The sequence below is a fragment of the Paenibacillus sp. J22R232 genome, assembly GCF_056269165.1.
Genome location: NZ_JBWDNK010000012.1, coordinates 115,343 through 173,013 on the forward strand (window position 1 = coordinate 115,343; position 57,671 = coordinate 173,013).

At 52.6% G+C, this 57,671-nt stretch carries 48 protein-coding genes and 2 riboswitches (2 of these 50 running past the window's edge); of the genes, 39 read left to right on the top strand and 9 right to left on the bottom strand.

Annotated elements, in window-relative coordinates:
- The 11 genes from AC0YN3_RS25845 to AC0YN3_RS25895 form a co-directional block, all read left to right on the top strand.
- Nucleotides 1-898 carry the 3' portion of an N-acetylglucosamine kinase gene (locus AC0YN3_RS25845; protein WP_475777799.1) on the top strand. 77 nt of this gene lie to the left of the window's left edge, so only the last 898 of its 975 coding nucleotides appear in the window; its start codon lies beyond the left edge, outside the window; its stop codon occupies nucleotides 896-898.
- A gap of 15 nt (nucleotides 899-913) precedes the next feature.
- Nucleotides 914-2,230 carry a 6-phospho-beta-glucosidase gene (locus AC0YN3_RS25850; protein ID WP_475777800.1) on the top strand — a complete coding sequence of 439 codons (1,317 nt, stop codon included), beginning with the start codon at nucleotides 914-916 and terminating at the stop codon, nucleotides 2,228-2,230.
- A gap of 247 nt (nucleotides 2,231-2,477) precedes the next feature.
- Nucleotides 2,478-3,515 carry an ABC transporter substrate-binding protein gene (locus AC0YN3_RS25855; protein WP_475777801.1) on the top strand — a complete coding sequence of 346 codons (1,038 nt, stop codon included), beginning with the start codon at nucleotides 2,478-2,480 and terminating at the stop codon, nucleotides 3,513-3,515.
- 8 nt (nucleotides 3,516-3,523) lie between these two features.
- Nucleotides 3,524-5,578 (top strand): iron ABC transporter permease, encoded by a 2,055-nt coding sequence (locus AC0YN3_RS25860; protein WP_475777802.1) that lies wholly within the window; start codon nucleotides 3,524-3,526, stop codon nucleotides 5,576-5,578.
- Between the two features lie 109 nt (nucleotides 5,579-5,687).
- Nucleotides 5,688-5,788: riboswitch (purine riboswitch) on the top strand.
- Nucleotides 5,789-5,910: 122 nt separating this feature from the next.
- A complete protein-coding gene (locus tag AC0YN3_RS25865) occupies nucleotides 5,911-7,296 on the top strand; it encodes an NCS2 family permease (RefSeq protein ID WP_475777803.1) in 1,386 nt (461 codons plus the stop codon).
- Nucleotides 7,297-7,642: 346 nt separating this feature from the next.
- Entirely contained in the window at nucleotides 7,643-8,404 is a 762-nt protein-coding gene (locus AC0YN3_RS25870; RefSeq protein ID WP_475777804.1) for a 5-oxoprolinase subunit PxpA, read from the top strand.
- 2 nt (nucleotides 8,405-8,406) lie between these two features.
- Nucleotides 8,407-9,162, top strand: coding sequence for a 5-oxoprolinase subunit PxpB (gene pxpB, locus AC0YN3_RS25875; protein WP_475777805.1), 756 nt, complete (start codon nucleotides 8,407-8,409; stop codon nucleotides 9,160-9,162).
- Complete coding sequence (locus AC0YN3_RS25880; protein ID WP_475777806.1) at nucleotides 9,159-10,172, top strand: 5-oxoprolinase subunit C family protein; 1,014 nt, start codon at nucleotides 9,159-9,161, stop codon at nucleotides 10,170-10,172. Before pxpB ends, AC0YN3_RS25880 begins: the two co-directional genes overlap by 4 nt.
- A gap of 164 nt (nucleotides 10,173-10,336) precedes the next feature.
- The gene (locus tag AC0YN3_RS25885) at nucleotides 10,337-11,098 is read left to right on the top strand and encodes a DeoR/GlpR family DNA-binding transcription regulator (protein ID WP_475777807.1); all 762 of its coding nucleotides are present in this window, start codon (nucleotides 10,337-10,339) and stop codon (nucleotides 11,096-11,098) included.
- Between the two features lie 179 nt (nucleotides 11,099-11,277).
- Nucleotides 11,278-12,129, top strand: a complete 852-nt coding sequence (locus AC0YN3_RS25890; protein WP_475777808.1) for an EamA family transporter — start codon at nucleotides 11,278-11,280, stop codon at nucleotides 12,127-12,129.
- Nucleotides 12,130-12,202: 73 nt separating this feature from the next.
- A complete protein-coding gene (locus tag AC0YN3_RS25895) occupies nucleotides 12,203-13,165 on the top strand; it encodes a metallophosphoesterase family protein (protein ID WP_475777809.1) in 963 nt (320 codons plus the stop codon).
- An 84-nt stretch (nucleotides 13,166-13,249) separates the two neighbouring features.
- Here the strand turns inward: AC0YN3_RS25895 and AC0YN3_RS25900 are convergent, their stop codons facing one another.
- The 3 genes from AC0YN3_RS25900 to AC0YN3_RS25910 all read right to left on the bottom strand — a co-directional run bounded on the left by AC0YN3_RS25900 (nucleotide 13,250) and on the right by AC0YN3_RS25910 (nucleotide 15,778).
- Nucleotides 13,250-14,173 carry a proline dehydrogenase family protein gene (locus tag AC0YN3_RS25900; RefSeq protein WP_475777810.1) on the bottom strand — a complete coding sequence of 308 codons (924 nt, stop codon included), beginning with the start codon at nucleotides 14,171-14,173 and terminating at the stop codon, nucleotides 13,250-13,252.
- A gap of 100 nt (nucleotides 14,174-14,273) precedes the next feature.
- On the bottom strand, nucleotides 14,274-15,350 hold the full coding sequence (locus AC0YN3_RS25905; protein ID WP_475777811.1) for a phosphodiester glycosidase family protein: 1,077 nt from the start codon (nucleotides 15,348-15,350) through the stop codon (nucleotides 14,274-14,276).
- A complete protein-coding gene (locus tag AC0YN3_RS25910) occupies nucleotides 15,347-15,778 on the bottom strand; it encodes a hypothetical protein (protein WP_475777812.1) in 432 nt (143 codons plus the stop codon). The genes AC0YN3_RS25905 and AC0YN3_RS25910 overlap by 4 nt, the downstream gene beginning before the upstream one ends.
- 266 nt (nucleotides 15,779-16,044) lie before the next feature.
- Here AC0YN3_RS25910 and AC0YN3_RS25915 point away from each other — a divergent pair, with 266 nt between their 5' ends.
- The 3 genes from AC0YN3_RS25915 to AC0YN3_RS25925 all read left to right on the top strand — a co-directional run bounded on the left by AC0YN3_RS25915 (nucleotide 16,045) and on the right by AC0YN3_RS25925 (nucleotide 19,527).
- Nucleotides 16,045-17,802 (top strand): stalk domain-containing protein, encoded by a 1,758-nt coding sequence (locus AC0YN3_RS25915; RefSeq protein ID WP_475777813.1) that lies wholly within the window; start codon nucleotides 16,045-16,047, stop codon nucleotides 17,800-17,802.
- Between the two features lie 126 nt (nucleotides 17,803-17,928).
- Nucleotides 17,929-18,912 (top strand): peptide-methionine (R)-S-oxide reductase MsrB, encoded by a 984-nt coding sequence (gene msrB, locus AC0YN3_RS25920; RefSeq protein ID WP_475777814.1) that lies wholly within the window; start codon nucleotides 17,929-17,931, stop codon nucleotides 18,910-18,912.
- 45 nt (nucleotides 18,913-18,957) lie between these two features.
- On the top strand, nucleotides 18,958-19,527 hold the full coding sequence (locus tag AC0YN3_RS25925; protein ID WP_475777815.1) for a nitroreductase family protein: 570 nt from the start codon (nucleotides 18,958-18,960) through the stop codon (nucleotides 19,525-19,527).
- A gap of 131 nt (nucleotides 19,528-19,658) precedes the next feature.
- Here the strand turns inward: AC0YN3_RS25925 and AC0YN3_RS25930 are convergent, their stop codons facing one another.
- Entirely contained in the window at nucleotides 19,659-20,936 is a 1,278-nt protein-coding gene (locus tag AC0YN3_RS25930; RefSeq protein ID WP_475777816.1) for a glycoside hydrolase family 18 protein, read from the bottom strand.
- Nucleotides 20,937-21,344: 408 nt separating this feature from the next.
- Nucleotides 21,345-21,444, top strand: a riboswitch (purine riboswitch).
- A 421-nt stretch (nucleotides 21,445-21,865) separates the two neighbouring features.
- Here AC0YN3_RS25930 and purE point away from each other — a divergent pair.
- Genes purE through AC0YN3_RS25950 form a run of 4 tightly spaced genes read left to right on the top strand, consistent with a single transcriptional unit; the run spans nucleotide 21,866 to nucleotide 25,735 of the window.
- The gene (gene purE / locus AC0YN3_RS25935) at nucleotides 21,866-22,351 is read left to right on the top strand and encodes a 5-(carboxyamino)imidazole ribonucleotide mutase (RefSeq protein ID WP_183565763.1); all 486 of its coding nucleotides are present in this window, start codon (nucleotides 21,866-21,868) and stop codon (nucleotides 22,349-22,351) included.
- Entirely contained in the window at nucleotides 22,348-23,520 is a 1,173-nt protein-coding gene (purK, locus tag AC0YN3_RS25940; protein ID WP_475777817.1) for a 5-(carboxyamino)imidazole ribonucleotide synthase, read from the top strand. The genes purE and purK overlap by 4 nt, the downstream gene beginning before the upstream one ends.
- Before the next feature lie 7 nt (nucleotides 23,521-23,527).
- Entirely contained in the window at nucleotides 23,528-24,823 is a 1,296-nt protein-coding gene (gene purB / locus AC0YN3_RS25945) for an adenylosuccinate lyase (protein ID WP_475777818.1), read from the top strand.
- A 15-nt stretch (nucleotides 24,824-24,838) separates the two neighbouring features.
- On the top strand, nucleotides 24,839-25,735 hold the full coding sequence (locus AC0YN3_RS25950) for a phosphoribosylaminoimidazolesuccinocarboxamide synthase (RefSeq protein WP_475777819.1): 897 nt from the start codon (nucleotides 24,839-24,841) through the stop codon (nucleotides 25,733-25,735).
- A gap of 132 nt (nucleotides 25,736-25,867) precedes the next feature.
- Here the strand turns inward: AC0YN3_RS25950 and AC0YN3_RS25955 are convergent, their stop codons facing one another.
- Nucleotides 25,868-26,140 (bottom strand): hypothetical protein, encoded by a 273-nt coding sequence (locus AC0YN3_RS25955; RefSeq protein ID WP_475777820.1) that lies wholly within the window; start codon nucleotides 26,138-26,140, stop codon nucleotides 25,868-25,870.
- Between the two features lie 77 nt (nucleotides 26,141-26,217).
- Here AC0YN3_RS25955 and purS point away from each other — a divergent pair, with 77 nt between their 5' ends.
- From purS to AC0YN3_RS26020, 13 genes are all read left to right on the top strand, one after another.
- Complete coding sequence (gene purS / locus AC0YN3_RS25960; RefSeq protein WP_175598164.1) at nucleotides 26,218-26,463, top strand: phosphoribosylformylglycinamidine synthase subunit PurS; 246 nt, start codon at nucleotides 26,218-26,220, stop codon at nucleotides 26,461-26,463.
- A gap of 4 nt (nucleotides 26,464-26,467) precedes the next feature.
- Nucleotides 26,468-27,163, top strand: coding sequence for a phosphoribosylformylglycinamidine synthase subunit PurQ (purQ, locus tag AC0YN3_RS25965; RefSeq protein ID WP_183565748.1), 696 nt, complete (start codon nucleotides 26,468-26,470; stop codon nucleotides 27,161-27,163).
- Nucleotides 27,141-29,387, top strand: a complete 2,247-nt coding sequence (purL, locus tag AC0YN3_RS25970) for a phosphoribosylformylglycinamidine synthase subunit PurL (RefSeq protein ID WP_475777821.1) — start codon at nucleotides 27,141-27,143, stop codon at nucleotides 29,385-29,387. Before purQ ends, purL begins: the two co-directional genes overlap by 23 nt.
- Nucleotides 29,369-30,853 (top strand): amidophosphoribosyltransferase, encoded by a 1,485-nt coding sequence (gene purF / locus AC0YN3_RS25975; protein WP_183565741.1) that lies wholly within the window; start codon nucleotides 29,369-29,371, stop codon nucleotides 30,851-30,853. Before purL ends, purF begins: the two co-directional genes overlap by 19 nt.
- Before the next feature lie 64 nt (nucleotides 30,854-30,917).
- On the top strand, nucleotides 30,918-31,961 hold the full coding sequence (gene purM / locus AC0YN3_RS25980; protein ID WP_475777822.1) for a phosphoribosylformylglycinamidine cyclo-ligase: 1,044 nt from the start codon (nucleotides 30,918-30,920) through the stop codon (nucleotides 31,959-31,961).
- Nucleotides 31,961-32,575 carry a phosphoribosylglycinamide formyltransferase gene (gene purN, locus AC0YN3_RS25985; protein ID WP_475777823.1) on the top strand — a complete coding sequence of 205 codons (615 nt, stop codon included), beginning with the start codon at nucleotides 31,961-31,963 and terminating at the stop codon, nucleotides 32,573-32,575. Before purM ends, purN begins: the two co-directional genes overlap by 1 nt.
- Nucleotides 32,576-32,939: 364 nt before the next feature.
- Nucleotides 32,940-34,487, top strand: coding sequence for a bifunctional phosphoribosylaminoimidazolecarboxamide formyltransferase/IMP cyclohydrolase (gene purH / locus AC0YN3_RS25990; RefSeq protein ID WP_475777824.1), 1,548 nt, complete (start codon nucleotides 32,940-32,942; stop codon nucleotides 34,485-34,487).
- A gap of 292 nt (nucleotides 34,488-34,779) precedes the next feature.
- Nucleotides 34,780-36,045, top strand: a complete 1,266-nt coding sequence (gene purD / locus AC0YN3_RS25995) for a phosphoribosylamine--glycine ligase (RefSeq protein WP_475777825.1) — start codon at nucleotides 34,780-34,782, stop codon at nucleotides 36,043-36,045.
- Between the two features lie 241 nt (nucleotides 36,046-36,286).
- Complete coding sequence (locus tag AC0YN3_RS26000) at nucleotides 36,287-37,456, top strand: polysaccharide deacetylase family protein (protein ID WP_475777826.1); 1,170 nt, start codon at nucleotides 36,287-36,289, stop codon at nucleotides 37,454-37,456.
- 31 nt (nucleotides 37,457-37,487) lie between these two features.
- Nucleotides 37,488-38,933, top strand: coding sequence for an FG-GAP repeat domain-containing protein (locus tag AC0YN3_RS26005; protein ID WP_475777827.1), 1,446 nt, complete (start codon nucleotides 37,488-37,490; stop codon nucleotides 38,931-38,933).
- A gap of 25 nt (nucleotides 38,934-38,958) precedes the next feature.
- Nucleotides 38,959-39,825 carry a response regulator transcription factor gene (locus AC0YN3_RS26010; protein ID WP_475777828.1) on the top strand — a complete coding sequence of 289 codons (867 nt, stop codon included), beginning with the start codon at nucleotides 38,959-38,961 and terminating at the stop codon, nucleotides 39,823-39,825.
- Nucleotides 39,822-41,216, top strand: coding sequence for a sensor histidine kinase (locus tag AC0YN3_RS26015; RefSeq protein WP_475777829.1), 1,395 nt, complete (start codon nucleotides 39,822-39,824; stop codon nucleotides 41,214-41,216). The genes AC0YN3_RS26010 and AC0YN3_RS26015 overlap by 4 nt, the downstream gene beginning before the upstream one ends.
- Nucleotides 41,217-41,564: 348 nt before the next feature.
- Complete coding sequence (locus AC0YN3_RS26020; RefSeq protein WP_475777830.1) at nucleotides 41,565-42,386, top strand: alpha/beta hydrolase; 822 nt, start codon at nucleotides 41,565-41,567, stop codon at nucleotides 42,384-42,386.
- Between the two features lie 45 nt (nucleotides 42,387-42,431).
- Here AC0YN3_RS26020 and AC0YN3_RS26025 read toward each other — a convergent pair whose 3' ends face one another.
- Genes AC0YN3_RS26025 through AC0YN3_RS26035 form a run of 3 tightly spaced genes read right to left on the bottom strand, consistent with a single transcriptional unit; the run spans nucleotide 42,432 to nucleotide 46,181 of the window.
- Nucleotides 42,432-43,592: a Ger(x)C family spore germination protein gene (locus tag AC0YN3_RS26025; protein WP_475777831.1), complete on the bottom strand. Its 1,161-nt coding sequence runs from the start codon at nucleotides 43,590-43,592 to the stop codon at nucleotides 42,432-42,434.
- On the bottom strand, nucleotides 43,589-45,088 hold the full coding sequence (locus tag AC0YN3_RS26030) for a spore germination protein (protein ID WP_475777832.1): 1,500 nt from the start codon (nucleotides 45,086-45,088) through the stop codon (nucleotides 43,589-43,591). The genes AC0YN3_RS26025 and AC0YN3_RS26030 overlap by 4 nt, the downstream gene beginning before the upstream one ends.
- Nucleotides 45,072-46,181 (bottom strand): endospore germination permease, encoded by a 1,110-nt coding sequence (locus AC0YN3_RS26035; RefSeq protein ID WP_475777833.1) that lies wholly within the window; start codon nucleotides 46,179-46,181, stop codon nucleotides 45,072-45,074. The genes AC0YN3_RS26030 and AC0YN3_RS26035 overlap by 17 nt, the downstream gene beginning before the upstream one ends.
- A 169-nt stretch (nucleotides 46,182-46,350) precedes the next feature.
- Here AC0YN3_RS26035 and AC0YN3_RS26040 point away from each other — a divergent pair, with 169 nt between their 5' ends.
- From AC0YN3_RS26040 to AC0YN3_RS26050, 3 genes are all read left to right on the top strand, one after another.
- Nucleotides 46,351-47,424 (top strand): DUF3048 domain-containing protein, encoded by a 1,074-nt coding sequence (locus AC0YN3_RS26040; protein WP_475777834.1) that lies wholly within the window; start codon nucleotides 46,351-46,353, stop codon nucleotides 47,422-47,424.
- Between the two features lie 223 nt (nucleotides 47,425-47,647).
- A complete protein-coding gene (locus AC0YN3_RS26045) occupies nucleotides 47,648-48,259 on the top strand; it encodes a DUF47 domain-containing protein (RefSeq protein ID WP_183565649.1) in 612 nt (203 codons plus the stop codon).
- A gap of 24 nt (nucleotides 48,260-48,283) precedes the next feature.
- Nucleotides 48,284-49,279, top strand: a complete 996-nt coding sequence (locus tag AC0YN3_RS26050; protein ID WP_475777835.1) for an inorganic phosphate transporter — start codon at nucleotides 48,284-48,286, stop codon at nucleotides 49,277-49,279.
- Nucleotides 49,280-49,849: 570 nt separating this feature from the next.
- Here the strand turns inward: AC0YN3_RS26050 and AC0YN3_RS26055 are convergent.
- Nucleotides 49,850-50,386 carry a tyrosine protein kinase gene (locus AC0YN3_RS26055; protein ID WP_475777836.1) on the bottom strand — a complete coding sequence of 179 codons (537 nt, stop codon included), beginning with the start codon at nucleotides 50,384-50,386 and terminating at the stop codon, nucleotides 49,850-49,852.
- A 236-nt stretch (nucleotides 50,387-50,622) separates the two neighbouring features.
- Here AC0YN3_RS26055 and AC0YN3_RS26060 point away from each other — a divergent pair, with 236 nt between their 5' ends.
- From AC0YN3_RS26060 to AC0YN3_RS26080, 5 genes are all read left to right on the top strand, one after another.
- Nucleotides 50,623-50,913 carry a YerC/YecD family TrpR-related protein gene (locus tag AC0YN3_RS26060; protein ID WP_183565641.1) on the top strand — a complete coding sequence of 97 codons (291 nt, stop codon included), beginning with the start codon at nucleotides 50,623-50,625 and terminating at the stop codon, nucleotides 50,911-50,913.
- A gap of 11 nt (nucleotides 50,914-50,924) precedes the next feature.
- The gene (locus tag AC0YN3_RS26065; RefSeq protein ID WP_475777837.1) at nucleotides 50,925-51,707 is read left to right on the top strand and encodes a sirohydrochlorin chelatase; all 783 of its coding nucleotides are present in this window, start codon (nucleotides 50,925-50,927) and stop codon (nucleotides 51,705-51,707) included.
- A 64-nt stretch (nucleotides 51,708-51,771) separates the two neighbouring features.
- Nucleotides 51,772-52,680 carry a diacylglycerol kinase gene (locus tag AC0YN3_RS26070; RefSeq protein ID WP_475777857.1) on the top strand — a complete coding sequence of 303 codons (909 nt, stop codon included), beginning with the start codon at nucleotides 51,772-51,774 and terminating at the stop codon, nucleotides 52,678-52,680.
- An 80-nt stretch (nucleotides 52,681-52,760) separates the two neighbouring features.
- The gene (gene rlmD / locus AC0YN3_RS26075; protein WP_475777838.1) at nucleotides 52,761-54,287 is read left to right on the top strand and encodes a 23S rRNA (uracil(1939)-C(5))-methyltransferase RlmD; all 1,527 of its coding nucleotides are present in this window, start codon (nucleotides 52,761-52,763) and stop codon (nucleotides 54,285-54,287) included.
- 541 nt (nucleotides 54,288-54,828) lie between these two features.
- Nucleotides 54,829-57,671: the 5' portion of a hybrid sensor histidine kinase/response regulator gene (locus AC0YN3_RS26080; protein WP_475777839.1), read on the top strand. The gene runs 277 nt beyond the window's last position; 2,843 of the gene's 3,120 nt are visible here — the first part of the coding sequence; the start codon lies at nucleotides 54,829-54,831; its stop codon lies beyond the right edge, outside the window.

Consider the following 57,671-nt stretch of genomic DNA (forward strand, 5'->3'; position numbering starts at 1 on the left):
GGTGCTTGGCAGGGGGCTTGGCGGGAACGGCAATCACCAGACCGCATTCGAGAAGGCAGGAACGCATATCGAAGACGCTTGCCAGCAGGCATTGCAGGAAGCCGGCATAGCGAAGGAGCAGGTAACCTACGCTTACTTCGGACTCGCCGGAGCTGACCGTGAGCCGGATTATGAGATATTGCGGCCGATGATTGCTTCACTTGGCTATGAGCACTACGCCATTGCGTGCGATACCATGATCGGTATGCGCGCGGGTACAAACAAATCCTATGGCGGCGTTATTATTAGCGGCACCGGCTTCAATGCCGCGGCGCGCAACTCGGAAGGCGAAGAGCTGCAGTACGGAGGTTTTGGCTATTTGTTCGGAGACGGGCAAGGCTCGGGCACCGATCTAGCGGTTCACGCGTTCCGCAGTGCCATCCGTGCTTGGGAAGGAAGAGAGCAGGCGACTTTGCTTAGCGAGCTTGTTCCCCAGAGGCTTGGCTACGCAACCATTCAAGAAATGTATGATGATGCGTTATATAACCACAAGCGTCCCGGATATGGCCTGGCTAAGGTCATGTTCGAAGCAGCTGCGCAGGGGGATGCGGTTGCGATCCGGATATTGCGGGAAGCCGGAAGCGAGCATGCGAATGCCGTTATTGCTTTGATTAAGCGCCTTGGCATGGAGCAGGAACGCTTCGATGTCGTGCTTACGGGCAGCGTGCTGTCGCGCGGCGGCTCTCCCCATATGGTCGATGCGATCAATGAGGCGCTGGCTTTAGCAGCACCGGATGCCAAGACCGTGCGATTGACGGTGGACCCTGTCATTGGGGCCGTTATGAGCGCGATGGACAGCAAAGGGATCATAATCGATGAGGCCGTGGATGCCGTATTGCGGAAAATAACATTTCAATAAGGGAGGCTCATTCATATGTCGAAAAAACAGTTAAAGGTCGCCGTTATTGGCGGCGGCTCCTCATATACGCCGGAAATCGTTGAAGGCTTTATCAAGAAATACGACGAGATGCCGATTCGCGAGCTGTGGCTCGTGGATATCGAGGAAGGACGCCATAAACTGGCGATAGTCGGCGAGCTTGCGAAGCGGATGGTGGAAAAAGCGGGCGTGCCGATAGAAGTGAAGCTTACTCTGGATCGCCGCGAAGCGATTGCAGGGGCTGACTTCGTCACGACGCAAATGCGCGTGGGGCTGCTTGAGGCAAGGCGGCGCGATGAGCATATCCCGATATCCCATGGGGTTATCGGACAAGAAACGACGGGTCCTGGCGGAATGTTCAAGGCGCTTCGTACGGTACCGGTCATCCTTGATATTTGCAAGGACATCGAGGAGCTGGCGCCTGACGCATGGATGCTGAACTTCACGAATCCCGCTGGAATCGTGACGGAAGCCGTTCAGAAGCATAGCAAGGTCAAAACGGTTGGCCTGTGCAACTCACCGATCAATTTTCAGAAATTTCTCGCGAAGGAATATGGCGTAAGCGAAAGCGACGTATTGCCGGAGTTTGTCGGCATTAACCATCTGCACTGGGTTACGGCAGCGTACGTGAACGGCGAGGATAAGCTCCAGGAGATGATCGGCGGCGGCAAGGATTATTCCGCTACTAACGTTACGAAATTTGACTGGGATGCGGATTTCCTTCGATCTTTAGGCGCTTTGCCAACGTATTACCTGCGTTATTTCTATATGACGGATGCGATGATTGCCGATATGAAGGAATCGTTTGCCAAAAATGGAACGCGTGCTGAAGTCGTGAGCCGCGTGGAAACCGAGCTGTTCGAGCTCTATAAGGACGTCAATCTGAATGAGAAGCCGAAGCAGCTTGAGCAGCGCGGCGGCGCATATTACTCGGAGGCAGCCGTGAATCTCATGCACTCGCTGTACACGGACAAGCGTGATATCCAAACGCTGAATGTGAGAAACGGAAGCATCATCGGCTTTTTGCCGGAGGATGCAAGCATCGAGGTCAACTGCGTCGTGGCGGCGCAGGGTCCTATTCCGCTGCCGCTTCAGCGTGTCCCAGAGCAAATCAAAGGCCTGATGCATGCCGTGAAAACGTACGAATCGCTTACGATCGAGGCTGCTATTAGCGGAGATTGGGGCCTGGCTCTGCAAGCGCTAGTGCATCATCCGCTCGTTCCGAGCGTTTCGGTTGCCAAGCTGCTGCTTGAAGAGATGCTTGAAGCGAACAAAGACTATTTGCCGAATTTTTTCAAAAACGAAACGTTGTAACGCTTTCTGCCAAGCAGAATGCGGGGAGGACGGGAGCATAGCTTCCGTCTTTTTTGGCGTTCATTTCAGTAAAAAACCTCGCCGTAATGAACGCGAAAAACATGAAATTATTTACATTGACATCTATCGCTATCAATTATATGATAACAAAGGTTCGTGAACATGATAATCATTATCAATTTATCGACAACGATTATCAATCGAAACGCATAGGCAAATGGCTTAAAAAAATAGGGGGTAAAAGAAAATGAACAAACGTTTGATGAGCTTGATGATGGTGATCGTCGTTATGCTGGTGGCGGCTGGCTGCGGGGCGAATAATGCAGCAAACAACACGGCAGCAAATAACGGTGCAGGGAACGAAGCTAGCAGCAATGCGGCCGCTACGAATGCAGCAAACACGGATGCAACTGGCCCAATCGTCGTTAAGGATGCAAAAGGCGAAGTCACGCTTGAGAAGCCAGCGCAAAAAGTTGTTGTGCTGGAGTGGACGTTCACGGAGGATATTATCGCGCTTGGCATGCAGCCAATCGGTAATGCGGACAACGAAGGTTATAAGACATGGGTAACGGGAGAAGCTCCGCTTGATGCAGGCGTAACTGACGTCGGTTTCCGGCACGAGCCGAACCTAGAGGCAATCGCTGCATTGAAGCCTGACCTGATCATTGCGAACACGGACAGCCATGAGGCGATTTACGAGCAGCTGAAAGGCATTGCGCCAACGGTCATATTCAGCCTATATCCGCTTGAAGGCAAAGGCGACCAATATTCAGAAATGATTAGCATGTTCAAATCCATTGCGGCGGCAGTCGGCAAAACGGCAGAAGGCGACAAAGTGCTTGCCGATCTGGACCAGCATTACGCAGACGCAAAAACGAAGCTGGCTGCAGCTGGCAAAGAAGGACTTAACTACGTGCTTACGCAAGCGTTCAGCTACCAAAATGCTGCAACAATGCGTCTGTTCATGGATAACTCCCTAGCTGTTCAAACGCTTGACCGCATCGGTCTTAAAAACGATTGGAAGCCGGAGCAATTCGAGCTTTACGGCTTTACTACTTCGACAGTAGAAGCACTTCCGGCCGTACAGGATACGAACCTTATCTACATCGTTCAAAAAGACGATGATATTTTCTCAGGCACGCTGAAAGACAACTCGGTTTATAACGGCCTTAACTTTGTGAAGGAAAAACGCACATATGCCCTAGACAGCACGACATGGGTATTCGGCGGTCCGATCTCCTCCAAGGTAATCGTTGACCAAGTCGTAAATACATTAACGAAATGAGCGAGCTCATGACGAACCGTAATAACGAAGCCTTACAGGGCATGATTGGGCGAATAATCATAGTATTCGGGGGCGGCCTTGCCGCCCTTTTCGTTCTGTTTATCCTTAGTCTCTGCTTTGGCGAAGCCCAAATACCGGCATCAACCGTATTTGACGGCCTTCTGCATAGACAGGATGTGATGGAGCATAACCTGCTTTGGGATATTCGGATGCCGCGTACCGTCATCGGAATTCTTGCCGGGGCTGCTTTGGCAGCGGCTGGGGCATTGCTGCAAACCATCACGAAAAACCCGCTGGCAGCTTCCGACACGCTCGGTATTAATGCCGGAGCCTACTTTATGGTCGTGCTCGGAATGGTCGCTTTTCCTGCCCTGCAGCATGAGGCTCCCTTTCTTTTGGCTGCGGTCGGCGGCTTCCTTGCGGCACTTGCAGCCTACTTCCTTGGCGGCGGCAGGGGAGCAACTCCGGTAAGGCTTGCGCTGTCGGGTATGATCGTTTCGATGGTGCTTGGCGCGTTTACGTCGGCTATTCATATTTTTAAGGAGACGGAAACGCAGTCGCTATTCCTTTGGGGCGGGGGTACGCTCATACAGCTGGATTGGAGCGGCGTTGAGTACGCTTGGCCGTTCGTGGCGATACTGCTTGCGATCTCGATATTCGCTGGGCGCCAATTCGATGCGCTCGAGCTGGATGAATCCACTGCCCGGTCTTTAGGCCAGAAAGTGGGATTAACCCGCGCTGGCGGGCTGGCTCTTGCCGTATTTATGGCGGCAATCGTGGTCAGCGTTGTAGGTCCGATCGGATTCGTCGGTCTTGTGGCTCCCCATTTGGTCCGCCTCTCTGGCATTCGCAAGCATCGCTTGCTTATTCCGGCGAGCGCGCTGTGGGGCGCGCTGCTCATAACGGCTGCGGATATACTGGCCCGCATGGTGCGCAGCAGCCTCGGCGAGATGCCCGTAGGCGCGGTCATGGCGATCATCGGTTCGCCTTGGCTCATTTGGCTCGTGCTTACCAAGATGAAGAACATTTCCGGATCGGGCTCTGGACAGTCGTCAATGAGTATCGGAGGCGCCCCGCTGCGCTTGCGGTTCGTTCCGACTGCAATCTCGATGACCGTATTGCTTGCCGTGGTTATACTCGTTAGCTTATCGCTTGGCGGAACAAGGATTCCAATCATGGAACTGCTCAGAAGCATTGTCTCGGCAGGCGATGATTCGTACTCCGTGCTTTTGAACCTGCGGCTGCCGCGGACTTTGGTTGCTGCAGGCGGCGGCATAGCGCTTGCCATTAGCGGCGTGCTCATTCAGAGCGCGGTTCGCAATCCGCTCGCGGACGCTTCCATTATTGGCGTTACCTCAGGCGCGGGGTTTGGCGCTTTGGTCGTGCTGGTCGCATGGCCTACGCTGCCAATCTTCGCGCTGCCGATTGCAGCGATCGCGGGAGGGGTTATCTCGGCAGCGTTTGTGTTTTTCCTGGCTTGGCGCAAATCGCTTAATCCGTCCGTTCTCATTCTGCTAGGCATCGCGGTATCCGCTATCGGCTCTGCCGGCATACAGGCGATGATCGTGAAGGCAAGCCTTTGGAGCAGCACGGCATTCGTATGGATAACCGGAACGACCTACGGCCGCGGTTGGAACCAATTTAACAGCATTCTTATTTTCCTGCTCATTCTCGTGCCGGCCGCTTATTATTTGGGCAAGAAATTCGATTTGCTCGCCTTTGGCGATGATAGCTCGACAGGCTTCGGCTTGCCGGTAAAAGGTACTCGCCTATGGGCGATGATCATCGGCGTATTGCTAGCCGCGGGTGCCGTGGCGAGCGTAGGAACGATCGGGTTCCTAGGGCTCATGGCGCCTCATGCGGTGCGGATGATGGTAGGCCACCACACAAGGCGCTCGATTATTCTATCGGGTCTGCTTGGCGGCTTGCTTCTTGTACTGGCAGATACCCTTGGAAGAACAGTAATGGCGCCGAAGGAGATTCCATCCGGACTCATCATTATGCTCATTGGAGCGCCATATTTTATGTTCCTCATGTATCGTTCGCTCATTAAGAAAAGATAAGCAGCAGGAAAAGGTTGCTAAAAACGAATGATGAAGATATTTATTGCCGTTAATGTTCGTAAAAGTTGTTGACAAAGTGGACATATTCTCTTTAAAATTGAAAACGGAAAACAACAACAGCATATTTTTTCGTATAATCTCAAGAATCGGCTTGAGAGTCTCTACTCGGTCACCGTAAATGATCAGGCTACGAAAATGGCGGAAAAGCTCGCGGCGGTCCAGCGGGTATACTTTTCCCCTTTTTGCAGAGCCTAGGAGAAATGCGTTTACTTGCATTTTTTTCTAGGCTTCTTTGTTTGTTCCACCACATTTTTGGGAGGTTTGTAATCAAAATGGAACGTTTCTTTCGCTTAAAGGAACACGGAACAAATGTCAGAACAGAGATTATGGCGGGGCTGACGACTTTCATGACGATGGCATACATATTGGCCGTCAATCCAATCATACTTACGCCGGCAGGCCTTGACTGGACAGCCGTATTTCTAGCTACGGCGCTTGCGGCAGGTATTTTCACCATTGCTATGGGCTTGTTCGTGAACTTTCCGGTTGCGCTTGCGCCAGGGATGGGGCTGAATGCCTATTTTGCTTCCGTTGTGATCGCATCCGCATCAACGGATACCCCGATCTCACCGGCAATGGGCCTGACGGCCGTCTTCATTTCCGGTATTATTTTTATCATTCTGACGCTGACGCAAATTCGCCAGATGCTTATAACGGCCGTTCCTGACAGCCTAAAGCATGCGATTACGGTCGGTATCGGCTTGTTCATCACCATTATCGGCTTGAAGAACAGCGGTATCATGACGATCGCCGTTTCAAGCTTCGAAGACATCAAGGCAGGCGTGTTCACGCCGGTTGGCGGCTCCGAAACCGTTATCCAGCTGGGCAGCTTCCACAATGAAACAGTCGTGCTGACGGTTATTGCGCTGCTTCTGATCGGCGTGCTGATGGTGCTTCGCGTACCGGGAGCCATTCTGTTCGGAATCCTCGGCACAACCTTGATTGCGATTCTTATCGGCCACGTTGACGTGAAAGCGGCTTTCAGCGGTCAGACATGGGTGCCTGATTTCTCCAAAATGAACTTCTGGCATTTCGACTTTGCAGGCGTGTTCGAGGTTGGACTCGTTACCGTCATCCTGACGTTTACGTTCGTCGAGATGTTCGATACGTTCGGAACGCTGGTTGGTACGGCCAACCGCGCAGGTTATATGAAGGATGCGGAAAAAGGCAAGAAACGAGTCGGCAAAGCGATGTTTGTCGATGCGATCGGCGTCAGCGGCGGCGCGGTGCTTGGTACGAGCACGGTTACGGCATTCGTAGAAAGCTCCGCAGGCATTGCGCAGGGCGGACGTACGGGCTTAACGGCGGTTACGACAGGCATTTGCTTCTTGCTTGCAATCTTCCTGTCTCCGATTGTGGCGCTCGTTCCTGGCGCGGCTACGGCAGCGGCGCTCATTATTGTTGGCGTGCTGATGATGCAATCCGTTAAGGACATTGATTTCTCGGATATGGTGTATGCGATTCCTTCGTTCCTTACGCTTGCGTTCATGCCGCTTACGTACAACATCGCGAACGGTATTTCGTTCGGTATCGTATCGTACGTGCTGCTTGCATCGGTAGCGAATGCAACCGGCAAAGGCAAGTACAAGGTTCACTGGCTTATGTGGGTGCTAGCGGTGCTTATTATCGGCCGTTACGTGTTTATGGGCGGAGAATAGTTTTATTGGCAGAGAAGCAGCGCTGGACCGGCGCTGCTTCTTTTTGCATTTTGGCCATATCGCTGAATGCATGAAGCGGGCAAAGGGCGAAGCTGGAGTTGGGAGTTAATTAAGAAAACATATGCCAAGCTGGAGTTGGGCGTCCAATTACTTAGACAAATGCTGAAGCTGGAGTTGGGAGCTAATTAAGAAGGCATATGCCAAGCTGGCGTTGCGGAACAACTAAGCAGTCATATGCCTCAAATCGGCGTCGTGAACGGATGAAGCAGCCTAATGCCCGCTGCCGCCAGATATTTGCTATAATTTGCGGTAAAGAACAAGCAGCAGCCGAAAGGAAGGTAACCTCATGAAGCGAATTGACCTGAATTGCGATATGGGAGAGGACTTTGGCGTGTACCGAAACAGCTTGGACAGCGAGCTGATGAAATATATTACCTCCGCAAACATTGCCTGCGGTTTTCATGCGGGGGACGCCGCGACGATTCGCCGCACGGTGAAGCTCGCGCTTGCGAACGGCGTAGCGATCGGCGCGCATCCGGGACTGCCTGATTTGCCCGGGTTCGGCAGGCGGGCGATGGCGATAACGCCGGCGGAAGCTTACGAGATGACGGTGTATCAGCTGGGTGCCGTTCAAGCGTTTGCGCAGTCGGAGGGCGGCGGGCTCGCGCATGTGAAGCCGCATGGCGCGCTTTATAATATGGCGGCAAAGGATAGGAAACTGGCGGATGCGATTGCAGAGGCCGTGTACAAGGTCAATCCGAGTCTCCTGCTATTCGGCTTGGCGGGCAGTTCGCTTATTCACGCAGGCAATGCGATAGGCTTGCGTACGGTGAATGAAGTATTCGCGGACCGCGCCTATGAGCCGGACGGGACGCTTGCGCCTCGCGGGATGGACGGCGCAGTCATTGCGGATGCAGCTCTCGCTGCGAAGCAAGCGATCGGTATGGTCAAGCATGGCGAGGTGCGGACGCGCCAGAGAGGCAGCATCCCCGTACAGGCGGATACGGTGTGCGTGCATGGGGATACGCCTGGTGCGCTGCAGCAAGTAAGGCAGCTTCGCGAATCGTTTGCGGCAGAAGGCATTGCAGTGATGAAGGCAGGGGATTAAAAATGGAGAAGCCGACGATCGAAAGGACTTGGTCCCTTGAACTGCTGCCGCTTGGAGACGCAGCGCTTCTTATGCGGGTAGGCAGCGCGATAAGCATAGAGACGCAGCAGCGGGTTCAGATGATCACAGCAGCGATAGAGGCCCGCCCGTTTGCGGGCTTTACGGAATGCGTGCCTTCTTTTGCCGCGGTAGCCGTTCATTATGACCCGCTGCTCGTTATGCGGAGCCGCTCTGGAGCCGAGCTGGCGCATGGAACGGTTTATGAAACGGTCAGTGCGCGTATGCAGTCGTATCTCAAGCAGGAATGGCTGAGCGAAGCAGCGCAATCGGCAAGAACCATTGAAATTCCGGTCTGCTATGGCGGAGAATACGGGCCCGATCTTGCTTTTGTGGCCAAGCATAACGGGATTACGGAGCAGGAGGTCGTGGCGATTCATACAGAAGCGGCGTATCTGGTGCATATGCTCGGCTTTGCGCCAGGCTTTCCGTATCTGGGCGGCATGTCGGAGCGGATAGCAGCCCCGAGGCGCCAAACGCCAAGAACGAGCATTCCGCAGGGAAGCGTTGGCATCGCGGGGAAGCAGACGGGCGTGTACTCGGTATCTACGCCAGGCGGCTGGCAGCTGATTGGCAGAACGCCGCTTGCCCTATTCCGGCCGCAGGAGCCGATTCCGAGCTTGCTCAGGCCAGGCGATTCCGTACGTTTCAAGCCTATAGGCAGCGAAGAATACATGTCTTACCTAGAAGGTGAACGATGAGCTTATCGATTCTTCGTCCAGGGCTCCTTACAACCGTTCAGGATCTTGGCCGGCATGGCTATCAGAAATACGGTGTTTTGACTAGCGGTGCCATGGATATGGGAGCGGCGCGCGCAGCCAACCTACTAGTCGGCAATGAGGAGCATGAAGCGGTGCTGGAGCTGACGCTCCACGGGGCAGAGCTGATTGCCGAAAAAGAGCTGCTGCTCGCCATTTGCGGCGCGGATATGTCGGTAACGGCTGACGGGGACAGCTTGCCGCTTTGGCGTCCCGTCCTCGTTCGCCCCGGCGTCGTCATAAAGTTCGGAGCGTGCCTATCGGGCTGCCGGTCCTACCTTGCTGTGGCTGGCGGGATCGATGTCCCGGTTGTTATGGGCAGCAGAAGCACTTATCTGCGCGGGGGGATCGGCGGTTACGAGGGCAGGCCGCTTAAGTCAGGCGATGTGCTGATTGCGAAGCATGCTGGATTGCTGTCGGAGCGAATGAAATCGCAGTTACGTGCCGGCATGGATGAATCCTTCGCCGCGCCTCTCTGGCATGCGAGCCATTTTGCAATAGCGGCTAGCTTGGCGGACCCTGTCATTCGCGCAATGACGGGGTCGCATTTTGAACGATTAAGTGTCGACAGCCAGGAGTCGCTCTTTCGACAAACGTACCAAATCGCGGCGCAGTCCGACCGCATGGGCTACCGGCTTGAAGGTCCGCATAAGCTAGCGCTCGCTTCGCCGCAGGAGCTACTGTCGGAGGCGGTCGCAAACGGCACCGTCCAGCTTCCTGCCGACGGCAATCCCATCGTCTTATTGCCTGATAGGCAGACGACCGGCGGTTATCCGCGCATCGCGCAGGTCGCCTCGGTGGATATTCCGGTATTTGCGCAGTTGAAGCCTGGCGATCGTTTCCGCTTTGAAGCCATTACGCAGCAGGAAGCGGAGCGTCTCTATCTGCACAGCGAGCGCGACATGCGAATGTTGAAGGCAGCGATATCGTTAAAGGTTAACGCAGCTAACTAATTCGGCAAAAATACCGTTTGCACCCACATTCGCCCTCTGCATGCAAGCTTCAGGCTTACGAGGGTGTCTATCGGTTAAGCTCCCCAGATTGATTTATGGTAGACTACTTATCAGAAGCATGGAAGATCGGAAGTTTTGGCATAAAGGGGCGAGGGCAATTGTTTGTGCAGCAGCGACAACAAATTATTATCCAAAAAATAAATGCGGATAAATCCGTTCGCGCATCGGAGCTTATGGAAACGTTCGGTGTTTCATTCGAAACGATACGACGCGATCTGGAGCATTTGGAAAATGCCGGATATTTGCAGAGGGTTCATGGCGGCGCGATTCTGAAGGAGCTGGACTACAGCACCGAAATTCCATTGCCGATTCGCGAATCCATCTACTTGACGGAGAAGACGGAATTATCGCAGCTGGCTCTGCGGTATGTAACGGAAGCGATGTCCATTGCACTTGACGTCAGCACCACGAACACGCAGATTGCAAAGGCGCTTAAGGCAAAGTTCGATAAACTGACGATCATTACGAATTCTCTTCCGATTGTGAATGAATTAATCGATATGCCGGGTTATACGCTGGTTATGATCGGCGGCGTGATCCGTCAAGAGGAGCAGAGCATCATCGGTGATCTGGCTGAGGAATTCGCATCCCGCTTCCACGCAGACCTTTTTTTTATGAGCATGAGCGGAGTTACGTTGGAAGACGGCATAACCGATAATGCGATTGGCGAGGTGCAGGTGAAAAAAATCATGCAGGCGAAAGCCAAGCGCACAATTGCCCTTGCCGACAGCAGCAAATTCGATCAGGTTTCCCTCCTTAAGGTGTGCGGCTGCGGAGAGGTTGAACGCTTCGTGACGGATTCGAAGATAGACCCGGGCATCGTCGCGAAATACAAACAGAGCGGTATTGAGATCGTTTATAAGTAGGATAGATTAAGCAGAAGGATTCAATATGCAAAAGGGGCTTCGATGTCCGTTAGATTCTTGGCGAATAGCCGAGAGTCTTTTTTTTTTGACAAATGTGTATTTTATATTAAGTTATTGTAAACATGTGTGTTTGTGTGTTATTGTGTTGGAATATAAGGGTTGGAGGAGTTGTTGCTTTATTGTTCGTTATCTCTCTTAGTCTGGTGTTGTGCTCCGGGCTGGCTCATGCCGTTTGGAACATGCTGGCGAAGCAAAGCACCGATAAAGCGGTTTTCTTATGGGTGATCTACATGCCCGCGACCCTTCTCTTGCTGCCGGTACTGATCAAAGAATTAGCCAGCCTGTCCTTGGCGCTGCCGATTTGGCTGTTAATCGGCGCGTCGCTGATGATGCAGAGCATCTATTCGCTGCTGCTTGCCTACACGTATAACGCCGGCGACTTATCGCAGGTGTATCCTGTCATGCGGGGTACGCCAACCCTGCTTATTCCGGCGTTTGGGGTTATCTTGTTTGACGAAGCCTTGCCATTATGGGGCTGGGTCGGTCTCTGTTTTATGCTGGCCGGATTCGTCATCATGCTTGGCAGATCCGCGGGCAAGGGGCAGATTGCTGTCCTTAAGCCGATGCTGCTGGCTGTAAGCGTCGGGCTATGCATCACCGCGTATACGCTTATCGACAAGGCGAATTTGCAGCATCTCTCACCGCTGGCGCTGCTGGAAGTGACGAACATCGGGTTCATGCTTGGGCTGACGCCTGCGGTTGCTCGTTCCGGCCGCCTAAGGCAGGTTATCCGTACGCATTCAAATCGGATATGGATAGGCGCAATTTTGTCGCCGGGCTCGTATTTGCTTTTTTTGCTTGCTGCGAGAAATGCCAATGTTTCAACCGTCGCTCCCATGAGGGAGGTCGGCATCGTATTCGGCACGCTGCTTGGCCTAATCGTGTTGAAGGAGTCGCAAGGAATGCGAAGAATTACGGCATCGGTCGCCGTTGTGATGGGCATCATCATGATTGCATCTTCTGGACATTGAAGCATGATGATTGCAGCCTGCGGATATTAAAGCATTGCGTTTAGCTATTTATTGGAGAGGGAGTAGGATAAAGATGGCGAACGATAAAGAGCTGCGTTTTCGCGAAGACGGCACTTTTACCATTGTCCAATTTACGGATATTCACTGGCAGGACGGAGGGGAGCCGGACCAGCAGTCGAAAGCAGCGATGGAGCTTGTGCTTGATGCCGAACAACCGGATTTCGTTATGTTTACGGGGGATGTCATTTATACGGGCAAGCATGCGGACGGCTCCTGCTCCTGCGACGATCCGAGACAAGCGTTGCGGGATGCGGTTGAAGCGGTAGAGCAGCGCAGCCTGCCATGGGGGATCGTATTCGGCAACCATGATACGGAGAACGACATTACCCGCGAGGAGCTGATGGACGAGGTGCTGAAGCATGCACATGCTTTAGCCGAGCCTGGACCGCTCGATATCCATGGTACGGGCAACTACGTGCTTCCCGTCTTCGGAGCAGATCAAGATCAAGCGGCTGCCTTGCTCTACTGCCTCGATTCCGGCGCATATTCCCGTCTGCCCAGCGTGCCTGGCTACGATTGGATTCATCATGACCAAGTGCAGTGGTACTTGGAGAAGTCCCGGGAATGGGCTGGTCGGACGCAGGACGGTGTGTTGCCCGCCATCGCCTTTTTTCATATCCCCCTCCCGGAATACCAAGAGGTATGGGACAAAGGAATATGCTACGGCGATAAAAACGAAGAGGTTTGCGCCGCACAGACGCAAGCTGGTTTCTTCTCGGCCATGCTGGCGCAAGGCGATGTGACGGCAACCTTCTGCGGGCATGACCATACGAACGATTATTGGGGCGAGCTATACGGGATCCGCCTTTATTACGGACGGGCAACCGGGTACAATACCTATGGCAAGGAAGGCTTCCGCCGCGGCGCCCGCGTTATCCGCATGACCGAGAACGAGAGCAACGTGGATTCGTGGCTGCGTTTAGCTGACGGCTCTGTCGTTCGCGATCAGCCGGAGCATCGTCCATTGATCGGTTGAGAGGCAAGCAACAGCAGACCCAGCTATCCAGCAAAAGATCCGGAAGGAAAAAAAGCTGAAGCCCGCTCAGGCTTCAGCTTTTTTTTAGAACATATGTTTAAGCACCAGCATCAGGTTAGCGGGCTTCTCCGCAAGACGGCGAGTGAAATAGGGATACCACATGCTGCCGTAAGGAACATAGCAGCGAACCCGATATCCTTCCTTGGCAAGCTGGGCCTGCTCATTCATTCGGAGGCCATAAAGCATTTGGAATTCAAATGCGTTTTTTGGAATCCGGCGCGAGCGCGCGTAAGCTTTCGTCCAGCTGATGATTTCATCGTCATGCGAGGCAATGGCGGTGTAGGCGCGTCTGTCCAAATGCTGCTTGATCATGCTTTTGAAGCTATCCATGACTTCGGCTTTGGTCTGAAAAGCAACATCTGCGCTCTCTTTGTAGGCGCCTTTGACAAGGCGAAGGCTAATTCGCGCTTGCAGCAATTCCCTGACGTCCTTCTCCGTTCGGAACAAATAAGCCTGCAGCACCGTTCCCACATTCGTAAGCCCCTCGGCATGAAGCCGCTTGACGATATCGATGGTGGGCTGGGTATACGGCGTGTTCTCCATGTCGATGCGAACAAAGTTGCGATGGCGCCGCGCATGCTTCACGACTTCCCGGATGTTGGCGTAACAGGCGGCTTGATCGAGCGCGAGTCCCATTTGAGTCGGCTTCAACGATACGTTGGAGCTTGCCTTCCGTTCAGCAATGCCCTCGATGAGCGTCAAATATTGCGTTTTATAGGCTTCCGCCTCGCTAATATCACGTATGCCTTCCCCAAGATGGTCAAGCGTTGCCATAATACCGAGCTCGCCTAGCTTCTCAATCTCATCCAAAGCTTCGCTTAAGATTTCTCCTGCAATAAACCGGCCAGCAAGCTTCTTTCCGAAGCTGGTAGCAGAAAGCTTCTCTACTAGAGGCATGCCCGTAACCGTCAATAATGATTTGCGATACCATGTCGATCCGATACCCATCCGTGCTGCTCCTTTCCGAAAAACGTTAGTAGGAGTCTGAATCGGGAAGCTCGGTATTAGTATATTCAGAAATCATCATCAAAGCGCCAGGCTAGCCTAATTATTTGAAAAACAGAAAATGCGTCGGCAGCTTGCGAAGCTGTCCGTCCGATGGCTTGTTGATGACGCGGCCGTTAAAAATAAGCGAGGAAGAGCCGCCGCCGTCCAAGTTGTAGCCGTCCACGGCTCCATAGCGCTGCAGCAGCAGCTGCATTTCGCTAAGCGTGGCGCCCGAGCTTCCTGCTCCGTTGTAGCCGTCGGCTACGATAAACAGCAGTTGATCGTCCTTATAATTGGCTACCACGGTCCGCGGCGCACGCTTCGGGCTCGTTTGCCATTTCGCGGGAATCGTCTGCGGAGCACCGTTCCGCATCAGGACGGGCACAAAGGATGCCCCGAATCTTGGGTTCTTGGAATCGAGCTGCTCCTTGCTTGCGAACTTCCCGCCGATCAGCTCATTCTGGTCATTAAGGCCGACGAAAAACAAATCCGCATGAGGCGGCTCGAAGCCGGTCGCATAGCTTCCGTCTACAATGGTTGTGCTCAGCGGATAACGTTTGCCGCGTCCGTCCGCGAATCCGCCGGCATTCACGCCGGCGATGGCACCATGCCGGTTGACGGCAGCAAGCGTGGATTCCGCTTTTCCAAGCTCGTCGCCGCCGAGCGTCATGGTCATTGCATCCTTGCTTTTCAGCTTTACCTTCAATGCGTAAGCCGTGAAGTTTTCGGCTTTTATGTAGAAGAGCTGTGCCCTCAGCTTCTCGGATTCGACCGTTGCAGCGGCGCTGCCAAGTCGCCTTGTCACGTTGCGGTCGTAAATCTCAAGCGGCCTCATGGCCTGAGAAGAAGCGACAGATGCGATTTGTGCCATGTCGGCATTCGTCTGCTTGTACAGCTTGAGCTGCCTTTGGATCGATTCCCTCGTTTGGGAGGCGGTCTGCTGAGCGAGATCCAAGCCTGCTGCAGCATGGGTAATATCGGCTCCGGACAGCCTTGTTTGCTCCGTGACGGGCTTTGGAAATGCGTCCGTAGACAGCTGGATGACGATATCGGATAAGAGCAGCCAGATCATTATGCCGAGGAATGGAGCGCATGCAAGCAGGGCGGTCCGGTTCAAAGCTTTGACGGTCATATTCATTTGAGCACGTCCAAGCTTTTCTTCAGCTCGTCCAGCTGCTTTTTAACCTCGTTCAGCTGCGTGTACAGCTTGTTGCTGTTGTCCGTCTTTGAGGCTGCATTATCCTTCGTGAAGGTAAGCAGCTCGTTCAGCGCATCGACCTTCGCTTTCAGCTCGCCGAGGTCAGCCGTATAATCGGTTTCGAGCTGCAGCATGCGAGCTTCGTAGGTTTGCTGCATGGCGGCAATCTGACTGGCCGTTTGCCGTTCGAGATCGGCTGAAAGCGTCTGTTGAATGCGCTCGGTATACCATTTCGCCCCTAATATGCCGGAGCATATAATAATGACCCATACGCAAACGAAGAGGAAAAACGTACGGTTTCCTCTTTTTCGGCGTGTCTTTTTGTCGGTTTGGCTGGCAGTGCGTTGTTCCAAAATCAAATCACTCATTCTATTCATTCACCTCTCTTGGTAGTCACTTGCACGAAAGATCGGATGAACGAACTGCAAGCTCGGGGGTACATTCTTTTAGACAGCAATTGCCGCCAAATAGTTGCGAATGTCATCTTATTGTAACAAAGAGAAACGAAGCTGTCCCCTTAAAGGAGTGGAAAATAAATGTAAATTTCAATATTCAGCGGAACATTCTTGCCACTATGCGCGTCTAACCGTAAGGGATGCAGCAGTCGACGCTGTAAATTTGGAAGGAGAACAGGATGAGCAACTTGAATTGGATGAAACGAATGGCCAAGCGGATTGTAGTAGCCAGCTTGCTGGTGTCGCTTGTAGGGACAGGATTTGGTGCGAAGGAAGAGGCGCAAGCTGCGGAACGCCAGCCGATCAAAGTGGTGTTCGTACACGGCTCGAAGCAGATGAGCGTGAACGGCAAGACGCAGCAAATGGCAGCGCCGCTGCCGGTAGTAAAAGGAGTCACGATGATTCCAGTCCGTACGATTGCCACCTCAGTAGGAGCAAGCGTATATAACGATAGCAAGGGAACTCATATCGATACTTATTTCAACAAAGTCACTTTAAATAACAAAATGCGCGGCGCGGTCCGCAACGGCAGCTATGTGCTGCTGCCTGCCGCTGCTATGCAAATTAACGGCACGATGCACGTTCCTTTGTCCGCGGTGAAGCTGCTCTGGAATGCGAGCTATGTATTTAATGCGCAGCTCAAACAAATTAGCATTACGATCCAGCCGGAGCCCAATGTCGCGCCTGTAGCGAAGTTCAATGCGCCGCTTGAAGTAAAACTGGGCGAAAACATTGAGTACGAGGATCTTAGCTACGATCCGGACGGCAAAATCATCAAAACGAATTGGACAGGTCGCAAAAGCACGTATTTCGAGCCTGGGGTATACAGCGTAACATTAAGCGTCTACGATAATGAAGGCCTCGGCAGCGAGACCGTATCGCAGGATATTTACGTATCCGATGAGGTGATGTACACGCCTTATGAATATTACATGCGCTACGGTAATCCCGGAGACAAATTCGTCCTTGACGGGAAGCTGATGAATACGTTCAAAGAAGTGGACACGTTTGAATCCAAGAGCGGCCGGACTTTATACATGTCCAATGCCCCTGAGCGTTTCTTTGGTGAAGGATTGCTTTACGAGGATACGCTGGCCGATCCGAGCCGGTTGTTCCTTCATCATCGGAACGGCTCCGCAGAGCGGTTGAAGCTTGCGGTTGTCGTCACGAACAAAGGGACAGAGAGCGTTAAGCTGACTGTCGGCAATCGCGGCCTGGCTGGACCAAGCGTCAGCGCGCTGCAGTTCGGTTCCGCAGCCGTAAGCAGATATTTCGCGGTATCGCAGCCGCGCGAGATGATTATTGAGCCAGGCATGTCGATCAACCTCATGCCGGAGATGGAGAAAATCATCATGAATCCGGATGAAGGCTTCTCCGGTCTCATCGACGTCGACATGGATGGCGAATTAACTTTTTCGACAATGGCATTGCAGGAATACACCGACCCCGTTAGCGCGGTATTCATGCTTCCAGAGCTTGAGAAGGTTGGTAATCGAGGCAAGTTCTTCGATACGGATCAATACATTGAAGTGAATGAAAAGGTCGGCGTTACCGAAAGCAAGCTTCGCCTAGGCCAACGCGGTCCGGCGATGGCAGGCGTGGATGCGCTGACTGGCGGCATGACGATCAATGGCGGCGAGTACGGTGCCGTAACGACGATTAAGCTCAAGAATGTCGCGTATGGAACAAGAATCATTCTGAATCCGCGTGCCGGCGTCTTCCAAGGCGCGGTTACGGTGAACGGGAAAGTCGTATCTGTCCCGTCCGGCGGGCATGTGAAGGTAGGCGAGGGTGCGCTCCTGTATACGCAGCTGAAGCCTGAGGGAGCCGCAGGACAACAGAAGGCACCAGAGGTAACGATTCAATATACATCGCCAGGAGCAAGCTCCTTGCCGGTATTATTCGTATTTCTTCCAGCATCTGATTTCGCTAATTAACGAGTTGGGCTGTCTCCAAGGGGGTATGAACCTTGCGGAGCAGCCCTTTTTTGTTGTTCGCCTGCCTTGTCATGTATAATAGAGGGAGATTCGTCATCAATTGAACCATTTAGGAGGATGATCAGCATGGATCAACCAATTACAAATAACGGCGCAAGCCAAACCGAAGCGAAAGCCATGTTTGCCGGAGGCTGCTTCTGGTGCATGGTATCTCCCTTCGAGGAAATGCCGGGCATTATCTCGGTCGTATCCGGCTATACGGGTGGCCATACCGTCAACCCTACCTATCAGGAGGTTTGCTCGGAGACGACCGGACATGCGGAAGCGGTACAAATTACGTACGATCCGCAGGTTTTCCCATATGAGAAGCTTCTTAACATCTTCTGGATGCAAATCGATCCGACGGATGCAGGCGGCCAGTTCCATGACCGCGGCGAATCTTACCGGACGGGTATTTATTATTATGACGAGAAGCAGCGCGAGCTGGCGGAGGCTTCCAAGCAGGAGCTGGCCGCAAGCGGCCGGTTCGATCGTCCAATCGTGACCGAGATCGAGCCAGCGCAAGCCTTTTATCCGGCAGAGGACTATCATCAGGGCTATCATAAGACGAATCCGTACCGCTACAAAATGTACCGAAAAGGTTCAGGGCGCGACGCGTTTATCTCGCAGAACTGGACGGTGAAGAAGGATAAGGACGAGCTGAAGCAGCGCCTGACTCCGATTCAATACGAAGTGACGCAGAACAGCGGGACAGAACGCCCGTTCACGGGCGAATACTGGGATCACACCGAGGACGGCATCTACGTGGATATCGTCTCGGGAGAGCCGCTCTTCAGCTCTCGCGATAAATACGACGCTGGCTGCGGCTGGCCAAGCTTCACGAAGCCGCTGCAATCTTCCGCGGTAGCCGAGCATACCGATACGTCGCATTATATGGTTAGGGTTGAGGTTCGCAGCAAAGAGGGAGATTCTCACCTTGGCCACGTATTCGATGACGGACCGCAGCCAACCGGGCTCCGCTACTGCATTAATTCCGCGTCGCTGCGTTTTGTCGGCAAAGACCGGCTGGAGCAAGAGGGCTACGGCGAGTACCGCTATTTGTTTGAGTAATCCGAACGCAATTACCTCAATAAACGGACGGAGGCGTTAATTCATATGAACATGGAAGAAGCGATTCGCACGCGCAGAACCATCGGAAGAGTGAAGAAGGATCCGGTTGACCGCGCTTTGATCGAAAAGCTGCTGGATGCGGCTGTATGGGCGCCGAGCCATCATAATACGCAGCCTTGGTCCTTTATCGTCATGACGGGGGAAGGGCGGGGCCGTCTGGCAGAGGGCTACGCACGCGTGTCTGCGGCAGCGGTTCCGGAACTTAGCGGACAGGAGCTTGAGGATAGGCTGGCAAAGGAGCGGACCAAAGCTTACCGTGCGCCTGTTATCATCGCAGCCGTCTGCTCGCCTTCCGACGACCCGCGTGCCGTGCTTGAAGAGGAGCTGGCGGCAACGCAAGCTGCCGTACAGAATCTGCTGCTGGCTGCGCACGCGAACGGCTTGGGAGCGATATGGCGCTCTGGCGATCCGATGTACCATCCCTTGATGAGAGATACGTTTGGTCTAGCGGTTCAAGATCAGATTGTCGGCTTCATTTACTTGGGCTATCCAGATATGACTCCGCCTGAGCCGCAGCGTGTGCCAGCTACCGCGAAGACGGTTTGGCTAGTCTAAAATATGTAGTTGAAAAAGAACCTTCAGCTCCGCTTACAGCGGTGCCGAAGGTTCTTTTTGGCATTGTATGGGATTAGCCGATGTTGGCTAATCCTTGTGGGATAGATTCATTCGTGACAATTCTCAACACGCTACACAAGCTTCTTGATGGTAAAATTCGCTTGAAGCACATACCAATTTTGCGGAAACGGAACGCCAAGGACCCAGTAGCTGACGCCGCGCAGGTTATAGGCTTTTACGAGGTTGAACTTCGCCTGCACGCTGCGTGCGTCCTCATACCACACAACATGCTCTCGCCCTTCCTTGTCATAATAATGATAATAGGGCGATTGCCCTTCATCGTCGTATCGAATGTCGGCGCCGTATTGGTTAGCCCGGCTAACAGCCGCCTGCGGACTCACGGTAGGCGCCCACTTCCCCCCTTGCACGTATGGCAGCGTCCAGTCATAGCCGTACAGGGGCATGCCCATGACGATTTTTTGCGGGGGTATGACGCTCAGCGCATAAGTTACCACCTTATTCACTTCGTTCAGCGGCGCAACCGCCCGCGGAGGACCGCCGGACCAGCCCCACTCGTAAGTCATCAGAATAACGAAATCCAGGATGCGGCCCATAGCCTCGTAATCGTGGGCTTCGTATAGCGTACCGGTCTGAGCGGCACTTGTCTTGGGAGCGAGGCAAGCGGACACGAGCAGGTTCTGCGGATGGAGGCTGTCCACCAGCTTTTGCAGGAAAGCGTTGTAAAGCTCGCGGTCAGCCGGAGGGACATATTCGAAATCGACGTTAAGCGCCAGGTAGCCCTTCTGCTTCATTGTGGCAAGGATGCTCTCGATAACCGACTGCTGAAGCGGAGGGTTTCTCAATATGGCATGAGCAATGTCAGGGCTGAAGGTACCGTTCTCGAAATTGGTGATGACCATCATGGGAGCCGTTCGCGTTTTGTAAGCGGCGTTGATAATCGCGGAGTCATCGAGCGGCGTAATGGAGCCGTCCGCCTGCAGCCGATAGCTGAACGGGCTCAGATAGGTTAAGTAAGGACCGATTTCCTCGACGAGGGCAACGCCGGCAGCACCGAATTTTTCCGTATACGCATTGACCTCGATGCTCGGCTTTGCGGCTTGCGGAATGACAAGAACCTGGCCGGGATAAATGAGCGCTGGATTGCTAATGTTGTTGACGGCCGCTAGCTCCTGCAGCGAAACTCCGTACCGCCGGGCAATCAGCCACAGCGTTTCATTGACGAGTACCTTATGAACGGCCGCATCGGTCGGAATAATGACTGACTGCCCGATGACCAGTGGATCGGCAGCGTTTATTCCATTGGCATCCGCAATTTCTTCAACCGAAACATCGAATTGCTGTGCGAGCTTGTAGAGCGTATCGCCTTTTTGCACGACATGGATTTGCACCGTGGCTAGGCCTCCTCTATTTATTTTCTAAGCATCTCTTATATCTGTATTCGGCGAATTGGGTTCTTAGTCGGCAAAAGCATTTGTGAAAACGGACGTTTAGGCGGAAGCTTTGCCGCTTATAGGGAATAATAAGGGGATCAGCAAGAGATGGCTGCCAGGGATTAGCCATATTTCCGCAGAAGGGAACAATGAGGAGGAGGGTATCAAGCTTGCGGGATACCTGAGATGAGGCGATCCTCCTATAATTGGGTATTCCGCTCTGAATTATGAAGCGTTTTATTCAAAAAAACGAACCTTTATAAAACATTGTCTTTTAATGTTCGTATTTCATTGACAGTGTTAGGGGGATTAGATAAACTAGAATAGGTTTGAGGCGGAGCACTCCGCCGGAATTGAAATTCGTACTTTATTCATTTACATTAATCTCGTATATATTTGGGATAAGGCCTGAATGTTTCTACCCGGAAACCTTAATTTTCGGACTACGAGCAAGATGAGACGATAAGCGGTGCCGAAGCAGCTTTGGGACCGCCATACAGCAAGCTCGCAGCAAGCAGATGCCCGATTATTTGGACATAGGTTGCCTCTCTTACGGGGCAGCCTACTGCTGTCTCTATGGCAATGCCCAGCAGCTTGGATCGTCATCATTAAAGTGAAGCATGATTGATCGCGGGTTCGCTCGAATGCCGGTCGTTCCTTACGCTTCCGCTCAAGTCCTGCGGCACTCCCATTAAAATGGTTGCTGACGGGCTATTTCTGTTTTTGAAATATTAGGAAAGTATATCCATAGGCTGTACATTCTCTATATTTCCCGGAATGAAACGCGCCGTGCAGCCAAAAGACGGCGATGGCCGTTTCTTCTTACAGCTTTGAGTATTAGAAGCTTTATGAAATATAATCCTATTAATGAAAGTGGGTTTGATCGCATGTCTGCGAAGGTGGGCGTCATCATGGGCAGCAAATCGGATTGGGACACAATGAAGTTAGCCTGCGACGTTCTGGAGGAATTGCAAATTCCTTATGAGAAAAAGGTCGTTTCGGCGCATCGTACGCCGGATTTGATGTTTGAATACGCGGAAACTGCGGTAGAGCGCGGGCTTAAGGTGATTATTGCCGGAGCCGGTGGAGCTGCGCATTTGCCCGGCATGGTCGCTGCAAAGACGATTTTGCCGGTTATTGGCGTTCCCGTTAAGTCTTCGAACTTGAGCGGGCTGGATTCCTTGCTCTCTATCGTACAAATGCCGGGCGGCATTCCGGTTGCTACAGTAGCGATAGGCAATGCGGGCGGCACGAATGCCGGCCTTCTGGCGGCGCAGATGCTCGGGGCGTTCGATCCTGAGGTGCAAGCACGCGTTATGGCGCGTCGCGAGCGCGTGAAGCAGGAAGTGCTTGAAAGCAGTGAGACGCTATGAGCAGCGCGGACAAGCAGCACGTGAAGACGCTGCTGCCGGGAAGCACGATCGGGATTCTGGGCGGCGGCCAGCTTGGCCGGATGATGGCGAACGCGGGCAGCGCGATGGGCTACAGATTCATCGCGCTCGATCCCGTTCTGGACAGTCCGGCAGGCCAAGTCTCCGAGCAGATCGTTGCGGCTTATGATGATCGCGAAGCGGCAAGAGAGCTTGCGAAGCGTTCAGACGTTATTACGTACGAATTCGAGAATGTCGATGCCGAAGTAGCGAAGATGCTGATGGATGAATCGTATGTGCCTCAAGGAAGCGAGCTGCTTTATACGACGCAGCATCGTCTTCGGGAGAAGCGCGCGATCGAAGCAGCAGGCGTCAAGGTGGCTCCATACCGCGAGATTAGCAGCGTGGACGAGCTCCGTGAGGGAGTCCGGGCTTTCGGAACGCCTTGCGTTTTGAAGACGGCTATGGGCGGTTACGACGGTAAAGGTCAATGGGTCATTCGCGGCATGGATGAGATTGATGAAGCGTATGAGACGCTTGCCCGCGCTAAGGTCCAGCTCGTGCTGGAGCAATTCATCCGCTTCGACAAGGAAATTTCGGTTATAGCGGCGAGAAGTCCGCAGGGAGAGATCAAAACCTTTCCGGCAGCGGAGAACATACACGTCGATAATATATTGCATTTGTCTATCGTTCCCGCAAGAATCAGCGAGGAGCTGCAGCGCGAGGCGGAGCAGCTGGCAACCCGCATAGCGGAAGGCCTCGGCGCAGTCGGGCTTATCGCAGTCGAGCTGTTTGTGACGGCTGACGGGGAGCTGTTCGTGAATGAGCTTGCCCCAAGGCCGCATAACAGCGGGCATTACACGATGGAAGCTTGCCGGACATCACAATTCGAGCAGCATGTACGCGCTGTTTGCAACCTGCCGCTTGGGGATACGACGCTCATGAGCCCGGTGGTGATGGTCAATGTGCTCGGGCAGCATGTCGAGCCGCTGCTTGCGCTTACGGCTCGCCGCGATGAGTCGGCCGAGCGGTTGAAGGTAGCGCCTAAGGTGCACTTGTACGGGAAGAAAGACGCGGTTGTGAAACGCAAAATGGGACATGTCAACGTGCTGGCCGATAATATTGACGCTGCACTTAGCTGGATTGAAGCTACAACTATTTGGAAGGTGTGAATCATTCATGTTAGAGCGTTACAGCAGACCGGAAATGAGAGCGATTTGGACAGAAGAAAACAAATTTAGAGCATGGCTGGAGGTTGAGCTTTGCGCATGCGAGGCTTGGTCCGAGCTAGGCGTTATTCCGAAGGAAGACGTTGTCGCGCTCCGCGCGTCCGCTGACTTCGACATTGATCGCATTTACGAAATCGAGCAGGACACTCGCCATGACGTCATCGCGTTTACGCGCGCGGTATCCGAGAAAGCAGGTCCGGAAGGCAAATGGGTTCACTACGGCCTGACTTCCACAGACGTTGTCGATACGGCTATCGGTTACCTTCTGCTGCAAGCCAATGCGATTCTCGTGAAAGATACTGAGCGTTTCATTGAAATTCTGAAAGACAAAGCACTTCAATATAAAGATACGCCGATGATGGGCCGCACGCATGGCGTTCATGCGCAGCCAACAACTTTCGGTCTCAAAATGGCATTATGGTACGAGGAAATGAAACGCAATCTGGAGCGTTTCCACCATGCGGCTAACAACGTGCAGTTCGGCAAAATGTCCGGCGCCGTCGGCACGTTCGCTGACATCGATCCTTTCGTGGAAGAGTTCGTCTGCAACAAGCTTGGCATTACGGCTGCTCCAATCTCGACTCAAACCTTGCAGCGTGACCGTCATGCTGAATACATGGCAACACTTGCGCTGGTCGCTTCGTCGCTCGATAAATTCGCAACCGAGATTCGCGCTTTGCAGAAGAGCGAATTCCGCGAAGTCGAAGAGCCGTTCGCAAAGGGTCAAAAGGGTTCATCCGCAATGCCTCACAAACGCAACCCGATCGGCTGCGAGAACATCTCCGGCTTGTCTCGCGTCATTCGCGGGCATATGGTTACGGCTTACGAGAACATCGCGCTTTGGCATGAACGCGATATTAGCCATTCTTCGGTTGAACGGATTATTTTGCCGGATGCGACGATGCTGCTGAACTACATGCTGAACCGCCTTGGCAACATCATCAACAACCTGCAGGTCTTCCCGGAGAACATGAAGCGCAACATGCAAGCAACGTACGGCGTGCCTTTCTCGGGCCGCGTGTTGACGAAGCTGATCGACAAAGGCTTCAGCCGCGAGAAAGCATATGATACGGTACAGCCGCGCGCGATGCAAGCATGGGAAACACAACGCCAGTTCCGCGATATTATCGGCGAGACCGAGGAAATTACAAGCGTGCTGTCCACGGAAGAGATCGACGATTGCTTCAACCCGGCTTGGCATTTGAAGCATGTGGATACGATTTTCACGCGTTTGGGATTGATCTAAAGGGAGGCTGGCCTGATGAGCGCAACATCGCAAGCATTATCGACGGCTGTCGATTATATAAAAGCTCCGCTTATTTACAAAGGCAAGGTTCGCGAGCTTTACAATCTCGGTGAGCATTTCCTAATCGTCGTAACGGACCGCATTTCGGCCTTCGATTACGTGCTCGACCCGGCCGTTCCGGACAAAGGCAATGTGCTTAACCGCCTATCGGCGTATTGGTTCGAGCAAACGGCTGATATCCAAGTGAACCATGTCGTTCATACCGACGTGGAGAAGCTTGGGGCACTCGTTACGGAACCTGAGCTGCTCAAAAACCGTATAATGGTTACCCGCAAAGCGGAACGCATCGATATCGAGTGCGTCGTGCGCGGCTACATCACGGGCGGGGGCTGGAGACAGTATCAGCAAACGTCTGCAATTAATGGTATAGCCCTTACTGAGGGGCTTCGCAAAAACGAACGTTTCCCGGCGCCGATCTTTACGCCGGCGGCGAAAAACGACGTTGGCCATGACGAGGACATTCCGTTCGAGAAGATGGCCGAAATGGTCGGTTCCGAGCTTGCAGAAGAGCTTCGCGACCGCAGTATCAAGCTGTACGAGTTCGCTCACGGCTACTGCGCCGAGCATGGCATCATCCTCGCGGATTGCAAGTTCGAATTCGGGCTGATCGACGGTAAAGTCGTGCTGATCGACGAAATCTTCACGCCGGATTCCTCGCGCTTCTGGGCGGAAGGCAATTATTCGCTCGACATCGAGATCGACAGCATGGACAAAGAGCCGGTGCGCACGTACCTGCTCGGCTCCGATTGGGACCGCGACAGCAAGCCGGCACCGTTGCCGGACGAGGTCGTAGCGGAAACAACAGCTCGCTACCGCGACATTTACCGCCGTTTGACTGGCGTGGAGCTATAGGACGTTTTGGGTTAAACTAACGATAATTATGTTCGTTACCGCACAACCTTCTGCCTGCAGCGGTTTGCAGCGCATATCACAACGTCGGGCGCAAGCGACGACGCTGACATAGGGGCGCGGAAGCGCATGCCTTTAGGCAGGCAGCCAGCGAGAGCGCTGCTGCACCCCATACAAAGGCAGCCTGAGCGTAAGCGCAGGGCTGCACCAATCAATAGTGGCCAGCGACAGCGCGGCCACCACCATTGCTTCACCGACCACACTCGCAAAGGTTTTTAGATTAAAATGTGGGAGCTCGGAGAGCGGGAAGTTGTTGCCGGAGAGCGACAGCGATCGCTTTTTGAAGACCGGGAAATAACCGTTAAGCGGTGCAATCAGATTTCCCGGCTTCAATAGCGGCGTAGGCAATAACTCCCGCGCCCGAGCGGCCATCACATTTTGTCGAATAAACCTGCCGCGAAAAAAACCCACATTTTCAGGAGGCTATTATGAAGGCAACCGTCTACGTCACCATCAAGCAAAACGTTTTGGATCCACAAGGAACCGCTGTACAAGGCGCGCTTCACACACTGGGCTTCTCCGAAGTCGAAAAAGTACGCATCGGCAAATATTTGGAGCTTGAGCTAGATACGACTGACCGCGCTGAAGCGGAAGTACGCATCAAAGCGATGTGCGAAAAGCTGTTCGCGAACACGGTTGTAGAAGATTTCCGTTTTGAACTGGAGGGTTAAGACGATGAAGTTTGCGGTACTCGTATTTCCTGGCTCCAACTGTGACATCGATTGCTACAAAGCCGTCGAAGACACCATCGGCCAGTCGGTTGACTATGTATGGCATACAGCTACGGACTTGTCCGCGTATGATGCAATTCTAGTGCCGGGCGGCTTCTCCTACGGCGACTACCTGCGCTGCGGCGCGATCGCGCAATTCGCTGCTGTCATGGGCGAAGTGCAAAAAGCGGCCGAAGCAGGCAAGTTTATTTTGGGCATTTGCAACGGGTTCCAAATTTTGACGGAAGCAGGCCTTCTGCCAGGCGCCTTGATCCGCAACAACGGACTGAAATTCCGCTGCCATCAAGCACCTCTTGAAGTGGTAAACAGCAGCACGGCATTCACGAACCAATACTCGCAAGGCGAGATTATTAATATTCCGATCGCCCACGGCGAAGGCAACTACTATTGCGACGACGCAACGCTTGCCGAGCTCAAAGCGAACGACCAAATCGTGTTCCGCTACGCAGGCGACACGAACCCGAACGGTTCCGTTGAGAACATCGCGGGAATCAGCAACAAAGCAGGAAACGTAGTAGGAATGATGCCTCACCCGGAGCGTGCGATTGATCAATTGCTCGGCTCGGAAGACGGCAAACGGATGTTTACATCGATTTTGAATGCATGGAGGGAACAACATGGCGCAGCAGTTAACAGCTAAGGAACCGACAGCGGAGCAAATTGCCGAGCAAAAGATTTACAGCCAGTTTGGCGTATCCGATTATGAGTTCGAGCTGATTTGCGGCTTTCTGGGCCGTCAGCCCAACTACACGGAGATTGGCGTATTCAGCGTCATGTGGTCAGAGCATTGCTCTTACAAAAACTCCAAGCCGATTCTCAAAAAGTTCCCGATCACGGGACCTCGCGTACTGATGGGACCGGGCGAAGGCGCGGGCATCGTCGACATCGGCGACAACCAAGCGGTCGTATTCAAAATCGAATCGCATAACCATCCATCTGCCGTTGAGCCTTACCAAGGCGCTGCGACAGGCGTTGGCGGCATTATCCGCGACATTTTTTCCATGGGAGCTCGTCCAATCGCATTGCTGAACAGCTTGCGCTTCGGACGCCTAGAGAATGAGCGCGTTAAATATTTGTTCGAGCATGTCGTTAGCGGCATTGCAGGCTACGGCAACTGTATCGGGATTCCGACGGTTGCGGGCGAAGTGATGTTCGACGAGAGCTACGAGGGCAATCCGCTCGTTAACGCAATGTGCGTTGGCCTAATCGATCATGATAAAATCCAGCGCGGCGTGGCTAAAGGGGTAGGCAACCCGGTGTTCTACGTAGGTCCTGCTACTGGCCGCGACGGCATCCACGGTGCTACGTTCGCATCGGTCGAGCTGTCCGAAGAGTCCGAAGAGAAGCGTACGGCGGTACAAGTCGGCGATCCGTTCATGGAGAAGCTGGTTATGGAAGCTACGCTTGAGCTGATCGATTCCGGCATCGTGCTCGGCATTCAAGATATGGGAGCAGCAGGTCTGACTTGCTCCAGCGCAGAGATGGCTTCCAAAGCGGGTAACGGCCTTGAGCTTTACCTTGACGAGGTTCCTCAGCGCGAAACAGGCATGACGCCTTATGAAATGATGCTTTCCGAGTCGCAGGAGCGTATGCTTTTCGTCGTAGAGCCTCAGCATGAAGCGCAAGCGAAAGAAATTTTCGAACGTTGGGGCATTATTTGCGCCAAAGTAGGTAAAGTAACGGATGACGGACGTCTTCGTTTGTTCCACCAAGGCCAAGAGGTTGCCGATATGCCGGTTAAAGCGCTCGTTGACGAGTGCCCTGTATACGACAAGCCTTCAAAAGAGCCAGCTTACTACAGCGAAAATGCTGCGGTAGACACTTCGGCTTACGAAGAAGTAACCGACCTTACCGGCGCGCTGGAGAAGGTTCTTGCTTCCCCAACCGTTGCGAGCAAAGAGTGGGTTTACAATCAATATGACTACATGGTTCGCACGTCGACAGCCGTTCAACCGGGCTCCGATGCGGCAGTTGTGACGATTCGCGGTACGCGCAAGGCGCTTGCGATGACGACAGACTGCAACGGACGTTACGTATATCTGGATCCAGAAGTCGGCGGACGCATTGCCGTTGCCGAAGCAGCCCGCAACATCGTTTGCTCGGGCGCTGAGCCGCTTGCCGTTACGGATAACCTGAACTTCGGCAACCCGGAGAAGCCGGAAGTATTCTGGCAGCTTGAGAAATCGGCTGACGGCATGTCCGAGGCTTGCGTTATCTTGAACACGCCGGTCATCGGCGGCAACGTGAGCTTGTACAACGAGAACGCCAAGGGAGCGATCTTCCCGACGCCGGTAATCGGCATGGTCGGCCTCGTGCATGACATTGACCACATTACGACGCAAGGCTTCAAAGCAGAAGGCGACGTCATTATTCTCGTAGGCGAGACGAAAGCGGAGCTTGGCGGAAGCGAGCTGCAATACGTCCTGCAAGGCGGAGCCGCTGGCCGTCCTCCAGAAATCGATCTGGCAACGGAGAAAAAAGTTTTGGATGCCGTGCTTGGCGCGATCCAAGGCGGTCTAGTCGCTTCGGCTCATGACTTGTCCGAAGGCGGAATCGCCGTAGCTGTAGCGGAATCTTGCATCAGCGGCCGCCTTGGCGCGGAAGTCGCTTTGGCATCCGAGCTGCGCGCGGATCACCTGTTGTTCAGCGAATCGCAATCCCGTATCCTTCTTTCGGCTAAGCCGGAGAACGCTGCGGCATTGCAAGCGAAGCTAACGGAGCAAGGCGTTGTTCACACTCAAATCGGTACAGTTAAAGGCAGCAGCCTGACCATAAGCGTAAACGGAAAAGCCGGCATTCAGGCGCCGGTAACACAACTGGAGAAGGTCTGGAAGGATGCGATTCCATGTCTGATGAGCAAATAAGACAGGAGCCTTTGTTATGGACGGGCGACCATTATAACGAAGGCATTGGCCGTGACGATATTTTTGACAAATTGCGTGAAGAATGTGGCGTCTTCGGGGTATTTAATCTCCCTGAAGCGTCCAACCTATCCTATTACGGGCTCCATGCGCTTCAGCACCGCGGCGAGGAAAGCGCGGGAATCTGTACCGTTGATACGAAAAACGGCAACAAGTTCGCTTATCACCGCGGCATGGGTCTTGTTAAAGAAGTATTCAACAAGGACAATTTGGATATTCTTGCAGGCGACCGCTCCATCGGCCATGTCCGTTACTCGACTGCGGGAGAGAGCAAGCTTGCCAATGCGCAGCCGCTTATATTCCGTTACCGTGACGGCGACCTAGCGGTTGCGACGAACGGCAATATCGTGAATGCGCCGGAAATTCGCAAAGAACTGGAGATGTCGGGTTCGATATTCCAAACGTCGAGCGACACGGAAGTCATTGCCCATCTCATCGCCCGTTCCTCGAAGGATTTCGAGACGGCGGCTAAGGAAGCTTTGCAGCGCATTGTCGGCGGATTCGCATTCCTGATCATGACGAATGACAAGCTGCTCGTCGCGTCTGATCCGCATGGCTTGCGTCCGCTCGTGATGGGCCGTATCGGCGATGGCTACGTGTTCTCATCGGAGTCATGTGCTTTCGAAACGATTGGTGCAGTGTATGAGCGTGACGTTCAGCCAGGCGAGCTTCTGATTCTGGATGCGGACGGGATGCGGGAAACGCGTTATGCCGAGGTTGAGCGCCGTGCGACGTGTGCGATGGAGTACATTTATTTTGCCCGCCCGGATAGCGATATTAATGGCATTAATATTCATATGGCGCGCAAACGGATGGGTCGCCAGCTGGCTTCGGAATCTTTTGTCGATGCGGATATCGTAACGGGCGTGCCCGATTCGAGTATTTCGGCGGCGATCGGCTATGCGGAGCAGACCGGCATTCCTTACGAGCTTGGCCTCATCAAAAACAAATATACCGGCCGGACGTTCATCCAGCCTTCCCAAGAGCTTCGCGAGAAGGGTGTCAAGATGAAGCTGTCAGCCGTTCGCAAAGTGGTGGAAGGCAAACGGGTCGTTATGATCGATGATTCGATCGTGCGCGGAACGACATCGCTCCGTATCGTAAACCTGCTTCGCGAAGCAGGCGCGACCGAGGTGCATGTGCGCATTACCTCGCCTCCTTTCAAAAACCCTTGCTACTACGGCATCGATACGCCGGACCGCAAGGAGCTTATCGCTTCTTACCGTACGGTAGAGGAGATTCGCAAGCAGATCAACGCGGATTCATTATCCTTTTTGAGTGATCAGGGCTTTGTAGATTCAGTTGGCGGCAATGACGGAGCATACAACCGCGGCATGTGCCTTGCTTGCTTTGACAATGACTACCCAACGCCGGTCAACGAAGAATCGGACAAGAGCTGCAGCTGTTAATCGCATAAATGTTTAACCCCATGGAGTGTTTGTGCTCCTAAATTAGTTAAGGAGTTGACCGAGAGTGTCAGAAGCGTACAAAAAAGCCGGCGTCGATATCGCGGCAGGCAACGAAGCGGTAGAACGGATGAAAAAGCACGTAAAGCGGACGTACCGTCCCGAGGTGCTGGCAGAGCTAGGCGGCTTCGGCGGTCTGTTCAGCCTGAACAAGGACAAGTATGATGAGCCTGTGCTTGTGTCCGGAACGGATGGCGTCGGAACGAAGCTGAAGCTTGCTTTTGCCATGGACAAGCATGACACGATCGGCATTGATGCCGTTGCCATGTGCGTGAACGATATTATCGTACAAGGCGCGGAGCCTTTGTTCTTCCTGGATTATCTGGCATGCGACAAAGTCGTGCCTGAGAAAATCGAAGCGATCGTCAAAGGAATCGCGGAAGGCTGCGTGCAAGCGGGCTGTTCCCTGATTGGCGGCGAGACGGCTGAAATGCCAGGCATGTATCAAGGCGGAGAATATGATATCGCGGGCTTTACCGTCGGTATCGTAGACAAGAAAAAAATGATCGACGGCTCGACGATCGCTGCCGGCGATGCGGTAATCGGCTTCGCTTCAAGCGGCATTCACAGCAACGGCTTCTCGCTTGTTCGCCGTTTGCTCCTAGAGGATGCAGGCTACAAGCTGGATCAAGAGCTGGCAGAGCTTGGCGGCGCTAAGCTTGGCGACGTACTGATCGAACCAACCCGCATCTATGTGAAATCGGCGCTTAAGCTGGTGGAGCAGGTAGAAGTGAAAGGCATGGCGCATATTACGGGCGGCGGCTTTATCGAGAACATTCCGCGGGTATTGCCGGATGGCGTGAACGTGGACGTGGAATACGGCTCATGGCCGATTCTGCCGATCTTCGACCTGATGCAATCAAAAGGCAGCATTACGAATCGTGACATGTTCACGACTTTTAATATGGGAATCGGCTTGGTTGTCGTTGTGCCGGCTGATCAAGCCAGCGATGCTCTTCGCATTGCGGCTGAGCTTGGCGAGCAGGCTTACCGTATCGGAACGGTTACGGAAGGCAGCCGCATCGTGACATTTACGGGAGCGGAAGTATAATGGGAGCACTTCGCATCGCTGTTTTCGCTTCGGGACAAGGCACCAACTTCCAAGCGATCATAGATGCGGTGCAGAATGGGAAGCTCGATGTAACCATCGAGCTTCTTGTTTGTGACAAGCCTGCCGCTCCCGTAGTGGAGCGCGCACGGAAAGCCGGCGTGGACACGTTCCTGTTCACGCCAAAGGAATATCCGTCTCGCGAGGCGTACGAGTCGGAGATTATCGCCGAGCTCGAGCGGCGCGGCATCGAGTTGATCGTGCTGGCGGGCTATATGCGCATTATCACGTCGGTACTCGTTGAGCCGTTCTACGGGCGGATGATTAACATCCATCCGGCGCTGCTGCCGGCATTCCCCGGCGTGAACGCCACCCAGCAGGCGCTCGCATACGGCGTTAAGCTGACGGGCGTCACCGTCCACTATGTGGACGGGGGCATGGACAGCGGGCCGATTATCGCGCAGCGTGTGGTTGAGGTGGCGGACGAGGATACGGAAGACTCGCTCGCCGTGCGCATTCATGCAGCGGAGCAGGCGCTGCTGCCGAGCGTGATCCAGCAGATCGCGCAGGGGCGCGTGACGTTGGATGGACGGCATGTACGGGTGAGCAACCCATAGATTTATGAAGGTAAACAGAAAGGGCTGGAAATCGAATTCAGCCTTCTTATATGCGTAGAACAGAAGCGGTGGCTCTGCCGGCGTTAGTAAGCTATAACAGTTAAGCAGAGACGGTGAGTTCAGTCGGCGATTGCAGGCTAAAACAGCTGAACGGAAACAGCGGGCTCTTACGCCGATAGCAAGCTAAGAAAGCTGAACGGAGACAGTGAGCTCTGTCGGCATTTGAAAGCTAAACGGTTGAATACGCAGTGAACTGTATCGGCGATAGCAAGCTAAGACAGCTGAGCGGATATTGTAAGCTGCCTGCGGACGTTTTATTTTAAGGGAAGCAATGGGTTGGTCAAATAGATGAGGAGGTATTTGCGTGGCAATTCGTAGAGCGTTAATCAGTGTTTCCGATAAAACGGGAATCGTGGAGTTTTCCAGAGAGTTGGCAAGCCAAGGCGTGCAAATTATTTCGACGGGCGGTACGTTCAGCCTGCTTCAGAAGGAAGGCATTCCGGTTATCGGCATTTCCGATGTAACGGGCTTTCCTGAGGTTTTGGACGGGCGCGTCAAAACGCTTCACCCTGCGGTACATAGCGGTTTGCTTGCGGTACGCGACAATGTAGAGCATCAGAATACGATGAAGGAGCTTGGCCTGGATTATATCGACCTTGTTGTCGTTAATTTGTATCCGTTCAAGGAAACGATCGCGAAGCCTGACGTTTCCTATGAAGACGCGATCGAAAACATCGATATCGGCGGACCGACTATGCTCCGCTCAGCTGCCAAAAACCATGCATTCGTAACGGTTGTGGTTGACACTGCCGATTACGGCACGGTTATTGAAGAGCTGAAGGCGCAAGGCGATACGACGCTTGAGACACGTAAACGTTTGACTGCCAAAGTATTCCGCCATACGGCTGCTTATGATTCCCTTATCTCTGATTACTTGACTAAGCAAGTGGGCGAGTCATTGCCAGAGACATATACGGTTACGTATGAGAAGGTTCAGGATCTGCGCTACGGCGAGAACCCGCACCAGAAGGCTGCATTCTACAGCAAGCCGCTTGCAGCTGCTGGCAATGTCACAACCGCTGAACAATTGCACGGCAAAGAGCTATCCTACAACAATATCAGCGACGCGAACGCATCGCTTGCGATCCTGAAAGAGTTCGACGAGCCGGCTGTCGTTGCGGTTAAGCATATGAATCCATGCGGCGTAGGCATCGGCGCAACGATCCATGAGGCCTATCAAAAAGCTTACGCGGCGGACCCTACTTCAATCTTCGGCGGTATCGTAGCGGCTAACCGGACGATCGGCGCGGACACAGCCGAGCTGCTGGGCGGCATTTTCCTTGAAATCATTATCGCTCCTGACTTTACGCCGGAGGCGCTTGAGATTCTAACGAAGAAGAAAAATATCCGTTTGATGAAGCTTGGCGAGCTATCCGCTGCAGGCGAGCGCAAGTCTGATTGGGTCGTGACTTCGGTTGACGGCGGGATGCTCGTGCAAGAGAGCGACGTTCACAGCGTAACGGAAGCGGATCTGCAGTTCGTAACAGACCGCAAGCCGACGGCTGAAGAGCTGAAGCAGCTGCTGTTCGGATGGAAGGTCGTTAAGCATGTGAAATCGAACGCGATTCTGCTTGCGAAGGATGATATGACGATCGGCGTTGGCGCTGGCCAGATGAACCGCGTAGGCGCAGCGCGCATTGCGATTGAGCAAGCGGGCGAAGCGGCTAAGGGCGCGGCACTTGCTTCGGATGCTTTCTTCCCAATGGGCGATACGGTAGAGCTGGCTGCGAAAGCAGGCATTACTGCGATCATTCAGCCAGGCGGCTCGATCAAGGACGAAGAGTCCATCGCTGCGGCTAACGCCAACAACATTGCAATGGTATTCACAAGCGTACGTCACTTCAAGCACTAAAACTTGCACCTTCATAGGCAGCCGCGCGTTAACGACAGAGAGCTGGCGAAGCGGGCGGCTGCCGCTGGTTTAACCGATACGAATGATAAGGCTCTATTGAATCCGCTTTTTTCTCCGCGAAACGGGCCAATGGCGCGAGAAGCGGCAGCAGCCGTTTACTCTTGACGTATAGGAAAGGATATGAGTTTGCTCAGCTTTTCTCTATACGTTTCGTCGAAACGATGGCGTCAATAAAAGGACGCCGTCAGGCGTTTCTTGTTCATACTATATAGTCAATTAGGAGGTTACGTTAATGCGTATTTTGGTAGTTGGCGGCGGTGGACGCGAGCATGCGATCGTCTGGGCGCTTAAGAAAAGCGAGAAGGTCAAGGAAGTTTTCTGCGCACCTGGCAATGCCGGTATTGCGCAGCTTGCCGAGATCGTTCCCATTGCTGTAAACGAATTCGATGAGTTGATTCGTTTCGCAAAGGATGCCGCGATCGATTTGGTGTTTGTAGGTCCGGATGATCCGCTGGCAGACGGTATCGTAGATGCATTCGAGGCGGCAGGCATCGTTGCTTACGGTCCGCGCAAAAATGCTGCTGAAATCGAAGGCAGCAAAATCTTTATGAAAAACCTGCTGAAGAAGTACAATATTCCGACTGCGAAGTACGAAACGTTCACGGATTACGAGACAGCCTCCGCTTATTTGCGCGAGCAAGCTGCACCGATCGTCATTAAGGCCGATGGCCTTGCTGCAGGTAAAGGCGTGACGGTAGCAGCAACGCTTGAAGAAGCCGAGAAAGCGCTGCGCGAGATGATGGTGGACAAGGTGTTCGGCCAAGCCGGTACGCAAATCGTAATCGAGGAGTGTCTCGTTGGGCAGGAGATGTCGATCCTTGCTTTCGTAGACGGCGAGACGGTTCGCGCCATGGTGCCTGCTCAGGATCATAAGCCGATCTTTGACGGCGACAAGGGACCAAATACAGGCGGGATGGGTACTTACACGCCGCTTCCCCATATCGACCCGGCGATTATCGAAGAGTCGATTCAAAATATTATCATCCCAACGGCCAAAGCGATGGTCAGCGAAGGCCGTCCATTCCGCGGCGTTTTGTTCGCAGGCCTTATGATTACGCCGGACGGCCCGAAAACGATTGAGTTCAACGCGCGTATGGGTGACCCTGAGACGCAGGTCGTACTGCCTCGTCTGCAAACGGATCTGATTGACATCGTTCTGGCTTCGATTAACGGCAATTTGGATCAGCTGGACATTCAGTGGAGCGACGAAGCGGCGGTTTGCGTAGTTGTCGCATCGGAAGGCTATCCTGCTTCATATCCGAAAGGCCGCGTCATTACGGGGCTAGCTGAAGCGGAAGCACAGGGCGCACTTGTGTTCCATGCCGGAACAGCCGACAAAGACGGACAATTCGTAACAAACGGCGGCCGCGTGCTTGGAATCGTCGGCCGGGGCCGCGACATTGCCGAGGCCCGTGCCCGCGCGTACGAAGCGGTTAGCGTCATTGATTTCGAAGGAAAACAGAGCAGAACCGATATTGCGGCGAAAGCGCTGGTATAAGCAAGGTTAGCCTGTAATTAGCATGTTATTTTATATCGCAAATTAATAGAAAGCCTATGCGGTTTGCCGTTCCTCTGGAACGCAGGACACATAGGCTTTTTTCCATTTCCGTTCTCTCGCCAAGCTTGCATCATTCGCTAACTGTGTCATTTTCGCTCGAAAGGTGTTACTAATTTGTAACTCTATCGATTTGTGGCAGGGGTACAATGAATCTATCAGCGAGGAATAGAAGGTGAGAGAAATGAAAAAAGCAAGACGGCAAGCTCTAAACGTGGTAGCAATGCTACTTCTGACAGCGGTTATGATAGGAGTCAGCGGGTGCTCGGCTGGATCGTCATTCAGCCTATCCGCACTTTTGTCCGGAGACAAGCAGCCGCAGGTAACCGCTAGCGCCGAGCAGGGACCGCAGACGGGTAGCGGCTCCGATGGTGATGGAGATACGGTTATCGTTGGGAATGCAGGCGGAGTGGACGGGACGGTCGAGCACGGAAATTTGCCTGGGCATACACAAACTCCGAAGCCTGACGCTCAGCCTAGTGATGAAGCAACGGAGAAGCCCTCAAGCACAGTGACAGAATCACCTGAACCGCAAGCAACGGCAACGCCGAAACCGGAAACAACGCCGCAGCCTGAGGAAACAAGCACAGAGCAGCCAATCGTCACGGGGACGGATCATCCAGCATCGACGCCTACGAGCAAGCCGGGTGCGACAGCGACGCCGGAGGCGGGCAGCGTTGATCCTAAGCCTGATTCGCCGGCAACAAGCAAGCCGGATACCTCGGCGGAGGATCAGCTGGATAAGCCTGATCAGCATACGCCTGCCATTAAGCCGGGTAAAGGCGAGAAGTTTATTGCTTTGACGTTTGACGATGGCCCCGATCAGCGTTATACGAATGATATTTTGGATATCCTGAAGGAAAAGGGCGTAAAGGCGACTTTTTTTGTCGTTGGCCAGCAGGTGAAAAAGAATCCCGAGGTGCTGCAGCGCATCGCGGAAGAAGGGCATTCCATTGGCAATCATACGTACAATCATAAAGATTTATCGAAGCTGAGCAAGCAGCAGATTATCGAAGAAATCAAAACGTCGGACGCGGCGATCAAGAAAGCGGTCGGCTATACGCCGGTTATGGTACGCGCACCTTACGGTGCCGTGTCGGATACGCTTAAAGTGCTGCTTAAAGCAAACAACCGGGATTTAATCGGTTGGAATATTGATACAAGGGACTGGGCAGGTACATCCGTAGCGGATATGAGCAAAATGATTAAAAAAGAAGCTAAGCCTAATGGTATAATATTAATGCACTCTTTTGGTAGCAAAAATATTAAAAATACGGTCCAGGCGCTGCCCGGCATTATTGACGATTTAGTAGAAATGGGCTATACGTTAGTGACCGCCGATCAGATGATTTAGCATAGGTACATGGCACGAGGAGGCTGTAAAGTTGGATAACGCAAGTTATACGAATGCCAAGCCTAGAAGCAGGTCGTTCATGCGGCAGAGCCTATTGTTCAGCGGCATCGCATTGCTTCTATGCTTGGCTACAGGCTGTCGTTATACGGCCGCGCCTGCGGATCTTCTGCAGAAGCCAGCTATCGCGCCGGAGAAACAGGCGATTATACAAGCGATTGAGAAAAGCCTGCCTGCATACAGCAAGCTTACGCTTCCGCTCAGAGAGGACCATATGGAAGCGATCCGTCTGATCGACGTGGATGGGGACGGCACGGAAGAGGCAATCGTTTCTTATTACAATGAATACAGCTCACCGGAGTTAATGGTGTTTAAATATGCTTCTGCGACATGGAAGCCGTGGGTGCTCGTTCAGCAGCCGCTGGCGAGGGTCATCGACTGGCTGAAGATCGAGGATCTCGACAAAGATGGCCGAATGGAAATTATGATCGGCTGGATCGGGGCATTCGACAGTCCTAATGTGCTTGAGATTTATTCGTTTAGCACAAAGCCGGAACGCAACGAAAATGGTCAATTGACGCTGAAACCGGTAGAGACCTTGCCCTACTCCTATGGGGATACGGGTGATATCAACGGGGATGGCCGGCTGGAGCTTGCGATTATTTCCGAGATTGGGACCAATCAGGAAATGGCCATGCCGGAATTCCATCTGACGCTCTACAATTGGCGAAACGGAGGCGCGCAAGAGCTATATTCCGAAAACCTGTATAACGACGTTAATAACTATGATCGATTATTAATCGGACGAATATCGGCTGACTACAGCGGCATCATACTGGAAGCTTCGACTGGAGCGCACAGCACCTATACGACGATGTACGCATGGGATCGGAATAAGCTGAAGCTCGTATATCCGTCACGCTACGGCATGCTGGAAGGCTTGAACGGTACGCCTACAATGAGCAAGGATATTAACGGCGATGGCATTCTGGAGCTGCCTTGGGCGAAGGAGGCACCCGGCTACAGCGATCTGTCCTACGCCGAATCAAAGTGGTTGAACGAATGGGTACAGTGGGATGGGAAAGCGGATTTCGAGAAAATCACGGAAGAATTTACCGATTACCGCTATGGCATCCAGCTTCGAATTCCGAAGTCTTGGACGGGACGATATACGCTCCACGGAACGGATGAGCCATATGCCGTTGTTACAATCGACTATTGGAATGAATCCCTGGATCTAACCTCCGCTCTGGCGACGCTTTATGCCGTACCGCAGAAGAAATGGGATAATGTCGAATCGGCATGGAAGCTGCAAGGGAAGCCCTATCGTCAGCTCATGACAGATAGCGGCAACGTATTTGCGGTTTCTTTCGTCAAGGAGGCTCCGCTTGAGTGGGAAGCAAAAGAGCGGCAGTCATTCAGCGAGATGTCGGAGGTAGAAGCTGCCTTTTCTTCATCTCTAGCCATTCGGAACGATTAAGAAAGAAAAGCGGGTGCGTTACACTATGCGTATATTATTGTTGGAGGACGAGGAGTCCATCCGCGGCTTCGTCCGCATTAATCTTAAGCGCAACGACATGGAAGTCATTGAAGCGGAGACGGGTGAAGAAGCGCTTGCGCTTGCTGCAAGCGAAGGACAGATCGATATTGCGCTGCTTGACGTTATGCTTCCGACCATTAGCGGCTTTGAGGTATGCGAGCAGCTTCGCGCCTTGTATCCTCGGATGGGCATCATTATGCTCACGGCGAAATCGCAGGAGGAGGACAAAATTCACGGGCTGGAGTTGGGTGCAGACGATTACGTACAGAAGCCCTTCAGTCCTGGCGAGCTCATAGCCAGAATCAAATCGCTGTACCGGCGCATGAAGCCGCACCTTCCTGAACCGGAGGTTCACGCAGCTCCGGAGCAAGTCCAGCTAACGGATCAAGGAGCAGCCACGGAGCTAGGCACGGGCTACCGTCATACGGAAGCGGTAACTGGGTTGACCGTATCCGGATCGAACGGATCGCAAAGCATGCAGCCGCCTGCCCAGGCGCCGAGTCCTTATATGAACGTTCATCAAGAGCTTGTCGTGCTCCCGTTCCGCCTTTCAGTCGCGGAGAGGAAGCTCTGGAAACAGCATAAAGAAATTATACTTACCCCTACGGAATGGACGCTGGTCAGACTGCTCATGGAGCGCGTCGGAGAGAGCGTCAGCCGCGATCATATCTTGACAGAGGTGTGGGGGAGATATTACGTCGGCGATCTGAAGGTCGTTGACGTAAACATACGTAGAATACGCCAGAAAATCGAGAAAAACCCCTCCGATCCCGCCTTTATTGAGACGGTATGGGGCTATGGCTACCGATGGAAGCGGGGCAACGACGAATGAAAAGCGTACAAACGCGAATGGTATGGAGCTATTTGCTGCTGATCGTGCTTGTCGTCAGCGTGCTCGGGGGCGGGTTCGCCGCCTTGATGTGGAATTACTATTACGGCAGCGCCCAGAGCTCCGTCAAGCAACGCGCAGAATCAGCCCTTTCCCTTCACAGCCGCTCGTTGTCTTCCCTCACGGTGAAGGACCAAGGCGATTATATGCTGCAATATATGGTGGAAAGCGGCACGAGATTGCAGCTTCTGGATAGCACGGGTCAAATCCGCATCGACTCGGATGGTTTTGCGCCTGATATCCGCTATACGACCGCCGATGTAAAAACGGCAATTGCGGGCGCAACGGGAAGCTGGCGCGGCATAGATCCCTATTATGGCGAACGGGTCATGTCTGTGACCATCCCGCTCTGGAATGAGACCCGCGTCGTGTCCATGCTTCGGTATTCGGCCTCGTTGGGTCAGGTCGATGCGATGGTCAGCCTGCTCATCCGAATGGCATCAGCGGTAGGGATAGGCGTTATCCTGCTCTTTCTTGGTCTTAGCCTCATACTTGCCCAGCGCATAGTGAAGCCCATTCGGGAGCTTACCAGGGCTGCGCGCTATATGGCGGAGGGAGACTGGACGCGCCGAGCGATTCAGCGCAATGACGATGAAATTGGGCAGCTTGCCGAAACCTTTAACGCAATGGTCATAGAGCTGAGCAAGCGGGAGAAGCTGAAGGATGATTTCATATCGTCCATATCCCATGAGCTGCGCACGCCGCTCACTTCCATTAAGGGCTGGAGCGAAACGCTCAAAGAAAGCGAGCCGACCGAGGATGACGAAGAGGTAAAGCTCGGCTTGTCGATTATAAGCAAGGAAACGGAACGCTTATCGGGGCTGGTTGAGGATTTGCTCGATTTCTCGAAGCTTTCCGCACGGACGATGGAGCTGCATAAAGAGGTGCTTGATTTCAACGGCCCGGTGAAGGAAACCGTGAACCAGCTGGCCGTTCGGGAGGAGCATACGCGAGTCAGAATATTGGCTACCTATGACAAGGGACCAATCGTCGTTAAGGGAGATGCCAACCGGTTGAAGCAGGTTATTATCAATCTCATTGATAATGCGCTTAAGTTTACGCCTGCGGGCGGAACGATTCGTGTGGTTACGAGAGCGGAGCACGAGGCAGCCATCCTTATGGTATCGGATTCCGGCTGCGGAATCGAAGCCGAGGACCTGCCGCATGTTACGGAGAAGTTTTACAAAGCGAGCACGGGTCAAGGCGGCTCGGGACTTGGACTTGCCATCTGCAAGGAAATTATTGAGCTCCACGGCGGTCAGCTTACGATCGACAGCGAGCGTGGAGCCGGAACCATAGTGACGATACGAGTACCGCTCATGCATGAGGAATAGCCGCGTTCCTCAGCCTGCTGCGTTATCCGTATCGTCATTCTTTGTAAAAGAGCAGCTTGCGGTTCGCAATAACATAAGCGATCGCAATAATAATACCGAGCGTTAACGCGACGGACAGCCAATGGTCTTTCAGCCACGCAATCCATAAGGGCATAGTTTTGCACCTCCAAAACATGATATAATGCCAAACATATGCATAGTATGTCCCATTTCGCAGCATCGTAAGTGATGCCGCTATATTTTAAAGCCGAGATTGACAGGGATAGAGCATGGATGCTATTATGGTTTTAAATAAATCAAAGTAATCGGGTAGGAATTATTATGTATAAGGATTGGGAGGTTGGCCGGATGGAAAAGCACTTGACGCTGAGACATAACGAGCTTGAGCTTGCGGCAACGCTGCATTACCCCACTGACGGAAACAAAACGGAATCTGAGAAACGACAAGCAATTATCATATGCCATGGATTTATTGGCTCACGCATAGGCGTGGATCGGTTGTTTGTGAAAACGGCTCGCGCCCTGGCAGCGCAAGGCTCCTACGTTCTACGCTTTGATTACGGCGGCTGCGGAGAGAGCAACGGCGACTATGGTTCGCTTGGCTTTGACTCCATGGTTGACCAGACCAGAAGCGCAATCGATTATTTGGCCAGCATGGAATGCGTTGACCCGCGCAGAATTGTATTGCTCGGACACAGCCTCGGAGGTGCGGTTGCGATCATGACGGCAGTCAAGGATAAGCGCGCCAAGCGCCTTGTGCTTTGGTCGCCGGTCGCATACCCATTCAATGATATCGTGCGGATCGTCGGACGCAGCAGCTATGATGATGCGGTTACGGCAGGCAGCTCGGATTATCAAGGCTATACGCTGCAGCCCGTATTCTTCGAATCGCTGCTTCAGCATCAGCCGTTCCAAGCGGCTACGAGGTTCGGAGGAGAGGTATTGCTCGTACACGGAACGAGCGATGAGCTTATTCCCGTCGATTATAGCTTCCTGTACCAGAAGGTGTTCTGGACTCGCAGTGACGGAATATGCGACAAGGAAATTATTTTTCAAGCGAATCATACGTATTCCGCCCGCAATCATCAGGAGGAAGCGATCCGCGTAACCTCGGATTGGCTGAGCGGCCTGGATAAGCAGCAGGAAGAATGGCATCACTGGAGCATATGACAAGTTGCAAAAGAGGCAAGCTCAGCATGCAGGAGCTTGCCTCTTTTATTTGACCTGCCGTTTGAATTTGCCGTTATAGATAATATTTACTTTCACGTTCAGTTCTTCAATGGAGTTGGCGTGGATAACGAGCTCTTTGCCGTCGTTCGATAGCTTCTTCCATAGTTTGGGGTGCTTTAAGCGCAGCTTATGGCCGAGCTCAAAGGGGTCGACACCTATTTTCAAGCCTTCTTTGTAGGTGTCCATAATCTGCTTTTTAATCGTATCCTCGGCAATATGGGTCATCTCAGCATAGGGCATCTCCGCGAGGTATTCAAACATACCGCCTACATAGCTAACCTTAATACGGAATCGAACGTCTTCTCCTCGCACGAGCGGGGAAATTTTGATTTTGGGTCGCAGGATGAGAAGCTGGCCATACACGGTCCCATCCTTCTTGATGATGAGCGGGGCGCTTTCCATGCTTGGCACGAGCCAGTGGTAGCCTTCCAGCTTGGCACGGGATATAAATCCTTTGATCTGGTTGCCATATTCAAAAAAAGCGCCGTTAATCATGAGCATCGGCTTGCCTACCTGACTCTCATGCCACTGTGTGCCGTTCAAGCTGAGGCTTGGCAAATAGGCCGTGGCGGACGGCTCGTTGAAGCTGGCGATATATTTGAAAAACAGCATAGGCGGATAGGTTGAATTCTGCTCATAGTTGCTCTGCGGATCATGCATGATCGAAGCCAGCGGCGACAGCTTGAAGAAGGGCGTTGCCGCCAGCAGCTTTTCAAGCGGAGAGCGGGTACCGTATATCCACGCATTATAGCGGATTTCCGGATAGCGGTTGATCATCTCCGCAAGGCTGTCTCCCTTAGCTTTGAGTGCGCGTTCCGTCAAAATAATGGATGATACATGCCCCCATGAGAGCTTGAATTGCGCCGTTTTGAACAGATCTGTGATTGCGGAGACTAACGATTCGCCTCTGCCTTTTCCAATCCAAACGACGGCCTGCTCATTTGCTTTGCCGCCTGCCTCCGTCTTGGCGATGTTAGAGAAATCGAGCAGCTGTATGTAGACGTTGAATTGATTATCCACGAAATCAATGCCCATCGCTTTGACATAGCTGACGCTTTGGATTTCGGTAGCGCTCCAGCAGCCGGGCAAGGTGAGAAGGGCAGCCAAAGCGCCAAGCATGCCAAGAAGTCGGAACCTTCTCGTCATGGTTCGTTCCCATCCTTTCTAGGCTTCTGCGTATGCAAATAATCAGGTCTGCGTTTGTTCATTCTAAAAGGCAGCTTCAGTATAGAAACGGCAAGCTGCTTCATGTTTAGCGGAGCGGCGGGAGCGAGATAGGGAACGCCATAGGATTGTATCGTCGTTAAATAGATGACAAACAGGATGAAAGAAAGAATAAACCCGTACATCCCGAGTATCGATGACATAAAAAAAGAACCGAACCGAAGCAAGATCGTCGTGCTGCTGAGCACCTGATTGACGAGCGTGGAGCCAGATACGACGGTAATCGCCGTCACGACGATCATAAGAGGGGATATCATGCCTGCCCGGATAGCCGCATCGCCGATAATTAAGCCTCCAACGACGGTCAAGGTCTGGCCGATGGAGCTGGGCAGCCTCACGCCGGCTTCGCGGAACAGCTCCATCAAGCACATGATGAAAAACATTTCCAGCGGCGATTCCATTGGCAGTCCGTGCCGCCCCGATGAAATCGTGGCAAGCAGCGGGAATGGTACTTGATCCGTGTGAAAGGTAGTGAGGGCGATATACAACCCGGGCAGAAAAATAGTCGTAAGTAAACCCACGAACCTAAGAATACGCCCCATGTTAGCGGACATGGCGGGAAAATAGGCATCCTCGGGCGATTTCATGAGCAGGAATAAATTCACGGGTGCAATGATACAGGTTGGGTTGCCGTCGACCAGAATAACGAAGCGGCCATTCAATAGGCAATCGGCTGCAAAATCAGGCCTTCCCGTGTAGTCGTTAGGCGGGAACAAAGTGAACAGCGACGGATCGAGCATTTCCTCGAGCTCACCGATGGAAACAAGCTTCTCAACGTTGATTGCGTTAAGCCTGTGGGTGATATAGGTGATCAATTCGGGATCAGCGATATCTTCGATATAGAGCAATGCCGTTTTGGTAAGCGTTCTGGAACCGATAACGAAATATTGGCATGCAAGCATATCCGTGCGAAGCCTTCTTCGAATGAGCGAGACGTTAACGGCAACCTGCTCGACAAAGCCATCCTTCGGTCCGCGGATCGATACCTCCGTAGATGATTCGTTTGGCTCGCGGTTCGGGAAGTTCTCGATATTTATGGTCCATAACGATTGCAGCGATGGCACGCAGAAGATAAGATGCCCTTCGAATACATAGGATGCAAGCGTCTTGCGGTCTAGTGCTTGATGCGCCAAGTCATGGGAATGCCACTGCAGCTTGGCGCTGCGCTGCATATCCTCGCGCCTGAGGAAACGGGTCTGCTCGTATAGCTCGCCAAGCTCAGGCATGATGATATCGTTAATGGTTTTGGTATCCGTCATCCCAATGCAATAAATGAATACGGCTTGAACGGAGGCAGGAGCCGTTCCGTACATCTGGGTGTTGATCATTACGTCGTTGGAGGACGCAAACCAGGTGCGAAGCTTGTGCTCATCTAAATAGATCGGCTTTTCGGTAGATTCATTATTGTTCGGGGTCACGGATCGTCTTCTCCTTTCGTGAGCTTTGGAGCAGCAGCGTGAATGCTAGAAAGAAGGTCAGTGCCGCCACATACACAGCAATCACAGGGAAATAAACGCGGGTCAAAAACGCGAGCGTATCTTGGTCGCGCCAAGGATAGAACGCGATGATTGCAATCAATAGAGAGAAAATCGCTAGCGAAAGCATCCGCTTTCTAGGTTTACGAATGTTAAGCATATCGGTCATTAAATAAAGAGAGATGGCGATTCTGGCAAAGGAGCCGCAGAGCCATTGATAAATCGATAGAAAATCGACATGCTGCAGCAGCTTGCCGATATTGACGATCTTCCACTGCTCAAAGGCGGTATGCCTTTGCTTAGCGGCTTCGAGCGGACCGAATTCCGTGATGGCGCCGATCGTGGGACCAATGACCATGCCTAACATAAACAAGGCGAGCAGCATGAGATGCCACCAGCGCATTTTACTGCGAAGCTGGTGCTGGAACAGAAGCAGCACCCACAGCTCCATGAGTCCTGCCAATGCAAAAAACATGCCGTTAATGGACGGTTGAGGGCCATGTTCAAGTATGGGGAACAGCAGGCTGTAATCTTTGTACTTCGTATTGGCTATGGACACGAAATAGCCCAGCAGAATGACTAGCGGAAGCAGAATGCTCGATGTCATGGCAATCGTTCGCAGCCCGGCGTAAGCGGCAAGCATGGATACAACCACCGCAGTAACAATAACGACGGAAAAAGGCGTCTGCTGCATATAGGTGGCGATTGTCCAGGCTGACGTATCGTGCAGCGTATAGGCAGCAGAGACAAACAGGAGCAGCACCGCCGATAACCGAAAGATCCAAGACGGTACGATGCCGAATTGTCTCTCCAGCCAATCCGGAAGGCGTTCGCCATGGAGCTGCTTCAATATGCCGAACAAGATAAGCACCCACAGCAAAAAAAACGGTGCGGCGCAAATTACCGATAGCCAGGAATCGCGCTTGGCTACGCCAAGAATAAGCGGGATAGACATGACATGGGACACGAGGCCCGCGCTTAGCAATAAGATCGAGAAGGATAACCAAATGCTTATGAGTCCGTTTCTCCTGTTCATAGCAGCACCCTCTTTCTGGCAGGAGGTATCGTTACCATGTGCAATTTATGGGTTTTCTAATCAGGATATCAACATTTTTGTCGAGACAACCTCTCCAAATTATGTTTAAATGAATCTAGTGTGAAAACGAAATCAAGCTAGATTTAGCGCGGAAAAGGCAGGTTAACATATGGATAAACGAATCCGGAATTCGGCAGTGACGCTGCTATTATCACTAACCCTCCTACTCTCCGCATGCAGCGGGGGCAACGGAGGGAACAGCCATACGCCGACTGAGCCAGAGAGCAGCGTTTCACCGAGCAGCACAGCAGAGACGATAGAAAAGGCGCCGCTGCCGTATGACGCGCCGCTCACCGGGCTCAAGCTGGAGAAGCCGGCGGAAGCAAGGCCGATTGTCGTTATGATTAACAATTTTGCCGCAGCAAGGCCGCAGTCCGGACTTTCGAACGCCGATGTGGTGTGGGAGGTACTCGCTGAGGGCGGCATCACGCGTTTGATTGCCGTATTTCAGAGCACAGTTGCCTTAACCGATACGATCGGACCCATACGAAGCATAAGGCCTTATCTCATAGACATTGGCGACAGCTATGGAGCTGTGCTTGCCCACGCGGGCGCGAGCACTGACGGCTATGCGGTTCTGCAGCGCCAAGGAAAGCCATATCTAGATGAAATATCGAATGCGGGCAGCTATTTCTGGAGAAGCAAGGAAAGGAAAGCGCCGCATAATCTGTACTCAAGCCTGGAGAAGCTTCGCGCGGGCGCGGAGAAGAAAAAATACAGCCTGGATAAGCAGGTTCCGCCTTATACGTTTGCGGAAGCGGGCTCTACGGAAGCAGGAGTGCCAGCCTCGGACATTACCATTTCTTTTTTGCTCAAAAATTATAGCGTAGGCTACGTGTACGATGCTGCTGCGGGATTATACAAACGCTCAATCGGAGGCAAGCCGCATATCGATCTGAACAACAATGAGCAGCTGTCCGGAACGAATCTGGTCGTGCTTGGAGCCAATCATAAAACGCTGGATAACGAAGGCCGGTTAGCCGTTGATTTGACGAGCGAGGGACCAGCCATTCTCTTCCAGAAGGGAAAGGCGATCGAAGCGGATTGGGTGAGGGCACCGGACGGCATGATTCGGATCGTGAAGGACGGAGCTGAACTGCCGTTCGTTCCCGGGAAAACCTTCTTTCATGTCGTGCCGAACAATCCCACCTTTGAAAGCCATGTTTCTTGGGTACAAACGTAGCACATTGGGGACACTGTTAACAGGCGTTAACGGATGGGCTTCCAAGGTGTAAAAAGGACGCAATCCCGTAAGCGGGATCGCGTCTTTTTTATATTTATTTTGAAAATCTAAAACTTTTCATAAAACCTTTACATTCTCTTAACAATTCACATGTAAACTATGTTAAGATATTGTGGGCTCATAGCAGTACGCCTAAACATCAAGTCGTGTAAAGGGGATTACGATGTTCAAGAAAAAGGATATTTTCTTTAAGACGTTCGAGGAGATGGCTGACGCAATCGTCGAGGCCGTGGAATACTTCGGTAAAGGCTTGTCAGACCTGTCGGATGTATCGGCTTTCGCCAAAACCATGAAGGAATACGAAAGCAAGTGCGACAAACATGTACACACGATTTTGAAAGAGCTGAACAAAACGTTCATCACTCCGATCGAGCGCGAAGATATTATGGCCCTTACCTCATCGCTTGACGATGTGCTTGATGGCATTGAAGCTTGCGCATCTCGTTTTGAAATGTACAACATTCGGGAAAAGGATGAGTACATAACCCTATTCGGCGATATTCTTGTTCGTTCTTCTCACCAAATCAAGAAGGCGATCTACCTGCTTACGGAGCGTAAGCTGCTTGCCATTCGCGAGCCTAACATTGCGCTTAATGAGCTGGAGAACCAAGCTGATGACCTGCTGCGAGTCTGTATCAAGAGCTTATTCACGAATGTAAAAGATCCAATCGAGCTGATGAAGCGCAAAGAGATTTATGAGATGCTGGAGCAAACGACCGACTTCTGCGAAGATGTTGCCAATACGCTGGAATCGATCATTATGCGTAACAGCTAATCTGGAGAGTAGGAGTCTTTCACAATGGATTTAATGGTTCTATGGATCGTCGTCTTTCTAGCGCTTTCGTTTGATTTTATAAATGGTTTCCATGATACGGCCAATGCCATTGCAACGGCCGTATCGACCCGGGCCTTGAAGCCGAGGGTTGCCATCGTGATGGCAGCCGTAATGAACTTCGTCGGCGCAATTACCTTTACGGGCGTTGCGGCTACAATCGGTAAAGGCGTCGCGAATCCCGCGGAGCTTGAGCAGGGCGTTCCGATCGTCATAGCGGCACTCTTATCCGCGATTGCTTGGAACTTGCTCACCTGGTGGTTCGGCATTCCGTCCTCATCTTCACATGCATTGATCGGCTCCCTCGCGGGTGCCGTAATCGGCGGAGCAGGCATGAGCGCAATTAATGGCGGCGGATTGATGAAGATCGTTCAAGCGCTTATCTTCTCGCCGCTTATTGCGTTCTCTGCGGGCTTTATTATCATGTGGATACTGAAATTAATTTTTGCCAAGTCGAGTCCGCATCAAGTGAATAAAGGCTTCCGATTCGGGCAGATTCTTACCGCGGCGTTCCAATCGTTCTCGCATGGCACGAACGACGCGCAGAAAGCGATGGGTATTATCGTATTTGCGCTCGTAGCCTCGGATGTTCAATCGACAATGGACGTACCGCTTTGGGTTAAAATATCCGCGGCGACCGCTATGGCACTCGGCACATCGGTCGGCGGCTGGAAAATCATTAAGACCATGGGTACGAAAATTTTCAAAATCGAGCCGATTAACGGCTTTGCAGCAGATATCGGTTCCGCTGTCGTTATATTGACGGCAACGATGATTCACCTGCCGGTAAGTACGACGCATGTTATCACCTCGTCCATTCTGGGCGTAGGCAGCGCGAAACGCTTCTCTGCCGTGAAATGGGGAGTTGCTGGACGTATCATTGTCGCCTGGATCATCACGATTCCGATTACGGTATTAATGGCGATGTTCTTCTATTGGATTATTCATTTCTTCTTCCTATAGAAGGAGTGAACCGGGATAGTGAGGAAAACCTCACTCGCCATGAGCGAAAGCTCGTGGGGAATGAGCTTCTCCTCACTATTTTTTGTGTTGTCTTGGAAGCTGTGGACAACTATTATCGAAATGGCGCGAAAATTGCGTATATTCACATAGTTAATAACAGCTGTGCATGGAATCGCATAGGGCTTAGCAACACCCGGTGATTAAGGGAGCGGAGCTGTGGATGAACGCTTTTTTTGGATGAAAACACCTAAGCAATCAAAAGTATATTCACATTGCATGAACAGCTGTGCATGGATTAGACAATAAAACTGGCGAAGGTTGTCGAAGGTTGCGCTTATGCACAGGCTGTTCTGGTTAATGAGCCGAGAATATGTAATAATGTCTGTGGATAGGATGCGATTTGTGTTATCCACAGCCGGATAACTTCATATGCAGTGTGTGAAATGGTGAATAAATGCATGGATAAAAACACCTCGGCTAGCAGCAGCATACGCTGCTGGCCGAGGTGCTTCATTTGGAAGGATACAGATTAAATATATCCAAAACGTATTTGTATGGAGCATTCGTAATTTACCTGCGGCGTTTGGGCTTGCGGCGGCGAACGCCATTATTCCCGCTGCCTGAGCCTGAATTGGGCTTCCGGCGCTTCCGGCGCTTTGGTTTCCATTCTCCTTCATCGTCATCGTCAGACGAGCTAGACGATTTTTTGCCGAATGAGCCCATAAGCACTTTCACCAGAGGGGCCATTTGTGAGACGCTTGACATAACCTTTTGTACTTTCGTAACCGTCGTAAGAATGCCGTCTATACCGCCGATTCGGTCGACGAAGCCTTTGATCTCGCCTAGGCTGGCAAGGGAGAAGCCGCTTGCTTTGGTGCTGGCGGGCGTTTCGGCCACATCGGCCGGCGCTTCCGGTAAAACCGCGGGCAGGATATCCTGCGCTGGCGGCTCTGGTGCTGCAGGAGGCATGGTAGGGAGGTCCCCGCCAAAGCTGAAGCCGCTCGACTTCGCGCCGGACGACTTGCTCGGCTGGGCTTGCGCCTGCCGGTGGCCGCCGTGCCAGTCGTACTGCTGGCTGCCGCTGCCGGGATTATTGCGATAATTCACACGGATCACAACCCTTCTTTTATAATAGTCTATGGGATAGGCGAACATACGGATTGGACGAATGTCACGGGTTTTGGAATTTTTTATAGATAAATGCCCCGTGCTTGTATGCGCATGCCTGCCCGAAGGGCGCTAAGACCATCGTCTCGGCTGCAATGCGCGAATACGGTAATGTTTGAAAAAAACGGTTAAAAAAGATACAATAGTAACATTAGTTTTAATAGGAGTGAATACACATGCAGCTTAAAAAGCTGAACGATAAAGCAATAGATCAATTATTCGAAGCGATTCTTACATTAAAGTCAGTCGAGGAATGTTATGTGTTTTTTGATGATCTGTGCACGGTGAATGAGATTCAGTCCATGTCCCAAAGGCTTGAAGTAGCGCGCATGCTTGGCAAGGGCAGTACATACAATGCAATTGAAGCGGAAACTGGCGCGAGCACGGCAACGATTTCAAGGGTGAAGCGTTGTTTGAACTATGGCAATGATGGGTATAAAATGGCTTTAGAGCGTCTTGGAAGGTAGGTAGTCCTTCGATGAAGCCAGGCATCCTCGTCATTAGTCACGGCTCCCGGGAAGAGGCGTGGGTTAAGCTGGTTGATGATGCCATAACGAGGGCAGCGGCTTCGCCTCGCTTATTACATATTCCAATCGTATCGTCGTTTCTCGAAATTGTTGAGGGACGGCTTATTCAGGATGGCATTGATGCGTTAGAGAACCAGGGCGTGACGGATCTATTCGTGTTGCCTCTTTTTATTTCATCCGGGAGCACGCATGTCGATGAAATTGGGCAGGCGTTCGGCTTTCCCTGGCTGACGGATCTTGAAGGAGATCTTGGCATATTCCGTGTCGCGGCAAACGTAGCTTATGGCGAGCCGATAGATGATGATCCGGAAATCGCCGAGCTGCTTGCGGCAAACATTGCCGAGCTCTCGGAAGTACGCGAGAAGGAAGCGCTGCTGCTTATCGGACACGGCAGCAAGGAACCCGTATTTCATGAACGCTGGCAAGCGGGCTTGACGAAGCTCGGTGAGCGCTTGCGGGCGCTTGGCGGCTATAAGCGCGCAGAACATGCGATGCTTCTCCCCGACCAAGCTGCTGCGAAGCTTGCTACGATGCAGACGGCGAATCCTGATGAAACGGTAATTGTCGTGCCGTTGTTTCTAAGCCGCGGGTATTTCACGAATCATGTCATACCGACGCGGCTCGAGGGGCTTTCGTACCGGTACAATAGCAAGTCCATGCTGCCGAGCAGCGCGATTGAAAGCTGGCTCACCCGTCAGATGGAAGAGGGTCTGCAGCGTTTGAATAAAAGCTAATGCACGTAAAGTTAATCATATAAGCAAGGATGAATGGATCGTTAGGGGTGGAGCCGACATGGCAATCAAGCGGGCGAGATTGATTTATAACCCGTCATCGGGAAGAGAAGAAATGAAAAAGCGTCTGCCGGACATACTTCAGCGGCTAGAGCAAGGCGGCATCGAGACGAGCTGCCATGCGACGATTGGAGAAGGAGATGCTACGCTTGCTGCAGCGGAAGCGGCTGAACGCGGCTACGACATGATTATTGCAGCGGGCGGCGATGGTACGCTTTATGAAGTCATCAACGGGCTCGCCGGCAAGGAAAGCTGTCCTCCACTCGGCATTTTGCCCGTAGGTACGACGAATGATTTTGCACGGGCGATGGGCATTCCGAAGCACTGGGAGTATGCCGTCGATCTGATCATTCAGCAATATAGCCGCCCGATTGATGTCGGGAAGGCGAACGAGCGTTATTTTATAAACATTGCCGGCGGGGGCTCTTTGACCGAACTCACTTATGATGTGCCAAGCAAGCTGAAGACGATGATTGGCCAGCTGGCTTATTATATGAAGGGCATGGAGAAAATGACCCGCCTGAGACCGACAGAGCTGACCTTTCAAGCCGCTGGCGTCGGTGAGTTTCATGATGAATTTATGATGTTCCTGATCTGCAACAGCAATTCCGTGGGCGGATTCGAGCGTCTTGCGCCGGATTCCAAGCTAGACGACGGTTTGTTGGATGTGCTGCTTATTCGCAAATGCAATCTGCCTGAGTTTATCAAGCTAGTAACGCTCGCGCTGCGCGGCGAGCATCTGAACGATCCGCATGTGATTCATTTCCGTACGGATGAGCTGAAGGTAACGACGCCTGATTACGTGCAGATCAATCTCGATGGCGAATATGGCGGGGTGCTGCCGTGCACGTTCTCGGTGCTGCCATCGCATTTGCGTATTTTTGCGGATGAGACGGGTACATCAACCTACCGTTAGCTGAGGATGATTGGGTCAATTAGGGCATAATGGAAGATAGAAGGCAAGCAACAGCATTGAAGATAGAGCGGAGAGAGTTTATGAATAAAGGAAGAAGCAGAGGCGGCAAAGGGAGATCGCGCAGCGCAGCAGGTTCTGGTGCGGCCGCGGCTCCGGTAGATGCTCCTTTTCAAAAAAACGAAGAAGTCACCGTCGATATTATCGGCCTGACGCATGACGGGGAAGGGGTAGGCCGCGCAGAGGGCTTTACCCTTTTTATACAGGGAGCGCTTCCCGGTGAACGCGTTCGCGCCAAAGTGATGAAGGTGAAGAAGCAATATGGCTATGCGCGCTTAGAGGAGCTGGTGCAAGCGAGCCCTTCGCGGATCGAGGCACCTTGTGATATTTATAAGGAATGCGGCGGCTGTCAGCTTCAGCATTTCGATTACGCTGCGCAGCTTGAGTGGAAGCGGCAGCATGTGGTGGACAACCTTGTGCGGATCGGAAAGCTGGGCGTAGCTGGCGAAGGCTTGGCTGCTGCGAATGAGGATCAAGCGTCAGGCGGGATTGTGGTTCATCCAACCATTGGAATGGACGAGCCATGGCGTTACCGCAACAAGGCATCCGTTCCGATCGGCACCAGTGCTCAGGATGGACAGCTGATTGCAGGCTTCTATGCCAGGGGCAGCCACAGAATTATCGATATGGATGATTGCCTGATTGAGCATGGGGACAATGACGAGGTTATTCGCGTAGTGAAGCGAATCGGCCGCGAGCTCGGAGCAACGCCTTATGACGAGGAGTCGGGCCGGGGCGTGCTTCGCCATGTGATGGCGCGGACCGGCGTCATTACGGGCGAGATGATGGTCGTTCTGGTTACTAACGTCAAGAAGCTGCCTTCGGCGGAGGAGTGGGTCAAGCGCATTCGCGCGGAGCTGCCAAACGTGAAGAGCATCGTTCAGAACGTGAATGAACGGAACACAAACGTTATATTCGGCGACGAGACGCGCGTGCTCTGGGGCAGCGAGGTTATTTATGATGAGCTTGACGGCATTCGCTTCGCGATCTCGGCTCGTTCATTCTATCAAGTGAACCCGACGCAGACCGTTGAGCTTTACCGCAAAGCGGTGGAGTACGCCGGATTGACGGGAACGGAAACCGTCATCGATGCCTATTGCGGCATCGGTACGATCTCGTTGTTCCTCGCCCGCCAGGCTGGACGCGTCTATGGCGTAGAGATCGTTCCGGAAGCGATCGAGGATGCGGCTCGCAATGCGGCATTGAACGGAATCGCCAACGCTTCGTTTGAGGCAGGCCCAGCAGAGGTCGTCATTCCGCGCTGGCGCAAAGAAGGGATAACGGCGGACGTGATCGTCGTCGATCCTCCGCGCAAAGGCTGCGACCCGGCGCTGCTCGAGACGATCCTGGCGATGAAGCCGGAGCGGGTTGTTTATGTGAGCTGCAACCCTTCTACGCTGGCACGCGACTTGCGTGTGCTGGAGGATGGCGGGTATCGGACAGTTGAGGTTGTTCCTGTGGATATGTTCCCTTGGACGGTGCATGTGGAGAGTGTTGCGGTTTTAGTGAGGGATAGATGTAGTTTCAATCAAAGTCATCCCAGAGCCTAAAAAGTCTACTCAAAGCCAGGGCAAGAGGCGTTAAATCCAAGTGGGGCAAGGCCTTGTGAAACGGTGCATGTAGTTCGTGGCGTGAGACGACTATTTAACAATTGCACAGCCGAACAAAAGATCTTCTTATAGGTAAAGACGATGTGTTTATTCATCGTCTTCTGCACTAAACTTTAAAGCTATCGGCAATCCTCGCATTTCTAGATTCTTTGACCTCGAATATCTTACTCTAAGGGTTAATATAGACCCGATTCATATCGACATAGAAGTTGAAATTCAGCGGGGTTCTCTTATTTGGGAATCCTTTTTTGTTTTGGAGAAGAACTTCTTTTCATTATAACGAAATAGTTGAAGTGGCTGATATCGATACCATCGCTACTATCGCCAATTAATGTATGTTCCCAAACTTGATGAATGCATATGTTTCCTATTGCGATTTGCAATGCTTAAATTCGATAAAAAAGTGAAAAACCAACGCAGGGTGTAGTATATTTAGGTCATTGTACGAATGACAAGTTGTGGGAAAAGGGAAACGGACTTAATGAGAAAGCAATTGACAGTTCTAATCGGCATGGTTGTTGTCTTCACCGTCGTTACATCGCTATTCATCTATGAGTGGCTGAATCCTACGTTTCAGTACCCGGAAGCGAGAGGAGGAGTGCTGGACGCCAGACAATGGGATTTTGCGAAGCAAGGAATTGTACCACTGCGGGGAGAATGGGAATTTTACGAGAACAAACTGCTGACCCCGCAAGATTTTCACACAAGTGACAAGACACTGGAAGCGGAGCGCCGAATCGTTCAAGTTCCCGGAGGTTGGAAGGATGTTGTTTCTTCTGGCAGCGGGTATGGAGCGGGTACGTACCGTCTGCGAATTGAGGTTAGCGATCCTGGTTTTTATAGCCTTAGAGGTAAAAAAATTCGTATGTCCAGTCACATCTATATGGACGGATCGGACCTAGGCGGTACCGGAAAACCGGATCTGTCAGCGGATCGATTCGTACCTAGCAATCTACCATTTTTCGGCACGATCAGAGCGGATACCGACACCATTGATGTTATCATTCAGATAGCTAGCTACCGCTACTTGGAAGGTGGATTGGTACAAGCGCCGGAATTCGGATTAACTGACGATGTAATGGCCAGGCGCGATAATGCCCGTCTGGCAGATATGATTGTCATCACCGCGCTGCTGGTATTCGGGGTTTATTTTGCAGGTACGTTCAAGCAATGGACGAAGGAGCCGTATCTCGTCTTTTTCAGTTTGTTCTGCTTATCATTAGGGTTGTTCTTCAGCATCGACAACGAAATCGTCATGGCGACCCTATTTCCAGGCATATCCTTCCTTTTGTTGCAGAAGATGCTCTTTATCCTGCCTTACGTATCCGTCTTCTCGTTTACTCTCTACGTCTATCTGTACCTGGACCTTAAGGGGAGCACGGAATATAAATGGCTGAGACGAGTCTCTTACGTCTATTTGATCGTATTGGTTGCCCTGCCGAACGACTATCTGGTCGATATTCTTTGGCTCGGGATCATCCTGCAATTAATCACCTTCGCGTTCTTGATTCGCTGGATTTTTCGTTATCGGAATGGCGGAGTTCAGGTTTACTATATTTTGCTCGGCCTATTCTTCCTTATTATTAGCTGGGTGTATGCCCAAACGCGCTATCAGCTGGCGCTCGACAACCCATATTATATGATCGTCACGCTGCTGTTTCTCGTTCTATCGCAATCGTTTCTCATGTCGGACCGATTGCGCGACGCATTCGCGCGGAACGAGCGATTGGCCGAACAACTCATTGTGTACGACCGCCAAAAAGACGAGTTTCTTATCCATACGTCCCACGAGTTCAAAACACCGCTGCACGGCATTATCAATCTGGCGCAGGTGGTCATCGACCAGAGCGGCGAGGAGATGGCGCATCGGCATCGCGACAATCTGAACTTCATCATTGCCCAAGCGAACCGCTTGTCTACGCTGGTGAACGATATTATCGATTTTCAGAGCTTGCAGCGAGGGAGTTTGGCGTTCCACAACCGTTATTTCGACGTTAGCGGCACGCTGCAGGCCACGCTCGAAGCGTTAACAATCATGCGCAGGAACGATCAAGTGCGGCTGGTCAATCAGGTGCCTCCGGGAACCTACTATTTGTTTACCGACGAAAACCGTCTGAAGCAAATTCTCGTGAATCTGGTCGGCAATGCGTTGAAATTTACGGAAAGGGGAAGCGTTGCGGTGGCCGCGGAGTCCCGAGAAGGCTGGCTAAGCCTGACGTTCACGGACACCGGCACGGGGATGAGCGAGGATAGGCAGCGGGAGTTGTTCAAAGCCCATCTGTACGAAGGCGGCGATGAACCGGCGGTTTCGATGTTCCAATCTTCCGGTCTAGGTCTGAAAATATCGAAAGCTCTTGCGATGCAAATGGGCGGCAATCTGGAATTGGAGTGGTCGGAGCCGGGAAGAGGTTCTGTGTTCTCGCTGCGCCTGCCGGAGGCATCGGCAACGCAGAGGGAACCAGAGGCAGCCTGGGCAGAAGCCGCTGTTGGCGTGGAATCGACGCTGCTGTCCGGGGCAAGCTCGCAGACGGTTGAAGACTCGGCTCCGAACGCAATGGAGGGATCTCCCAAGGTGAAGATCCTGCTGGTGGATGACGATGCCTCCAATATCAAGGTACTGCAGGAGTTATTCGCGCCCCGTCGTTATCACGTTCTCGTGGCGTATAATGGAGCGGACGCGCTCAAGCTGATCCAGCAGCATCGCGGCGATCTATCGCTTGTCCTGCTGGATGTGATGATGCCCGAGCTTTCCGGGTATGAAGTGTGCAGGCGGATTCGAGAGGAACACCCGCTTTACAAGCTGCCCGTTCTGCTGCTGACGGTACGCAGCTCGCCTGCTGATATTGCGATGGGCCTCGAGGCCGGGGCCAACGACTTTCTAGTAAAGCCGTTCAGCGGCAAGGAGCTGCTGGCTCGGGTGCAGACGATGCTTCGTTTGAAAGAAGCCGTCAAGCAGGCCATTCATATGGAGACGCTGTTTCTGCAATCACAGATCAAGCCGCATTTTATATACAATTCCTTAAGCGGCATTATTTCGTTATGCTACAGCGACGGCGCGCGGGCAGGCAAGCTGTTGGGCGAATTCAGCAACTATTTGCGGCTCAGCTTCGATCTGGATCCCCGACAGGCCAAGGTCAGCCTGAAGCGGGAGCTGTCTCTCACCAAATCCTATGTCGAGCTGGAGCTGGCCCGATTCGGCACACGTTTGAATGTGGAATGGGATGTGAATGTCCGAACGGAGACGTTGATTCCGGCGTTGATCATGCAGCCATTGGTCGAAAATGCGATTCGTCACGGCATCATGAAGCGATTATCGGGAGGCAC

Bases quoted from the DNA above. Each gene is read 5' to 3' on its own strand.
- AC0YN3_RS25850 (WP_475777800.1), top strand. From the start codon at position 914: ATGTCGAAAAAACAGTTAAAGGTCGCCGTTATTGGCGGCGGCTCCTCA.
- AC0YN3_RS25855 (WP_475777801.1), top strand. From the start codon at position 2,478: ATGAACAAACGTTTGATGAGCTTGATGATGGTGATCGTCGTTATGCTG.
- AC0YN3_RS25860 (WP_475777802.1), top strand. From the start codon at position 3,524: ATGACGAACCGTAATAACGAAGCCTTACAGGGCATGATTGGGCGAATA.
- AC0YN3_RS25865 (WP_475777803.1), top strand. From the start codon at position 5,911: ATGGAACGTTTCTTTCGCTTAAAGGAACACGGAACAAATGTCAGAACA.
- AC0YN3_RS25870 (WP_475777804.1), top strand. From the start codon at position 7,643: ATGAAGCGAATTGACCTGAATTGCGATATGGGAGAGGACTTTGGCGTG.
- pxpB (WP_475777805.1), top strand. From the start codon at position 8,407: ATGGAGAAGCCGACGATCGAAAGGACTTGGTCCCTTGAACTGCTGCCG.
- AC0YN3_RS25880 (WP_475777806.1), top strand. From the start codon at position 9,159: ATGAGCTTATCGATTCTTCGTCCAGGGCTCCTTACAACCGTTCAGGAT.
- AC0YN3_RS25895 (WP_475777809.1), top strand. From the start codon at position 12,203: ATGGCGAACGATAAAGAGCTGCGTTTTCGCGAAGACGGCACTTTTACC.
- AC0YN3_RS25900 (WP_475777810.1), bottom strand. From the start codon at position 14,173: ATGGGTATCGGATCGACATGGTATCGCAAATCATTATTGACGGTTACG.
- AC0YN3_RS25905 (WP_475777811.1), bottom strand. From the start codon at position 15,350: ATGAATATGACCGTCAAAGCTTTGAACCGGACCGCCCTGCTTGCATGC.
- AC0YN3_RS25910 (WP_475777812.1), bottom strand. From the start codon at position 15,778: ATGAGTGATTTGATTTTGGAACAACGCACTGCCAGCCAAACCGACAAA.
- AC0YN3_RS25915 (WP_475777813.1), top strand. From the start codon at position 16,045: ATGAGCAACTTGAATTGGATGAAACGAATGGCCAAGCGGATTGTAGTA.
- msrB (WP_475777814.1), top strand. From the start codon at position 17,929: ATGGATCAACCAATTACAAATAACGGCGCAAGCCAAACCGAAGCGAAA.
- AC0YN3_RS25925 (WP_475777815.1), top strand. From the start codon at position 18,958: ATGAACATGGAAGAAGCGATTCGCACGCGCAGAACCATCGGAAGAGTG.
- purE (WP_183565763.1), top strand. From the start codon at position 21,866: ATGTCTGCGAAGGTGGGCGTCATCATGGGCAGCAAATCGGATTGGGAC.
- purK (WP_475777817.1), top strand. From the start codon at position 22,348: ATGAGCAGCGCGGACAAGCAGCACGTGAAGACGCTGCTGCCGGGAAGC.
- purB (WP_475777818.1), top strand. From the start codon at position 23,528: ATGTTAGAGCGTTACAGCAGACCGGAAATGAGAGCGATTTGGACAGAA.
- AC0YN3_RS25950 (WP_475777819.1), top strand. From the start codon at position 24,839: ATGAGCGCAACATCGCAAGCATTATCGACGGCTGTCGATTATATAAAA.
- purQ (WP_183565748.1), top strand. From the start codon at position 26,468: ATGAAGTTTGCGGTACTCGTATTTCCTGGCTCCAACTGTGACATCGAT.
- purL (WP_475777821.1), top strand. From the start codon at position 27,141: ATGGCGCAGCAGTTAACAGCTAAGGAACCGACAGCGGAGCAAATTGCC.
- purF (WP_183565741.1), top strand. From the start codon at position 29,369: ATGTCTGATGAGCAAATAAGACAGGAGCCTTTGTTATGGACGGGCGAC.
- purN (WP_475777823.1), top strand. From the start codon at position 31,961: ATGGGAGCACTTCGCATCGCTGTTTTCGCTTCGGGACAAGGCACCAAC.
- purD (WP_475777825.1), top strand. From the start codon at position 34,780: ATGCGTATTTTGGTAGTTGGCGGCGGTGGACGCGAGCATGCGATCGTC.
- AC0YN3_RS26000 (WP_475777826.1), top strand. From the start codon at position 36,287: ATGAAAAAAGCAAGACGGCAAGCTCTAAACGTGGTAGCAATGCTACTT.
- AC0YN3_RS26010 (WP_475777828.1), top strand. From the start codon at position 38,959: ATGCGTATATTATTGTTGGAGGACGAGGAGTCCATCCGCGGCTTCGTC.
- AC0YN3_RS26015 (WP_475777829.1), top strand. From the start codon at position 39,822: ATGAAAAGCGTACAAACGCGAATGGTATGGAGCTATTTGCTGCTGATC.
- AC0YN3_RS26020 (WP_475777830.1), top strand. From the start codon at position 41,565: ATGGAAAAGCACTTGACGCTGAGACATAACGAGCTTGAGCTTGCGGCA.
- AC0YN3_RS26025 (WP_475777831.1), bottom strand. From the start codon at position 43,592: ATGACGAGAAGGTTCCGACTTCTTGGCATGCTTGGCGCTTTGGCTGCC.
- AC0YN3_RS26035 (WP_475777833.1), bottom strand. From the start codon at position 46,181: ATGAACAGGAGAAACGGACTCATAAGCATTTGGTTATCCTTCTCGATC.
- AC0YN3_RS26040 (WP_475777834.1), top strand. From the start codon at position 46,351: ATGGATAAACGAATCCGGAATTCGGCAGTGACGCTGCTATTATCACTA.
- AC0YN3_RS26045 (WP_183565649.1), top strand. From the start codon at position 47,648: ATGTTCAAGAAAAAGGATATTTTCTTTAAGACGTTCGAGGAGATGGCT.
- AC0YN3_RS26050 (WP_475777835.1), top strand. From the start codon at position 48,284: ATGGATTTAATGGTTCTATGGATCGTCGTCTTTCTAGCGCTTTCGTTT.
- AC0YN3_RS26060 (WP_183565641.1), top strand. From the start codon at position 50,623: ATGCAGCTTAAAAAGCTGAACGATAAAGCAATAGATCAATTATTCGAA.
- AC0YN3_RS26065 (WP_475777837.1), top strand. From the start codon at position 50,925: ATGAAGCCAGGCATCCTCGTCATTAGTCACGGCTCCCGGGAAGAGGCG.
- rlmD (WP_475777838.1), top strand. From the start codon at position 52,761: ATGAATAAAGGAAGAAGCAGAGGCGGCAAAGGGAGATCGCGCAGCGCA.